The organism is Streptomyces sp. NPDC012474 (genome assembly GCF_042955185.1).
Taxonomy (GTDB): Bacteria; Actinomycetota; Actinomycetes; order Streptomycetales; family Streptomycetaceae; genus Streptomyces; species Streptomyces cahuitamycinicus.
Window position 1 is genome coordinate 1 of the sequence record NZ_JBIBEP010000025.1, and the last position, 55,884, is coordinate 55,884.

Consider the following 55,884-nt stretch of genomic DNA (forward strand, 5'->3'; position numbering starts at 1 on the left):
AAGGACACCGACAGGGCCTCGACCGCACCGGCGGCCGGAGCGGCCTCGACGGCGGCGCTGTTGGGCTTGACCGTGATGACCGGGGTGCCCTTGGAGACACGGGACTTGGTGGTGAACGAGGCGGCGAACACCGACTGCGTGGCCACCGGGCCCTCGTCGCCGGCCTCCAGGTCGACGGCGTCGGTGATGATGCCCGAGCCCAGACGCAGCGCCAGACGCGCGGCGATCTCCTTGCCCTCGGCGGAGGACGGCACCAGCACGGCGGCCGGGGACACGGCCTCGTGCGCGGCCTGGAGGGCGTCGACCTTCGGTACGACCAGGTAGTCGGCGTACTCGGACGCCTCGTGCGTGAGGACCTTGACCGCGCCGTGCTCGGCGAGCGCGGCGGCGGTGTCACCGGCGCCGCCTCCCAGCGCGACGGCGACCGGCTCGCCGATGCGGCGGGCCAGGGTCAGCAGCTCCAGGGTGGGCTTGCGGACGGCACCGTCCACGTGGTCGACGTAGACGAGAACTTCAGCCATGGGACTTCTTCTCTCCTGCTTGCGGAAGATGAGGGACGGATCGCGACTGCGTCGGGCCTAGATGAACTTCTGGCCCGCGAGGAACTCAGCGAGCTGCTTGCCGCCCTCGCCCTCGTCCTTGACGATCGTGCCCGCGGTGCGGGCCGGGCGCTCGGTCGCGCCGTCGACCGTGGTGTAGGAACCCTCAAGGCCGACCTCCTCGGCCTCCAGGTCCAGGTCGGACAGGTCCCAGGACTGAACCGGCTTCTTCTTGGCGGCCATGATGCCCTTGAAGGACGGGTAACGCGCCTCGCCCGACTGGTCGGTCACGGACACGACCGCCGGAAGGGAAGCCTCGAGGCTCTCGGAGGCGGCGTCGCCGTCGCGGCGGCCCTTGACCGTGCCGTCCTCGACCGACACCTCGGACAGCAGCGTCACCTGCGGCACGCCCAGACGCTCGGCGAGCAGCGCGGGCACGACGCCCATGGTGCCGTCGGTGGAGGCCATGCCGGAGATCACCAGGTCGTAGCCGGCCTTCTCGATCGCCTTGGCCAGGACCAGGGAGGTGCCGATGGCGTCGGTGCCGTGGATGTCGTCGTCCTCGACGTGGATCGCCTTGTCTGCGCCCATGGACAGCGCCTTGCGCAGGGCGTCCTTGGCGTCCTCGGGACCCACCGTCAGAACGGTGATCTCCACGTCGTCGCCTGCGTTCTCGGAGATCTGCAGCGCCTGCTCGACCGCGTACTCGTCGAGCTCGGAGAGCAGACCGTCCACGTCGTCCCGGTCGACGGTCAGGTCATCGGCGAAGTGCCGGTCGCCAGTGGCGTCGGGCACGTACTTCACAGTGACAACGATCCTCAAGCTCACGCCGGCTCTCCTACTGCATCGTCATTTCCATGCTGCCTACTTGCAGGCAGCATAGGCGCCTCTAGCGTCCGATCCCGGTCGGGGCGACCCACGCCCCGAGCGAAATATTACTCGTCAGTACACCCAGTTCGTTCCCGCTAAGCAAGCGCTTTGAACTGTGACCTTCGCAACGCAGCGTAACCGGAACTCGACGGTCACGCAGCACGGAGGACGTCCCACTCAGTCGCCCAGACGCTGGAAACGTCCCTGGTGATAGAGGAGTGGACGACCGGTGCCCGTGGGGTCGCCGTGCACGACCTGGGCGAGCACGATCCGGTGGTCCCCGGCGGGCACGCGCGCGACGACCCGGCCCACCAGCCAGGCGAGCACGCCGTCGAGGACCGGAACGCCCTCGGGCCCTTCCCGCCAGGCGGTGGGCGGGCCGAAGCGGTCGGCGCCGCTGCGGGCGAAGGTGGCGGCCATCTCCTGCTGGTGCTCACCGAGGATGTGCACGCCGACGTGGTCCGCCGTCGCGATCGCGGGCCAACTGGAGGCGCCGGTGCCGATCCCGAAGGACAGCAGCGGAGGCTCGGCGGAGACGGACGCCAGGGAGGTCGCGGTGAAGCCCACCGGGCCCGCCTCGCCACGAGCGGTGACGACGGCGACACCAGCCGCGTGCCGCCGGAAGACCGAGCGCAGGAGGTCGGGCGTGGCGAGGAGGTCCGCAGGCATGGGGTCAGGCTGACGATAACTGGTACGCACCGTCAAGTTCGTTCCGTGATGTGGGAGATGACTCACGGACGGCGTCACACCGGTCACACCGCCTCCCCCAGCGCGGCGATCACGTCGGCCTTGCGCGGCTGCCCGGTGGCCCTGCGCACCACCCGGCCGTCGGCGTCCAGGACCAGCACGGTCGGGGTCTTGAGGATCTCCAGCCGCCGTACGAGGTCCAGGTGGGCCTCGGCGTCGATCTCGACGTGTGCCACGCCCGGGACCACACCGGCGACCTCGCCGAGGACCCGCCGGGTCGCCCGGCAGGGCGCGCAGAACGCGCTGGAGAACTGCACGAGCGTGGCCCGCTCGCCGAGCTCCGCGCCCAGGTCCGCCGCATCGAGCCGCTTGCCGTCGTCGCGCCCGCGCACCCGCACTCTCCCGCTCCGCCGCCGTTGCAGCACTCCGTAGGCGCTCGCCGCCGCGAGCACCACCACGCACACCACCAGTCCGGTCATCACCTGCTGCAAGCGTTCACGAGACCGCAAAGATTCCCGGCCCCGCCACCCGGCCGTCCTGCGGAATGATTGGTTCCTATGGACATCGATGTGAGAGGGCCGCGTTTCGGCGCGGCCGTCACGGCCGCCGTGCTGGCGGTCGTTCTGGTCACGGGGAGCGCCTGGCTGCTGGCCTGGCAGACGCTGGCGTTCCTGCTCGGCGCGGCGGGCGGGGCCGGACGCTCCCCGTACGGCCTGCTGTTCGCCAAGGCCGTACGGCCGCGGCTCGGGCCGCCGAAGGAGTTCGAAGCACCCGAACCGCCGCGTTTCGCCCAGGTGGTGGGGTTGCTTTTCGCCGGCCTCGGCCTCGTCGGCTACACCCTGGGCCCCGGCTGGCTGGGACTCGCGGCGACCGGCGCCGCGCTCGCCGCGGCCTTCCTCAATGCTGCGTTCGGGTACTGCCTGGGGTGCGAGTTGTACCTGCTCGTGCGCCGGACGGCGGTCCGCGCGGAGTAATGGACGCGCAAAAGCACGAGGTGGGAACCGGCGGACGACGTGACGAGAATCTCGCCGCCGCCGGGCACGAGGACTGGCTACCCGGCCGTTCTTGGGGCACGATCTGCGACAAGCCGTAAAACCTACGGCTGCGTAACTTTCCACTGGGAATCCCTTCCCAGGCAGAGCAGGAAGGGGCCGGCCCGCCCATGGCAGAGCTCGTCTACCGTCCCGTCGTCGGTTTCGCCCGCACGCTGTTCAAGGTGTGGGACCTCAAGATCGACCTCCAGGGTTCGGAGAACATCCCGCGCTCGGGCGGCGCCGTGCTGGTGAGCAATCACATCAGCTACCTGGACTTCGTCTTCGACGGCCTGGCGGCGCTGCCGCAGAAACGTCTCGTGCGTTTCATGGCGAAGGAGTCCGTCTTCCGGCACCGCATCTCCGGTCCGCTGATGCGCGGGATGAAGCACATCCCCGTGGACCGCAAGCAGGGCGAGGCGGCCTACGCGCACGCCCTGGACTCGCTGCGGTCGGGCGAGATCATCGGGGTCTTCCCGGAGGCGACCATCTCGCAGTCGTTCACGCTGAAGAGCTTCAAGTCGGGCGCCGCGCGCCTGGCCCAAGAGGCCGGCGTCCCGCTGATCCCGATGGCGGTGTGGGGCACCCAGCGGCTGTGGACCAAGGGACACCCGCGCAACTTCAAGCGCAGCCACATCCCCGTCACGATCCGGGTGGGCGAGGCGATCGAGGCCTCCCGAGACAAGTACGCGGGCGCCATCACCCGCCAGCTGCGCGAGCGCGTCCAGGAACTCCTCGAGGCCGCCCAGCGCGCCTACCCGGTCCGCCCGAAGGGCCCGGACGACACCTGGTGGATGCCGGCCCACCTCGGTGGCACGGCCCCGACGCCTGAGCAGGTGCGGGCAGCCGAGGCGCACTGACACCCGCCCCGCCGGAACTCAGGCGGAGGGCTGCGGAGCACGGACGGCGATGTCCGCACCCGGGCTGAACTTCGCCAGCAGCTCGGCGAGTTCCGCGGCGGCCGCCGTCACCTCGGCGACCGGCATCGGTGCCAGGCTCTCCAGCAGGAAGATGCCGGACGTCGTCCGCTCGGTGAGCCGGGTGCGCGGGCCCTGGCGCCAGTTCCAGCGGCGGCAGGTCACGCCCGCGTCGTCCCGCCACACGACTTCGCCCGCGCCGGGGTGCTCGACGGTCTCCTCGCCCCCGGCGACGGTCACGAAGTCCTCCTCCCCCGTGGCACGGATCAGGCGCATGCCGCCCTCGATGCGGTCGGCGTCCTCGCCGCCGACGGGAATCAGATGGGCGACGGAGACGGCGTTGTAGAGGTCGACCAGCAGGTTGATGCGGGGCAGCCCGGCCTCCGACAGAGCCCGCCTGGCCAGTGCCTCCGCGGAGTTTCGGGTGCGGGACGGCTTCGAGCCGAACGCCGTGTAGGCCTCGCGCCATGCGGCCATGTGCGGGTCCTCGTGCGGGGCGCGGCCGTCCAGTCGTACGGCGAGCCGGCCCGCCGCGTCGTCCAGCAGGGCCGCACTGGCCTCACTGCTCGGCCCGTTGAGCAGGCCGTGTGCCTCGATCGCGACGTGGGTGAAACCGGGGGCGAGTGCGCGTACGTCGTCGGACACGGTCAGTGTGAGCGTCATGGTCGCCTTGCCTCAGAGTGCGGTGGGGAGCGTCTGCCAGAGGTGCGGCCGGTCGCGCGCTGCCGTGAGGGCGTCCAGCACGACCGGATGCGGTGCAGCATACAAGACCGGATAGTCCATTTCATTGGACGCCGGATCGGGCGCGAAGGCCAGCCGCTCACCATCGAGGGAGAACCGGGCGTCGACGCCGGGCTTGTTGCCCCGGGGGTCCTGCCGGTGCCACGCGCCGTTGAACCGCACGGCGACCAGCCCGTGCACGACGTCGAGCTTCTGGTAACAGAGGGCGGTGGGGATGTCCTCGGCCCGGAGCAGGGCGGCCAGCGCGTGGGCCTTGGCATAGCAGATGCCGGTGCGCTGCTCCAGGACGTCCGAGGCGCGCCAGGTGACGCGGAGATCACCGGAGTCCTGCGAGTGCGGGACGGTGTCGCGTACGAACTCGAAAGCCGCCCGCGCATACTCATACGAGTCGACCACCCCGCCGGCGAGCCTCGCCGCCGTTTCGCGCACGAGCGGGTGGTGATGGTCGACCACCTCGTCAGGGGCCAAGTAGGCGGACAGGTCGGGCGTTTGCTGGATCAGCTGCATGCAGGCAGAGCGTAGGGAGAGATCACTCCACCGTCAATTGATTTACGCTCTGCCGCATACCTATGCATCTAGCGGGCCATCTCCTCCTTCAGCGCCGCCAGGAACGCGTCGACGTCGTCCTCGGAGGTGTCGAAGGCGCACATCCAGCGGACGTCACCCGCGGCCTCGTCCCAGAAGTAGAAGCGGAACCGCTTCTGGAGGCGCTCGCTCACGTCGTGGGGCAGGCGGGCGAAGACGGCGTTGGCCTGCACCGGGTAGAGGATCTCCACACCGTGCACCGCCCGCACGCCCTCGGCGAGCCGCTGGGCCATCTCGTTGGCGTGACCGGCGTTGCGCAGCCACAGGTCCCGGGCGAGCAGGGCCTCCAGCTGGACCGACACGAAGCGCATCTTGGAGGCGAGCTGCATGGACAGCTTGCGCAGGTGCTTCATGTGGCTCACGGCGTCCTGGTCGAGGACCACGACGGCCTCGCCGAACAGGGCACCGTTCTTCGTACCGCCCAGGGAGAGGATGTCGACGCCCGCGGCGTTGGTGAGCGTGCGCATCGGGACGTTCAGGGTGGCGGCGGCGTTGGCCAGCCGGGAGCCGTCCAGGTGCACCTTCATACCGTGCGCGTGAGCGTGCTCGCAGAGGGCGCGTATCTCCTCCGGTGTGTAGACCGTGCCCAGTTCGGTGGCCTGGGCGATGGAGACGACCTGCGGCATCGCCCGGTGCTCGTCGTCCCAGCCGTACGCCTGCCGGTCGATCAGCTCGGGCGTGAGCTTGCCGTCGGGCGCCGGGACGGTGAGCAGCTTCAGGCCGCCGACCCGCTCCGGGGCGCCGCACTCGTCGACGTTGATGTGCGCGCTCTCCGCGCAGATCACCGCGCCCCAGCGGTCGGTGACCGCCTGGAGCGCGACGACGTTCGCGCCGGTGCCGTTGAAGACCGGGAACGCCTCGGCCGTGGGCCCGAAGTGACTGCGGATGATCTGCTGGAGGTTGTCGGTGTAGGCGTCCTCGCCGTACGCGACCTGGTGCCCGCCGTTGGCCAGGGCCAGGGCGGCGAGGACCTCCGGGTGGGCCCCGGCGTAGTTGTCGCTGGCGAAACCGCGGACCTCGGGGTCGTGATGACGGCGGGCGTCGGTCTTCGGCGGGTTCACGGCTTCTCGGTGAGCCACAGACGGTTTCCGTTCACTTCGGCGGCGGGCTTCTCCCAGACCTCGGTGACGGCCTCGGCCAGGTCCTTGACGTCCGTGAAGCCCGCGAACTTCGCGTTGGGCCGGTCGGCGCGCATCGCATCGTGGACCAGCGCCTTCACCACCAGGATCGTGGCAGCCGACGTCGGCCCCTCGGCGCCCCCGGCCTTGCGGAAGTAGTCCGCCATGGCCAGCGTCCACGCCTCGGCCGCAGCCTTGCCGGCCGCGTAGGCGGCGTTGCCCGCGGTGGGCTTGCTGGCACCGGCGGCGCTGATCAGCACGTACCGGCCGCGGTCGCTGCGCTGCAGCGCCTCGTGGAAGGCGAGGGAGGTGTGCTGCACCGTGCGGACCAGCAGCATCTCCAGGAAGTCCCAGTCGTCGAGGCTGGTCCGGGTGAAGGTCTCGCTGCCGCGCCAGCCGCCGACGAGGTGGACCAGGCCGTCGACACGGCCGAAGTCCTTCTCGATGCGGGTGGCCCAGTCACGGGTGGCCCCCAGGTCCAGCAGATCCACCGTGTCACCGGTGACGGTGGCGCCGCCGGTGGCGTAGCTCGCCGCGTCCACCGCCTCCGCCAGCCGCTCCGGATCGTTGTCCGACCCGATGACGGTCGCACCCGCCTCGGCCAGCCTGAGCAGTGCGGCCCGGCCGGCGGGCCCGCCCGCTCCGGCCACCGCGATCACCGCACCGCTGAGCGCCCCGTTCCCCATGATCTTCGCCTCCTGAGCAGTGTTCCCGGTCTGCCGATCGCTCACGCGGCGATCCGCTCGGCGCTGTCGGCCGTGATGCCCTTGGTGGAGGCGATCACGTTCTTCAGCTTCTTGGAGAGTGCCTCATAGAACATGCTCAGCGGAAACTCGTCCGGAAGCACGTCATCGACGAGTTTGCGCGGGGGCTGCGTGGTGTCCAGGGCCTCGGGGCCCTTGGCCCACTTGGAGCCCGGGTGCGGGGAGAGGTAGGTGGAGACCAGCTCGTAACCGGCGAACCAGTGGACGAGCTTCGGGCGGTCGATGCCGTCGCGGTACAGGTCCTCGATCTCGGCGCACAGCTGGTTGGTGACCTGCGGGGCGCGCTCCCAGTCGATGGTGAGCCTGTTGTCGGTCCAGCGGACGACGTCGTGCTTGTGCAGGTACGCGAAGAGGAGCTGGCCGCCGAGGCCGTCGTAGTTGCGCACGCGCTCGCCGGTGACGGGGAAGCGGAACATGCGGTCGAAGAGGACCGCGACCTGCACGTCACGGGCCTGCGGCACACCGTCGGCCGACAGCTTCACGGCCTCCTTGAAGGCGGTGAGGTCGCAGCGCAGTTCCTCCAGGCCGTACATCCAGAACGGCTGGCGCTGCTTGATCATGAAGGGGTCGAAGGGCAGGTCGCCGTGGCTGTGGGTGCGGTCGTGGACCATGTCCCACAGGACGAACGCCTCCTCGCAGCGCTTCTGGTCGTGGACCATCGCGGCGACGTCCTCGGGCAGCTCCAGGCCCAGGATGTCGACGGCGGCGTCGGTCACGCGGCGGAAGCGGGCGGCCTCGCGGTCGCAGAAGATGCCGCCCCACGTGAAGCGCTCCGGGGCCTCGCGCACGGCGATGGTCTCGGGGAACAGGACGGCCGAGTTGGTGTCGTAGCCGGCCGTGAAGTCCTCGAACTTGATGCCGCAGAACAGCGGGTTGTCGTAGCGGGTGCGCTCCAGCTCGGCCAGCCAGTCCGGCCAGACCATGCGCAGCACGACCGCTTCGAGGTTGCGGTCGGGGTTGCCGTTCTGGGTGTACATGGGGAAGACGACGAGGTGCTGGAGGCCGTCCGCGCGGTTCGCGGCGGGCTGGAAGGCCAGCAGCGAGTCGAGGAAGTCGGGCACCTGGAAGCCGCTGTCGGCCCACCGGGTCAGGTCCTTGACCAGGGCCTCGTGATAGGCGCCGTCGTGCGGGAGCAGCGGGGAGAGCTCCAGGACGGCGTCGGCGACCTGGCGGACCACGAGCTCGGCGTCAGCCGGGTCGGGCGCGCCCTCGGCGTCGAAGTCGATCGACCCGTCCTTGGACTGCCATGGCCGGATCCGCTCCACGGCATCCTTGAGCACGGGCCATGCCGGGTGCTCCACCACCCTGGCCACGGGAGGAAGAGCTTCCTCCGAACCCACCTGCACAAGAATTTCCGTCATGTCCCACCTTCCACGGGAGAATCTCACGTATGCAGACCGTATACACACGAGGTTCCTCCCAGCAAGGGTGAACCCGGGAAATTATCCTGCCTCACCCTCCCCTTCACCGCACTTTTTCCTGTCGGTCACGCTTCTGCCCGGATGTGCGGCGACCATGCCCTCACTCTCTGCACAGGGCGGGTCCAGGCGATACGGTCAGGGGGGCCGCCGGGCCCCCACTGCCGCCTGTCGACGGAAGAGAGTCGCGTCTTGAACTTCCTCACCATCGGTCACCGCGGAGTCATGGGTGTGGAGCCCGAGAACACCCTCCGGTCCTTCGTCGCCGCCCAGGAGGCGGGGCTGGACGCCATCGAACTCGATCTGCATCTGAGCAAGGACGGCGCGCTCGTCGTCATGCACGACACGGATGTGGACCGCACGACCGACGGCACCGGGCCGATCGCCGAGAAGACCCTCGCCGAGCTGCGGGCCCTGGACGCCGGCCGGGGCGAGCGGGTGCCGGTCTTCGAGGAGGTGCTGGAGGCCGTCCAGGCGCCGCTCCAGGCGGAGATCAAGGACGTGCAGGCGGCGCGGGCCCTGGCCCAGGTCATGAACGAGCACGGGCTGGCCGGCCGGGTGGAGGTGTCCTCGTTCCACGACGAGGCGATCGCCGAGATCAAGCCACTCGTACCGGGTGTGCGCACCGCACTGATCGCCAGCCGCTACGGCACCGACATCGTGGACCGGGCCGTCGAGGCGGGCGCCGCGACCGTCTGCCTCAACATCCGCCGGCTCACCCTGGAGATCGTCGAGCAGGCCCGCAAGGCCGACCTGCGGATCATCGGCTGGGTGGTGAACACGCAGGACCAGCTGCGACTCGTCCGGGCCTTCGGCCTGGACGGCGCGACCACCGACCACCCGGACATCAAGCGCACGGGCCGTTTCACGGCCTAGTGACTACGCGAGCTCCTTCACCAGCAGTTCGAAGCTCAGGTCGTCGCGCTGCGGAACGCCGAAGCGTTCGTCGCCGTACGGGAACGGTGTCATCCGTCCCGTACGGCGGTAGCCGCGCCGCTCGTACCAGGCGATGAGGTCGTCGCGCACGGAGATCACGGTCATCTGCATCTCCCGCACACCCCAGGTTTCGCGGGCTTGCCGCTCCGCCTCCGCGATGATCACCTTGCCGAGGCCCGCGCCCTGGAGCCGGGGGCTGACGGCGAACATCCCGAAGTAGGCGTTCTCGCCCTGGTGCTCCAGCTGGCAGCAGGCGACGATCCCGCCGTCCCGCTCCACCGTGAGGAGCCGGCTGTCGGGCGACTCGATGACCTCCAGCACACCCTCGGGGTCGGTGCGCTGCCCTTCGAGGATGTCCGCCTCGGTGGTCCACCCGGCCCTGCTGTCGTCGCCCCGGTACGCCGACTCGATCAGCGCGACCAACTCGTCCACGTCGGCGTCGGTGGCGTCGCGAAAGGTCAGTTCGGTGGCGGCGGTCTCCATGGGCGTACGTCTCCGTTGCGGCGGCGAGGCTGGGCAGGGTTGAGCGTAACGCCACCACTAGGCTCCGCTGCATGGTGCATGTACTCGGCAGCCGGATCCTGCTCCGCCCCACCGACCCCGAGCGGTCACGCGCCTTCTACGGCGAACAGCTGGGCCTCGCCGTGTACCGCGAGTTCGGGACCGGGCCGGAGCGCGGCACGGTCTTCTTCCTGGGCGGCGGCTTCCTGGAGGTCTCGGGCCGCTCCGACACGCCCCCGGTGCCCGCCGTGCGGCTGTGGCTGCAGGTCGACGACGTGGCGGCGGCGCGGGAGGAGCTGCGGGCGAAGGGCGTGGAGATCGTGCGGCCGCCGGTGAAGGAACCCTGGGGGCTGATCGAGATGTGGATCGCGGATCCCGACGGGACGCCGATCGTGCTGGTGGAGGTGCCGGCGGACCATCCGATCCGCTACCGGCCCGGCATCTGACCCCGGCCCGGGCGGTGCTCCCAGCCCCGCCCTAGGCGGATGAGTGGGCGAACGCCCGCACCGGTCAGGAGGGCGGTCATGGCACTGCCGTCGGCCGGTTCGCAGGCGACGAGCCGGTCCACGCCGCACCGCCGGAGCCGGTCCGCGGCCCGGGCGAGCAGCCGGCGCTCCAGGCCGGTGCCGTGCACCACAGGGTCGATGCGCAGGTTGCCGACGTCGGCAAGGCCGGCGGCGCACGTGTGGCGTTCCGGGCGTGCCGGAGCGGGACCTCGTCGTCAGCGCGGTGCCGCGGCGGGTGGGCCGCGGCGACGACGCACTCGTGCAGGTGGCGGCCGTCGTCCCCGGTGTCTCCGTCTCCGGGGACGTACGCCGGGGCCGCATCGGCACACCACCGGGTTTCCCCGGATGGCAGGGAGCCCCGCGGGCGGCTTAGCGTGCTGGAGTGGCCCTCGGGGGCCCGTCCCCGCCGCTCGTGGAAGGAACGCCATGAAGCTCGACGCACCGGTGACCGGCGGCCCCTGCTGGACAGAGCTGGGGACCAGTGACCTGGAAGCGGCCAGGCGGTTCTACACGCGGCTGTTCGGCTGGCGGCCCGAGACGGACGCGCGTCAGGAGGCCGGCGGCTACACCGTCGCGCATCTCGGAGACGCGGCCGTGGCCGCGCTCGCCCCGCTGTACCAGCCGTCGCAGCCGGTCGCGTGGAACGTGTCGTTCGCGGTGACCGACGCGGACGCCACCGTCCGCGCGGTGACGGAGGCGGGCGGAACACTGCTGTTCGGCCCGACGGACGTGTTCGACGTGGGGCGGTTCGCGGTGGCCGCCGATCCGGGCGGCGCCGTCTTCCAGCTGTGGCAGGCGGGGACCTTCCCGGGCGCCGGGCTGTTCAACGCGCCCGGTTCGCTGGGCTGGGTGGAGCTGATGACGCGGGACCCGGAGGGGGCCGTGTCCTTCTACCCGCGGGTGTTCGGCTGGACGGTCGCCCCGTCGGACCGCTACACCCAGTGGGGCGTCGGCGGCGCGGACTTCGGCGGCATGGTGACGATGGACGACAAGTTCCCGCCCGAGGTGCCGGCGCACTGGCTGCCGTACTTCGCGGTGGCCGACGTGGACGACACGACCGCCGTGGTCCAGCAGCACGGCACGGTGCTGATGGTGCCCACCTCGGTGCCCGACGGGCCGCGCATCGCGGTGCTGCGGGACCCGCAGGGGGCGGTCTTCGGCGTGTACCGGGCGGGCGACGAGGCCTGAGCCGGCGTCGTCACACCCTGTCCGACGGGACCAGCACTGCCGGCGGTCAGGCCCGCAGGACGCCGAGCCGCCCCTCCAGCTGGCTGAGCAACTCCCCCAACAGAGCGGCGAGTTCACCTTGCTCGGGGCCGTCCACGCCGGACAGCACGGCCGTCTCGTAGGCGAGCTGGACGGGCAGGATCGCGTCGACGAGGTCGCGTCCGGCGTCCGTGAGGCGGAGGTGGACGACCCGGCGGTCACGGGTGTCCCCTCGCCGTTCGACCAGACCGCGCTCGGTCAGCTGCTTCAGGCGCTTGGTGACGGCGGCCCCCGAGGAGAAGGTCTCCCTGGCCAGGTCCCCGGGCGTCAGTTCGTGCCCGGTACGACGCAGCGCACCCAGCAGATCGAACTCGGGCCGGCTGAGCCCCGCCCGTCGCAACGGAGCGTCCTCGGCCTGCTGCAGCAGAGCGGCACACCGGTTGATCCGCCCGATGATCTCCATCGGCCCGGTGTCGAGCCCGGGGTGCACGGCCTGCCACTGCCGGACGACCGCGGCGACGGTGTCGACCCGGCGCCCGCCGCCCGGGAGGTCCTCACCGGACGCGTGAACCTCCTCGCCCGCACCCCCTCCGGCCGTTGCCTGCTCGTCGGCCGTCCGCCCCTCCGCCCCCGGTTCCGCCCCGGTCCCCTGCTGCTGGACCCGTCCCCCGTCGCTCCCCGTGGGCGATGGTCCTTCGGTCGGCGTCATGGCCGTGCGTCCTCCGTTTCGGTGGCCGGGTCCCGGTCCGGGAGCAGGCCCTGGCGTCGGGCCGTCGCGGCGAGCGTACGGTGTCCGGACTGTTCGGCGAGCACGACCCGCTCCTGGGTCGGGGCCCGCTGTCACCCTTCACCGGCGGCCGCGCGGGCCGTGGCGCGCAGCCCGGCCAGGGCGACGGTGAGTCCGCGGCGGGCGGATTCCAGGGCCGCGGTGCCGGGGTCCGGCTCGGCCCGGAGGCGGGCGGCGCGTTCGCGGGCCCGGCCGACGGCGGTCAGCGCCCGTCGACGCGGGCGCCCGCCCGCCGGTCGGTGACGGCCAGGGCGGCGACGAACCCGACCGGCGCGCCGACGACGGTGCCCACGACCCACTCCGTCATCAGCGCCCCGGGTTCCCGGTGCCCGGCGAACTCCGTGATCAACAGAGAAGGTCAACAGGTGTTTCAACTTTAAAGGGTAGCTCCTCACCTGGTGTGCTCCGCCGAATGCTCCCCGTTTACACCCTTGCGCTCGCGTGCGCGCCGCATGGCCCGGGCATCGAATGACCGACTGCCGAAGGGGGAGGTGCGCGTGCACGGACCGGCTTCGTCCGGCTGGCTGCTGGTGGCGCTCTGCGCGATGACCGGCTCCTACTGCCTGGCGCGGATGCGCAGCGGCGCCGAAGGGGAGCGCAGCGCCGCGGGCGGCGAGGCGCTGATGGGTTTCGGGATGGCCGCGATGGCCGTGCCCGCGGCGGTGTTCACACCGCCTTCGTGGGCCTGGCCCGCCTACGCTGCGGTGTTCGGGGCTGCGGGCGTTCACGCACTGTGGGCGGCGCGGGCCGCCGCTCACCATCTCCACCACCTGGTGGGTGCCGCGGCGATGGTCTACATGTCCGTCGTCATGGCCGGCTCGCCCGCACACGGGCACGGTGGGGGCGGGGCGGGAATCCCGCTCCTGACGGGGGCGTTGCTGCTCTACTTCGCCGGCTACGTGCTGCTGAGCGGCGTCCGTCTGGTGCCGGTCGCCGCCGTGGCCGGGGGCGGCGGTTCCGCCGGGCGGGGCGACCGGCCGGAACTGGCGCGAGCCTGCCGGCTGTCCATGGGGATAGCGATGGTGGCGATGCTGCTGACGCTGTGAGCAGGAGTGGGAGCGGCCGGGCGCGCCCAACGGATCCGTTGCCTGCGTCACTTTGACGACACAAGTCGTACCCCGGAGCGTGGCCGCGCTCATAGGCTGCCCCCATGATGCTCACCGCCGTGCTGTTGCTGCTCGGCGCCCTGACCGCCGTGACCGGCCCCCGTCTGCTCGCCCGGGCGGACTGGCCGGACCGTGAGCCGGTGGTGGCGCTGTGGGTGTGGCAGTGCGTCGTGGCGACCGTCCTCGTGTGCTGCGCGTTGTCGATGACGCTGAGCGCGGCCGCGGCCTGGCACGCGGTCGGCGGGCACCTCTTCGCGACGGCCCCGCGCGCGGTCGTCGAGGCCTACGTCCTCGGCACGGCGGGCCCCTGGGCGGCGACCACCGCCCTCGCGCTGGCCTGCGGCGGGCTGTGGAGCGCGGCGATGCTGCTCCGCGAGATCGGCAGGGCCCGCGCCGGGCACCGCCGACGACGGGCCGATCTCCTGGTCCGGGCTCCGCTGCTGCCCGGCGAGGTGGCCGTCCCGGGCCGGCTCGTCGTCCTGGAGAGCGAGCGGCCCGACGCCTGGTGGCAGCCCGGCGTTCCCCCGCAACTGGTCGTCACCACGGCCGCGTTGCTCCGGCTGAAGGGCCGCCGCCTGGACGCCGTACTCGCCCACGAACAGGGCCACGCCCGGGCCCGGCACGACTGGCTGCTGAACTGCTCCTCGGCGCTGGCCGGCGGGTTCCCGCAGGTTCCGGTGTTCGCCGCGTTCCGTGACGAGATGCACCGCCTGGTCGAACTCGCCGCCGACGACACGGCATCGCGCCGTTTCGGCCGTCTGACCACCGCCCTGGCCCTGGTCGAACTGAACGAGCACCGCGGCGTGTTCGGGCCCTGCCCGACGCCACAGGCCCATGTCCCGGCCCGGGTGCGCCGGTTGCTCACGCCGCCGGACCGGCTGACCGCGTCCCGGCGCCTGCGGCTGACGGCGGCGGCCGCGCTGGTGCCGGCGATGCCCGTGCTGGTGGCGTTCGTACCGGGGTTGCGGGCGCTGGGGTGACCGCCGGGGACGCGGGGCCCCTGCCGCGATCGGCATCGGATGAGGCGCGCACCCGGGCCGGGTTCGGCGGGGGCGTGCACCCGGGCCGGGTTCGGCGGCTCTCGCGAGGCCGAAGCAGGTTGCCCGGAAGCCCGAGATCGTCGCCGTACTGGATCCGGACCCCCCGGTTCGGCGAGTATCGCTGTATGCACACCTCGTCCGTCGACTCCCCGCCCCGTCCGGAGCACCACACCGCCGCCCGCTTCGCCGGCGTCCTGGCCCTGTGCTCGGTACTGCTGCTGACCCTCGTCGCGGTCAGATTCAGCCCCTTGATCGGTGCGGACGGGGACATCGCCGGCACCACCCACCGCTGGGCGGTCGACGAACCGGTCCTCACCCAGACCTGCCGCATCCTCACGGACTGGGTGTGGGATCCGTGGACGATGCGACTGCTGTGCGCGGCTGTCGTCGTCTGGCTGGTGGTGCGGCGGGCGGCGCGCTGGACGGCGTTGTGGCTGGCTCTGGCCGTCGCCCTGGGTACCGTGCTCCAGCAGGGCATCAAGGCCGCGGTGGACCGCCCCCGCCCCGTGTGGCCCGACCCCGTCGACTCGGCCCACTACTCGGCGTTCCCGTCGGGCCACGCCATGACCGCCACGGTGGTGTGCGGCCTGCTGTTGTGGCTCCTGCACCGGCACGGCGTCGGCCGGGCCGTGTGGCGTACGGCCGTGGCCGTGGCGGTCGTCTCCGTGGTGGGGGTCGGGCTGACGCGGATCTGGCTCGGCGTCCACTGGCCGTCGGACGTGGTGGGCGGCTGGCTGATGGGGACGACGGTGGTGGCCCTGGCGGTGTGGGTGCACCGTCTGCGGCAGCCCTGAACGACGGGACGCCTCACCGGATTTCCGGCGCTGCCCGAAGCACCCTCGTAGGATCGTCGCATGACGGCCGTGCTCTTCGACTTCTCCGGCACCCTCTTCCGTGTCGAGTCCACCGGTTCCTGGCTGCGTGGCGCTCTGGCGGGTGCCGATGTCCGGCTCACCGAGGCCGAGTTGACCGCCGCGGCCCTGGCGTTGGAGGCGGTCGGCGCGCTGCCCGGTGGTGGTGATCCCGCGCGGGTGCCCGAGGGACTGGCCGACGCCTGGCTCGTCCGGGACCAGAGCGCCGCCCTGCACCGGGCCGCCTACACCGGTCTCGCCCGGCAGGTCCCGCTGCCCGACCCGGCACTGCACGACGCGCTGTACGACCGCCACATGACCCCGGACGCCTGGGCCCCGTACCCGGACGCCGTCGAGGTGCTGCGCGCGTTGCGGGAGCGGGGCATTCCCGTCGGGGTGGTCAGCAACATCGGCTGGGACCTGCGGCCGGTCTTCCGCGCGCACGGTCTGGACCCCTACGTCGACACGTACGTCCTGTCGTTCGAGCACGGCATCCAGAAGCCGGACCCCCGGCTGTTCGCCACCGCCTGCGAGGCGCTCGGCGCCGAACCGGGCAAGACCCTCATGGTCGGCGACGACCGCCGGGCGGACGGCGGCGCCACCGCTCTGGGATGCAAGGTGCACTTCGTCGACCATCTGCCGACGGCCGACCGGCCGGACGGGCTGCGGCCGGTCCTCGATCTGGTGAGCTGAGCCAGGCACGCCCCCTCGGGGAACGCGGCGCGCAGGGCAGGCAGCCCGAGGCCGGCGTATACGGCCTGCTCGCCCGCCTCGGACGATCCCCCGTGTCGCCCGAGGCAGACGGCATCACCGGCCCAGACCTGACAGGCCGTGGCCGGACGCGACGCTCCGAGTATAGTTGGCTGGCAGCCAGTCAACACAGGAGTTACAGCATGTCTCCGCGTAGCGCCTCGGTCAATGAAGAGCTGCGGCGGCGCTCCCGGGAGCGGCTCCTGCAGGCCGCGGTCGAGCTGGTGGGCGAACGCGGTTACGACGCGACCACACTCGGCGACATCGCGGACCGGGCGGGTTCGGCCCGCGGCCTGGTGTCGTACTACTTCCCCGGCAAGCGACAGCTGGTGCAGTCCGCCGTACACCGGCTGATGCACCGCACGCTGGAGGAGGCGCTGGAGCGCGAGCCGCGCACCGAGGACGGCCGGGAGCGGATGGCCCGGGCCATCGACGCGATCCTGGGCCTGGCCAGGGACCGGCCCGTGCTGATGCGCCAGCACATGGCGGGGATCCTGCAGGCCGAGGGCTTCATGCAGTGCCCGGAGCAGCGGCGGCTGGCCGAGCTGCTGCGGGACACCATGGCCCGGCACGGGTCACCGGATGTCGGCAGCGACTACCCGATGATGCGCGCCCTGCTGATGGGCGCCGTGTACGCGGCCCTGGTGCCGGGGGCGCCGATGCCGGTGCCGGTGCTGCGGGCGGAGCTGTTCAAGCGCTACCGGCTCGACTGGGAGCTGGGCCTCCCGCCGCGGACCGAAGCCTGCGGCGGGAGGGGCGACAAGGATCTGTCGCGGTTCTTCGCGACCGGGGCCGCACCGGAGTGCGGTCCGCCGGGTCAGTCGAAGTAGTCCGGCTGCGTCTGCACGTTGAGCTCACGCTGGTGGACCCAGCGGGCCGGGTCCGTGCGCCGGTCCTTGATCTTCAGGACGTCGAAGCCGCGCGCGTACTCGTTCGAGTAGATGTAGCCGTTGTAGTAGTAAGCCGACCACGAGCCGCCCGACTTGATCGTGTCGGTGGTCAGCGGGCCGCGGTCGAAGTAGGCGATCTCCTTCGGTCTGGCCGAGTCGGTGAAGTCCCAGACGGAGACGCCGCCCTGGTACCAGGCCTGGACCATGATGTCCTTGCCCTTGACCGGGATCAGCGAGCCGTTGTGGGCGACGCAGTTCTCGGTGTCCGCCTGGTGGCGGGGGATCTTGAAGTAGCTGCGGAAGACGAGCTTGCGCTTGTCGCCCTTGCCGACCACGTCGTAGATGCCGTCGGCGCCGCGGTCCGGGCCGATCTCCGCGTTGCACGTGGCCGCGCCGCCGCCGCCCAGCTCGTCGGTGAAGACGACCTTGTTCGCCTTCTGGTTGAAGGTCGCCGAGTGCCAGAACGCGAAGTTCACGTTGTCCTGCACCCGGTCGATGACCTTCGGGCGTTCCGGGTCCTTGATGGAGAACAGGATGCCGTCGCCCATGCAGGCGCCCGCCGCCAGGTCCTTCGACGGCAGCACGGTGATGTCGTGGCAGCCGGTGGTCTTGGAGACGCCCGGGTTGGTGGGTCCGCCCGGGTTGCCGCCGCCGTCGGGCCCCTCCCCGGGGAACAGCACGGGGAAGCCCACGACCTTCGCCTTCTCGGGGGCGCTGCGCGGCACCTTGATGACGGAGATGCCGTCGTGCGGCGGCCGGCAGTCGGGGTAGGCGGCGTTCGGCGAGTACGAGGAGACGTACACGTAGACGCTGCGGCGCTCGGGCACGAGTGTGTGGGTGTGCGAGCCGCAGGCGGTCTCGACGGCGGCGACGTACCTGGGGTTGCGCTTGTCGCTGATGTCGAAGACCTTCATGCCCTCCCACGAGGACTTCTCGGTCGCCGGCTGGGTGGTGCTGGAGCAACTGCTGTCGCTGCGCGAGGAGTCCGTGGACAGGAACAGCAGGTTGCCCGAGACGGAGATGTCGTTCTGCGAGCCGGGGCACAGCACCTGGGCGACGGTCTTCGGCACCTTGGGGTTGCTGATGTCGAAGATGCGGAAACCGTCGTAGTTGCCGGCGAACGCGTACCTGCCCTGGAAGGCGAGGTCCGAGTTCGTGCCCTGCAGCACGTCCTTGGGGACGTGGGCCAGGTGCTGGATGTTGTCGGAGTGGACGATCTCGTCCTGGCCGGGTATCTCGCCGCTCCGGATGGCCTCACGGACCTCGGCCTGGGCGCTCTTGGAGACCTTCTTCGGCGCGGGCGGCGCGTCCCCCGGGTCGGGGGTGGCCCCTGCCGGTGCCGCTGTGAGGAGCGCGGCCAGCAGCCCACCGGCGGCAGCCACAACTCCCACGCGTCTGCGGCGTGTTCTGCGGTCGTTCAACAGGATCACTGTTTTCCTCCCTGGTTCCGTCCACTGCGGAACGGTTCACGCACCACGCAGTATCGTCTTCGCCATGCACATACCAACAGGGGGCAACAGAATCGCAATGAAGTTTCCCGATCAATGACCCGCGGAAGCGTGCCAGTACGTCGTCCGCAACACGAGGTGCGTCCCAACCCACCCGCCACAGGAGGTTGTTGTGCTCTTCCGCCGTGCGTCTCGGGCGTCCGCCGTCACGACGGGGCTGGTCATCCTGGCCGTGCTCACGGTCGGAGGCTGTGACTCCGGTCCGGACCGCGAGCCGGCCACGGCGGACGGGCCCGCCGTGATCGCGCCGGGCGAGCCCGGCGAGGCCAACCGCACCCTGTCCGCCGAGGAGGCCGCCGACCAGCGCTCGGAGAACGACTCCCCCAACTCGGCCGACGTCTCCTACGTCCGCATGATGATCGAGCACCACGCCCAGGCCCTGGTGATGACCGAACTCACCCCGAAGCGCGCCGGGTCGAAGGACGTGAAGCGGATCGCCGAGCGCATCGCGGCCGGCCAGAAGCCCGAGATCGAGGCCATGAAGGGCTGGCTGAAGTCGTACGGCAAGCCGCTGAAGGCCGAGCGGCACGAGCACGCCGCGATGCCCGGCATGGCGACGCAGGCCCAGCTGAAGAAGCTCCGGGCGGCCGACGGAAAGGCCTTCGACCGGCTGTTCCTCGCTCTGATGGCGACCCATCACCAGGGCGCGATCACCATGGCCACGGACGTGAAGGGGCAGGGCAACAACATCCGCGTCGAGGAGATGGCGGACGAGGTGATCGCGCAGCAGACGAGCGAGATCACACGGATGCGGAACATGCTCTGACCTTGTCGTTTAAGGTCCTGGGTCGAACGAGCCTCGAACTTGGCCAGTGTTTTCGCAGTTCAGCGGACGTGGAGGCGGCCTTCGTCTGATCCTGTGCTCCGTCACAGAGGCAGAGGAACCAGCGCGAAGGCCGTGGTCGTGAGTCTGGGGTACCGGGGCGTCCTGCGGGATGCGTTCGCGGAAGTGTCATGCTTCCGGACGGAGTTGTACGCGTGTCTGACCGCGCGGGGCGACGCGCTGTTCGAGTTATGCGACGCGTTGTTGTGCACGGACGGGCCGGTGCGGACGCTGGTTGATCTCGCGCTCGCGCCTGAACACCGTCGTGGTCACGGGGCTCTGTACGGCGGGCTGAACCAGGGGCGGATCGACGTCGCAAGGTTGCGTCGTGCCCTGATCGGGGTGCCGTTGCCGAGGGCGGCGGATGGTCGGCTGGTGCTGGCTGTGGCGGCGAAGACCGGGTCGCCAGCCGGTACACCGAACCGTCCCGGCCCGGACCAGGTCGGCCCCTGGGTTCGAAGAACCGCCGCCAAGCCACCCGTCATGACGTGGGCAGAGTCCTCGCCACCGGCGAGGCATACAGCCGCCCCGCCCACCACAAGGCCGGCACCAAACCCCGCAGGACAGGCTGACAAGCGACTTCGAGGATCAGCACACTGAGCGCATGCGATACGAGGAGAAAACGAAGCTCACCACCGCAAGGGCCCTGGTCCCGGTGGCCATCCTTGTCGCCTCGCCAGTGCTGCTGATAGCCGGAGCGCCGGTCCGTCGCCGATACCTCCGCTACGTCTACCGGGACGAAGCCCCACTGATCCTGGACAAGAAGCAAGGCCGAATCAGCGTCCACTGGTTCGTGGTCACCAGCCCTCTTCTCGAATGGCTCTGCTGGCCCACGGAGTCACTCGCTCGACTCACCTCACGCCGAGGTCAAACGGCAAGCTGACCATGCCCCGGGGGGCGGTGCCGCGGTCAGCGCCGGGCGCGGCGCGGCGGCAGCAGGCCCGCGTCCCGGGCCTGGCCGATCAGCCTGAGGGAGGTACGGCGGCTGCTCCCGGTCGCACCCATCACGGCGAGGACCGGGTCGGCGCCGTCCCGCTGGGCCGCGCGGTACTCATGCGCCACCAGCCGCCGCCCCTCCGCCCCGTGCGGCCAGGCCGGCCGGGCTCGGCGCCGCTGCGCCCCGCAGCCTTCCGGCCCGGGTCCGGCACCGCACGCCTCCGCCACCGATTCCTCGATCCAGTCGGCGAGCAGGGCCATGTCGTCGAGGGACAGCGCGGGCTGAGCACGCACCTCCTCGACGCAGACGCATCCGCCGCCCACGACGGCCAGCGCGTCGACCCGGGCACCGTCCGCGAAGGCCAGCCGGAACTCGAACCACCGCGTGGCGTCCTCGTTCTCGCGCACTTCCCATGCGGGGCGCACGGAGACCGCACCGTCCGCCGGAGAGCGATCAGAAAGATTCAGAAAGGATGCTTCCAGCACGCACTGAACGTAACCGCATGATCACATTCCCTACAGATCGGACACGCGCCTCGCGCGGAGTACAGCACCCTGTCAGCGGAGCCCGGCCGGTGCGATGCTGGAGGCGTCAGCGCTCTCCCGAGATCCGCCGGATTCACCGGGTAAGGAGTTCCGCCGTGCTGCGAGTCGCCGTCGTAGGCTCCGGGCCGAGCGGGTGCTACACCGCCCAGAGCCTCGTCCAGCTGGACTCCGAGGTGCGCGTCGACGTCCTGGACCGGCTGCCGTGCCCGTACGGCCTCGTCCGCTACGGCGTGGCACCCGATCACGAGAAGATCAAGTCGCTGCAGAACACCCTGCGCGCGGTGCTGGAGCACGACCGGGTCCGGTTCCTCGGCGGCGTGCAGATCGGCCCGGGCGGCGTGAGCGTCGAGCGCCTGCGGGAGCTCTACCACGCGGTGGTGTACTGCGTGGGCGCCGCCACCGACCGGCGTCTGGGCATCCCCGGGGAGGACCTGCCGGGAAGCTGGTCCGCGACGCAGTTCGTGTCCTGGTACAGCGCCCACCCGGACGCCGTGGACGCCGGATTCCTGCGGGACGCCCGGTCGGCCGTGGTCATCGGCGTGGGGAACGTCGCCGTGGACGTCACGCGGATGCTGGCCCGGGGACTGGCCGAGCTCACCCCCACCGACATGCCGCAGGCCGCCCTGACGAATCTGGCCGAGAGCCGGGTGACCGAGATCCACATGGTGGGCCGGCGTGGCCCGTCCCAGGCCCGGTTCACCACCAAGGAGCTGCGCGAACTGGGCGCCCTGCCGGAGACCGACGTGGTCGTGGACCCGGCGGAGCTGGCCCTGGACCCCCATTACACGGACCCCTCCGCGCTGCCCGCTCCCCAGCGCCGCAACGTGGAGGTTTTGCGCGGCTGGGCCGGAACGCCCCCGAAAGGCGCCCCGCGCCGCATCCACCTGCGGTTCTTCCTCCGCCCGGTCGAGCTGCTCGCCGGGCAGGGCCGCGTGGGCGCGGTGCGGTTCGAGCGAACGGCCCCGGACGGCCACGGCGGCGTGACGGGCACGGGCCGCCACGAGGTCGTCGAGGGACAGCTGGTCCTGCGCTCGGTGGGCTACCGCGGGGTCCCCCTGGAGGGGCTTCCGTTCGATCCGGTCACCGGCACCGTCCCGAACCGGTCCGGGCGCGTCCTGCGCGGGGGCGTCGTGGCTCCGGGCGAGTACGTGGCGGGCTGGATCAAGCGCGGCCCCACGGGCGTCATCGGCACGAACCGCCCCTGCGCGAAGGAGACGGCCACGGCGCTCCTTGACGACGCGCCGGTCCTCTCCCGGCGGGCCGCGCCCGACGACCCTCTCCCGGCCCTGCACGCGGCGGGGGCCGACCCGGTCGCATGGCAGGGCTGGCAGTCGATCGAGCGGGCGGAGGCGGAACTGGGAGCCTCACTGGGCCGCGGCGTGGTCAAACTCCCGGACTGGCAGTCCCTGTTGAAGGCCGCGGCGGGCAAGGCCCCTTAGGGGTCCTTTCGCTATGCCCGTCCGGGTCGCGCGGCGATCCCCCGCGATTCGAACCTGCCCTGAAGACGGCCCGCATCGCCCGCCCGGATTCCGGCGGGCCGCGGACCCGGCCCAGCCGGATGCGCGCCGATGAGGCATACGCATCCGACGCGTCAGTCGTCCAGCCGCGCGGCCTGCCGGGCCGCCGCGGCGAGCAGTGCGCCCATGAGCCCCGGGAACAGCTCGTCGAGCTCGTCCCGCCGCAGTCCGTTCATCTTGGCCGTCCCCCGGTACACCTGCCGGATCACCCCGCTCTCCCGCAGCACCCGGAAATGGTGGGTGGTGGTCGATTTGGTGACGGGCAGATCGAAGTGCGAGCAGGACAAGTCCCCGGGCGCACCGGCGAGCTCCCGCACGATCCGCAAGCGCATCGGATCGGAGAGCGCGTGCAGCACCCCCTCCAGCCGGATCTCGTCACGCGCGGGATGCGGCAGGTCACGACTGCTGACGGCGGGGGACGACACGGCGACTCCACTTCCTCGGGACCTCCATAGTACGAGAACCCTCGTAGTTTGACACCTGCCGTACTACGATGCCTATCGTATGAGTCGACATCGGCCCCGTGACGAATGGAGTCCGCCGTGACCGCGCTCTTCGAGCCCTGCACCCTGCGCGAGCTGACGATCCCGAACCGCGTGTGGATGCCCCCGATGTGCCAGTACTCGGCGGCGCCCGAAGGCCCGGAGACCGGGGCCCCCACCGACTGGCACTTCGCGCACTACGCCGCCCGCGCCACCGGCGGCACGGGTTTGATCATCGTCGAGGCCACCGCGGTGTCCCCGCAGGGGCGCATCTCCCCCTACGACCTCGGCATCTGGAACGACACGCAGGTCGAGGCGTTCCGCCGTATCACGCGCTTCCTCACCGCGCAGGGCACGGTGCCGGCGGTCCAGCTCGCCCACGCGGGCCGCAAGGCGTCCACGGACCGCCCCTGGAAGGGCGGCGCCCCGGTCGGCCCGGACGAGCACGGCTGGGACCCGGTCGCCCCGAGCCCGCTCGCCTTCGACGACAGGCACCCGGTCCCGGCCGAGCTGACCACCGGCCAGATCAGGGACGTGGTCGAGCAGTTCGCCGCCGCGGCCCGCCGCGCGCTCGCCGCCGGTTTCGAGATCGCGGAGATCCACGGCGCCCACGGTTACCTGATCAACGAGTTCCTCTCCCCGCACTCCAACCACCGCACGGACGCCTACGGCGGCTCGTACGAGAACCGGACCCGCCTCGCCCTCGAAGTCGTCGACGCCGTGCGGGAGGTCTGGCCGGACGACAAGCCGCTGTTCTTCCGCATCTCGGCGACCGAGTGGCTCGAGGACGGCGGCTGGACCGCGGACGACACGGTCCGTTTCGCCACCGACCTGCGTGCCCACGGCATCGACTTGCTGGATGTGTCCACCGGCGGCAACGCCTCCGGCGTCCACATCCCCGCCGGCCCCGGCTACCAGGTGCCCTTCGCCTCCCGGGTGAGGAACGAGACGTCCCTGCCGGTCGCCGCCGTCGGGCTCATCACCGATGTCGAGCAGGCCGAGAAGATCCTGGCCAACGGCGAGGCGGACGCAGTCCTGCTGGGCCGTGAACTGCTGCGCAACCCCTCGTGGGCCCGGCACGCGGCGCGGGAACTCGGCGGTGAGGTGCGGGTGCCGGACCAGTACCACCGGTCGGTCTGATCCGGCTTCCGGCTTCCGCCTCCCGGCTTCCGGCTCCCGGCTCCCGGCTCCCGGTCGGTCTGATCCGCCTCCCGCCTCCCGCCTCCCGGCTTCCGGCTTCCGGCTTCCGGCTTCCGGCGAGGTACGTGTACGTCAACCGGCCGCGCACGCCGTTCCGTTGAGCGTGAACGCGGCCGGGGCGGCGCTGTTGCCGCCGTGGTTCGCCTGGTAGCCGATGCTCACGCTCGCGCCCGGCGCGATTTTGCCGTTGTACGGGACGTTGGTGGCGGTGACCGACCCGGACGACGGCGTGTACGTGGCGCCCCAGCCGCCCGTGACCGTCTGGCCCGCGGGCAGCGTGAAGCCGAGTTTCCAGCCGTCGACGGTGGTCGTGCCGGTGTTGGTGAGGGTCACGGAGGCGGTCAGACCGGTGTTCCAGGCGTTCACCGACACCTTCACCCTGCACGCGCCGGGCTCGGGCTGGGGATCCGGGCCTGAGCGGTCCAGGCCGAAGAAGGTGAGCACGCGGGACGCCATGCCCTGTGCGTACAGGTTGTGGCCGACGCCCTGAAGGCTCACGGCCTCTACGGGGGCCCGGTCACCCGTACCGCCGTAGCGGGTGCGGGTCCAGCCGGACTGGGGCGTGTCGGTGGCGGTGGGCGTCTGGCTCACGCCCTGCACGTTCGTCCACTGCTTGACCTGTTCCCCGAAGTTGGGGTAGCGCAGGACGTCGTCCTGGGTACCGTGCCAGATCTGCATCCGGGGCCGGGGGCCGGTGTAGCCGGGGTACGCGCCCCGGACCAGGTCCCCCCACTCCTTGGGGGTGCGGGTGATCGTGCCGCCCGAACAGGCACTGTTCCACTCGGAGCCGTCGGTGGTGGCGAAACAGCCGAACGGCACGCCCGAGAAGGCGGCGCCCGCCGCGAACACGTCGGGGTAGTCCCCGAGCAGGACGTTCGTCATCATCGCGCCGGAGGAGACGCCGGTGGCGAACACCCGGCCGGTGTCGGCGTCGTAGGTGCGGGTGACCCAGTCGATCATCGACTTGATGCCGACGGGGTCGCTGCCGCCGCCGCGGCGCAGGGCCTGGGGCGAGGAGACGTCGAAGCACTTGCTGCTGCGGGTGACGGACGGGTAGAGCACGATGAATCCGTACCGGTCGGCGAGCGTGTCGTACTCGGTGCCGTTGTACATGTCCGGGCCCGAGCCGGTGCACCAGTGCACGGCCACCACGACGGCCGGCTTCGGTGTGACGCTCTCCGGTACGTACAGGTACATCCGCAGATTGCTGGGGTTGGTTCCGAAGTTCGTGACTTCGGTCAGGGCCGCGGCGGGCACGGCCCCCGCGCGGGGGGCATCACGGCCGGGCTCGCCCGCGACGGCCGCGGGCGCGGCGAGCGCGGTGGCCGTGAGCAGCGAGAGCAGCGCGGCGACGAGCGCGAGGAGCGCCGGCCGCGGGGGTCTTCTCGGCGTGGGGCGGGGGGTGGCAGGTACGTCCACGTTCCTTCGGTTCATCGACTTGCCCTCTCGTGAAGGGAAGCGTGCGTCGGCATGGTGGCATGGACATGGCTCGCATGGAAGCGCTCCCACGCGGTCGTCCGCCTGACCAGGAGCGACCGAAAGTGTTCTGCGGGAGGCGTTGACTAGAAAGCGCTTGCCCCCTACGTTCCGTTCAGCAGTGTGACCCGTTGTCGCGAGCGGGGCACACGTAGCGCGCACTGTCAGCAAGTTCGTGAACGTCGTTCATGTACATGATCCGTCAGCTCCATGGAGACACCCCCCACGGGACGCCCGGGCGCCGGAGGCCCCGAACCCCATCCGCCCCCCATGACAGAAGGAATCGGGACATGACTTCTGCGACACGTCCGCACGCCCGCAGGCGCGCACTGACCGGTGCACTGGCCACACTCGGCCTGTCGGTTGGCATGATCATGACTACAAACGCCCCCACGGCGAGCGCCGCCACCTGGCCGACCCCCAACGGCAGCCAGGGCACCTCCTCCACCATCTCCGTGTCCGGCACCAAGGACTACGGGATGAAGCGGTACTACGGCACCGGGGGCCTGGCCGGTGACGGCCAGGAGGAGGGCCAGGACCCGATCTTCAAGCTCGCGAACGGCGCGGTGCTGAAGAACGTCATCCTCGGCGCCCCCGCGGCCGACGGCATCCACTGCGAGGGCAGCTGCACGCTGCAGAACGTCTGGTGGGAGGACGTCGGCGAGGACGCCGCGACCTTCCGCGGCGGCAACGGCGCCACCTATCAGGTGATCGGCGGCGGCGCGAAGAAGGCGGCGGACAAGGTCTTCCAGCACAACGGCGGCGGCACTCTGACCATCTCCAACTTCGCCGTGCAGGAGTTCAAGACGCTCTACCGCTCCTGCGGTGACTGCTCCACGCAGTACACGCGCAAGGTCAACCTCAACACCATCGACGTGACCGGCACCGGCTCCACCGCACGGCTCGTCGGCATCAACGTCAACCGCAACGACGTGGCGACCCTGCGGAAGATCACGATCCGCAACGACTCCGGCCGCAAGGTCGTCCCGTGCCAGAAGTACAACAACAACACCGCCGTCGGCTCCGGGCCCGACAGCAGGAACTGTCTGTACTCCACTTCGGACATCACCTACAGGTGAGTCCCCAGCGGTTCCCCCCACGGTGAAGGCGGCCGTGCGGAGCGTCCCGGCGGGCGCTGCGCACGGCCGTCCGCGTCAGCTGCCGCGCACGCGCGCGCCTCCCCGATCGCGGGCCACGGCCGCGTGCGCGGTGTGGCGGGCCACCGGGGAACCGGAGGGGTCTGGAGCTGCTGCCGTTGGAGTGCGTTCAAGAGTGTTCTGGTGAGTGGGAGTGAGCGTGCGTGTTCCGTGTCGTGTCGCGCGCCTCGGCCGTGGGGTTGGTTCTCGGTGGGGAACTGACGTTCTTTCATCGAATGCGTGACGTTCGTGGGCGATGCTCGTTTTGCCATGGCGACGAGATCTTCAGGTGAGGCCGGGCGGGGGTGACGGGGTGGGCGAGCTGAGGAACATCGCGCCGCCGTTCGTCGCGTCCGGCCCGAGCGGTGTGGCCGTCCGGACCCGTCTCAAGCATCTGACACCGGACGATGAGAAGGTGTTGCGCCTGGTGGGTGCGTATCTGGGTTCGCTGGCCTCGAAGGATCTCAAGGCCCGCTGCCGGGACGGCCTGGAGCACTCCGGTGAGACGTGGGCGGTGCGCAAGCAGGGACTGACGGCCCTGTCGTCGTCGCGGTGGGCGGGCAGTATCACCAAGGCCACGCACGACCAGTGGGCGCTGGCCCGCCGCTGCCAGTTGGCGCACATCCAGAACCTGGAAGCCGGCATCCGCACCATCGAAGACCGGCTGCCCCTGCCGGTCGGGCAGAAGGGGACGAAGAAAGCACCCGGAGGTTACCGGTCCCGGCGGGAATGGCATGCCAAGTCTCGGCGGCTGCGGGTGCTTCAGGACCGGCTGACCGCCGCGCGGGCCGACCGTGAGGCCGGAGTCGTCCACGTCGTACGGGGCGGCAAACGTCTGGCCCGCACCCGCCATCACCTGGAGGCGGCCCAGCTCACGGAGTCCGCCTGGCGCGGGCGTTGGGAGGCGGAACGCTGGTTCTGCCAGGCGGACGGGGAGTCCGGCAAGCGGTACGGCAACGAGACGATCCGTATCAGCCCGGACGGCGAGGCGAGTATCAAACTCCCCGTACCGCTGGCGCATCTGGCGAACGCCCCGCACGGGCGGTACGTCCTGGCATGCAGGGTCACGTTCACGCACCGGGGCGAGGAGTGGGCGGATCGCGTCGCGGCCAGCCGGGCGATCGCCTACCGCATCCACTACGACACCGGTCGGGACCGCTGGTACCTGACGGCCTCCTGGCAGCTCGCGCCCGCCCCGGCCCTCCCCGTCGAGGCCGCGCTCGCTCACGGTGTGATCGGCGTCGACATGAACGCCGACCATCTCGCCGCCTGGCGCCTCGACATCCACGGCAACCCGACCGGCGCCCCGCGCCGCTTCTTCTACGACCTGACCGGCACCGCCGAACACCGCGACGCCCAGGTCCGCCACGCCCTCACCCGCCTCCTGCACTGGGCCCGCGCCTGCGGTGTGAAGGCGATCGCCGTGGAGGACCTGGACTTCGTCGCGGAGAAGACCCGCGAGAAGCACGGCCACCGCAAACGCTTCCGGCAGCTCATCTCCGGCATGCCCACCGGGAAGCTCCGCGCCCGGCTGTCTTCGATGGCGGACCAGACGAGTGTCGCGGTCATCGCCGTCGATCCGGCCTACACCAGCCGGTGGGGAGCCCAGCACTGGCAGAAACCCCTCACCAGCACAACCTGCACCACCACTCGCCACGATGCTGCCGCCGTGGCGATCGGAAGACGCGCCCAGGGACACCCGATCCGGCTGGGGGCACCTCCCAGGCCCTTTAGGCACTGGGGGAGGACGGCACCGCCCCCACACGACCAGAGCGATCGTGCGGGGCATCGGACCGTCCAGGCCGGACCAGGCGCCCCTGAGCGTGAGGGAGCCCGCCCCCGCATCCCCGGACCACGGACACGATCCGTCGGGCCCGGGCGCGGAGCGAACGCGGGCACCCAGAACGCCCAACACCGCCCGGGGCGTTCGGCCGAGCGTGAGACCTGGCAACAGGACTCACTCCCGCTCAGTCTCTAGGAACGGTTCCTCCCCGTCCTCCGCTCCACGTGGGCGGAACACCCGCGCACACGCACAACGATCGCCGCGAGCGTCGCCGCGCTGGGACCGGCGGGTACTCCCCTGCACGACGTGCTCCGGGCTGAACTCGCCTCTCCTCGGCGGCATCGCCCCGACGCCGGCGGCCACGGCATACGCGAGGACCTGGGGTTGCTGCGGAGGTGCCGGGAGGCGCTGGCCGGGCAGGCGCACCGGTAGGCCTCACCCCGTCGTACGCCCCCACATCGGGCCGAAGCGGGCCCACTCCGCGTCCCACCGGTCGATACGGCGGCACTCCAGGCGGCTGCGCAGGGCACGGCCGGCGACCAGGGGTACGGCCGCGCCGCCCAGACCCGCCACGCCGCCGATCAGAAGAGCCCGCACACGGGCCTGGGTCTCGGTGACGGGCCGGGTGACCTGGCGGCCCTCGGGGTCCGTCCACACGGTGACCGGGGTCCCGGCGGCGCTGCCCGCCGGGACCCGCAGCTGGCCGGAGTGCCGGGAGCCGTCCGCGGCGGTCCACCGTGCCGTCGCCCACACGTGCTCGGCACGGGACACCCGGGCGTTCTCGGTGGCCGTCCCCGGTGCGCGCTCGGCGAGCCGTGCCACGAGGGGACGCCACTCGACGCGTTCCCGGGCCAGTCCGTCCTCCACGGAACGGCTCACCGTCGTCCCGGCCAGTACCCCGGCGAGTACGGTGAGCGTCCACACGCCCAGGACGACCCAGGCCTCCACCCTGTCCGCGCGGCGCTTGAGCGGATTGCGCCGCCAGCGCCACAGCCACACCTTCGGACCACGTAACGCCATCGAAGGCCTCCTCCTCACGAGCCCACGACCATCCCGCCGCCCTCCCCATACGGACGGCGGCGCCTGGATGCTCACTGCACCTACCCGTCGTCACCGTCCCCACGGGCCCGTCCCTGCGTGCCCCCCTGTGGGACAGGCCCGCGCCGCTTCTGTCTCCTCGCCGCCGACACCCCGCTGACCTGCGGCGGAGCTCGGTCCGGGGGTGACTGTCAGTGGCCGGGTGCAGACTGGCCGGTGTCCGGGACGAAGGCGTCGACGAGGACGCCGCGGAGGTGATCGGCATGACCGAGGTACTGCTCGCCGTGGGCACGCGCAAAGGCCTGTTCATCGGGCGCCGGCGAGGTGGTGGCGTCTGGGAGTTCGACGAGAGCCCCTACTTCAACGCGCAGGCCGTGTACTCGGTCGCCATCGACACCCGGGCCGGGACCCCGCGGCTGCTGGCCGGCGGCGACAGCGCGCACTGGGGCCCGTCCGTGTTCCACTCCGACGATCTGGGCCGCACCTGGACCGAACCGGCCCGTCCGGCGGTCAAGTTCCCCCAGGACACCGGGGCGTCCCTGGAGCGTGTGTGGCAGCTGCACCCGGCCGCCGCCGAGCCGGACGTGGTGTACGCGGGGACGGAACCGGCCGCGCTGTACCGCTCGGAGGACCGCGGGGAGACGTTCGAGCTGGTCCGGCCCCTGTGGGAGCACCCCACGCGGTCGAAGTGGGTGCCGGGTGGCGGCGGTGAGGGCCTGCACACCGTGCTCACCGACGCGCGCGACCCGCGGGCTGTGACGGTCGCCGTCTCGACGGCCGGTGTGTTCCGCACCCTGGACGGCGGCGCGAGCTGGACACCCTCCAACTCGGGTGTGTCCGCGGTGTTCCTGCCCGACCCGAACCCGGAGTTCGGCCAGTGCGTGCACAAGGTCACGCGGGACGCCGCCACTCCGGACCGGCTGTACCTGCAGAACCACTGGGGGGTGTACCGCAGCGACGACGCGGGCGCCCACTGGACGGACATCGGCGAGGGCCTGCCGTCCACCTTCGGCTTCGCGGCGGTGGCGCATCCGCACAGGGGCGACACGGCGTACGTCTTCCCGATCAACGCCGACGCCGACCGGGTCCCGGCCGATCACCGGTGCCGGGTCTACCGGACGGCGGACGCGGGCAAGAGCTGGGAGCCCCTCTCGGCGGGTCTGCCCCAGGAGGACCACTACGGCACGGTGCTGCGCGACGCGATGTGCACGGACGACGCCGACCCCGCGGGCGTCTACTTCGGCAACCGCAACGGCGAGGTGTTCGCGTCCGCGGACGACGGCGACAGCTGGCAGCAGCTCGCCCAGCACCTGCCGGACGTGCTGTGCGTGCGGGCCGCGCTCGTCGGCTGAGGCGCGGACGCGGCGGGGGACGAGGTTGCGCACAGGCGTTGGCCACCGGTTGATCGCCGCTGCCCGTACGGCAGTAGGGTGACGCCCGTGGCACCACGACCCTTGCATGAAATCGTCGAAGCGGGCTGGGCGAAGGCCCTGGAACCGGTGGCCGAACGCGTCGCCGCGATGGGGGACTTCCTCCGCGCGGAGATCGCCGCGGGACGCACCTACCTCCCGGCCGGGCCGAACGTCCTGCGGGCCTTCAAGCAGCCCTTCGACGACGTACGGGTCCTGATCGTCGGTCAGGACCCGTACCCCACTCCGGGGCACGCGGTGGGGCTGTCGTTCTCGGTCGCCCCCGAGGTGCGGCCACTGCCCGGCAGCCTCATCAACATCTACCGCGAGCTGAACAGCGACCTGGGGCTCCCCCAGCCGTCCAGCGGTGACCTCACGCCGTGGACACGGCAGGGCGTGCTGCTGCTCAACAGGGCTCTGACCACCGCCCCGCGCAAGCCCGCCGCCCACCGCGGCAAGGGCTGGGAGGAGGTCACGGAGCAGGCCATCCGGGCTCTGGCGGGGCGCGGCAAGCCACTGGTGTCCATCCTGTGGGGCCGTGACGCCCGCAATCTGCGTCCGCTCCTCGGCGATCTGCCCTCCGTCGAGTCCGCCCACCCCTCCCCCATGTCGGCGGACCGGGGCTTCTTCGGCTCCCGCCCGTTCAGCCGGGCCAACGACCTGCTGATCCGCCAGGGCGGCCAACCGGTGGACTGGCGCCTGCCGTGAGCGGGGTGTCGGAGGAGTCCGGGTTCCTCGCCGTGGACTCCGGCGGTTCCGGGCTCCGGGCCGTGGTGGGGACCGCCGAGCGCGGACCGCTGGCCCGGCGGACATCCGGCGAGCCGGTCCGCACGGGCGACCGGGGCATCGATCCCGGGCACTTCATGACGCAACTCGTGCCGCTGGTGCGCGCGCTGGCCGCCGAGGCGGGAGCGGTGCCGCTGACCGCCGTCGCCGTCGGCGCGGCCGGGCTGGCCTCCCTGGGCGACGGGCTGCGCGCCGAACTGCCGGGCGCCCTGGCCCGGGAGTGGGGCGTGCGCAGGGTCGCACTGGCCGCCGACGCCGTGACCGCGTACGTGGGTGCGCTCGGGCCGCGGCCCGGTGCCGTGATCGCCGGCGGCACGGGACTGATCGCGGTGGGTACGGACCTGACCGGCTGGCGGCGTGCGGACGGCTGGGGGCATCTGCTCGGCGACTGCGGGAGCGGCGCCTGGATCGGGCGGGCCGGTCTCGAGGCCGCGCTGCGCGCCCACGACGGGCGCGAGGGCGGCTCGGCCCGGTTGCTGGCCGGCGCCGAGGAGGAGTTCGGGCCCGTCGCCGGGCTGCCCGGCGCCCTGTATCCCCGTGCCGACCGTCCCGCCCTGCTCGCCTCCTTCGCGCCCCGCGTGGCCGCCTGCGCCGACGAGGACCCCGTCGCCGCGGGCATCCTGCGGGAAGCCGCCCGGCACATGGCCGGCTCCGCGGCGGCCGTGTGCCCCTCCGGCGGTGAGCCGCGCGTCGCCGTCACCGGCGGCCTGTTCAAGCTGGGCGATCCGCTGCTCGGGCCGCTGGACGAGGAACTGACGCGGCGGCTCCCGCAGGTTCGGCGGGTGCCTGCCGAAGGCGATCCGCTGCACGGCTCGGTGCGCATCGCGGCGGAACTGAGCAGGGGTCCGCTCACGCTGCCGGGCGACGAGACGATGCTGTCCGTGACCACCCGGTCGGGTGATTGATCCGATCACATCCCATCCGTACGTAACACATCAGACAAAACCGGACGGATACCGCTCACCTGCACCCTCCCCGAACAGGGGAACCCAAGAAGCCAGTAACATGCGGCGCCATGAGTTCCCCCACTGGGCCCGCGGATGGCCTGCCCGTACGAATGCCGCGCCCCCGCCAGCCCGGACGGCACCGCCGTCCCGAGCCGCTGGTTGCTCCCGAGGGCGCGCCGGCGCTCGTCCTCGTCGTGCCGGGGACGCCCAGTAGCGCCACGCGCAGCCTCGCCGACGAGGTCGTGAGCATCGCCCGCTCCGAGCTGCCCGGCCTCGACGCCCGCATCGGGTACCTCGACGGGGACAACGCGGAGTTCCCCACGCTGCAGGCCGTGCTCGTGCACGCCGCCGAGGAGCGCACGGCCCGTTTCGAGCAGGCCCGCGCCGCCGGCATGGACGTCAAGATGCCCGACGGCCCCGTCGCCGTCGTCGTTCCGCTGCTCGCCGGCCCGGACAGCGCGCTGCTGCGCCGGGTCCGCCAAGCCCTCATGGAGAGCCGGGTCGCGGCCGAGCTGACCGACGTCCTCGGCCCGCACCCGCTGCTCGCCGAGGCGCTGCACGTGCGGCTGTCCGAGGCCGGTCTGGCCCGTGCGGACCGTGCTCGGCTGTTCACCGTGGCGACCGCCGCGGACGGCATCGTGCTGGCGTCGGTGGGCGGTGACGAGGCCGTGCAGGCGGCCGGGATCACGGGCATGCTGCTGGCCGCGCGCCTCGCCGTGCCGGTGATGGCCGCGGCCCTGGACCAGGAGGGCTCCATCGCGTCCGTCGCCGAGCAGCTGCGCTCCTCCGGCTCGCAGCAGTTGGCGCTCGCGCCGTATCTGATCGGCCCGGAGATCGAGCCGGGCCTGATCGAGGAGGCCGCGAAGGAGGCGGGCTGCTCCGCCGCGGAGTCGCTCGGCCCGTACCCGGCGATCGGCAAGCTGGCCCTGGCCAAGTACACGACGGCGCTGGGCATCGCTCCGCAGCAGGCGCAGAGCACGCCGGTGCGCTGACGCGAGGCGCTGCGCGCTACGCCGAGAAGGCCCGCTCCGGGATTCCGAGCGGGCCTTCGCCGTCGGGATGGGTGTCCGGTGGGGCGTGTAGCGGCCCCTGCTCAGGCGAGGGCCACGCAGGACGCGGCCGGCACCCTGATCGAGCCGCCGCGTCGCGGGACGCCGGTGAGCGGGTCGACCGCGAACCACGTCACGTCGCCGGAGCGCTCGTTGGCGACGTACAGGAAGCCGTCGGAGGCGGCGAGGGCGCGCGGCCAGTGGCCGCCGCACCGCACCGTGGTGACGAGACGCAGCTCTTCGCCCCGCACGGCGAGCACGGACAGGACGTCCTCGCCTCGGGTGGCGGTCCACACGAAGCGGCCGTCGGGCGAGGTGACGATGCCCGACGGGTAGGCGTCGCCCGCCGGTGCGCCGGGCAGGACCGGGGTTTCGGACAGCGGCGTGAGGACGCCTTCCGCCGCGTCCCAGCGGCACACGGTGACGGAGGGGCTCAGTTCGTTGACGACGTAGGCGTACGAGCCGTCCGGGTGGAAGGCCAGGTGACGCGGACCCGAGCCGGGGCGCAGGGCGGTCTCCCGGTACAGGGCGAGGGCGCCGTCCACCAGCGTGCACACCCGCACCGAGTCCGTGCCGAGGTCCACGCTGACGGCCCAGCGGCCGCTCGGGTCGGGCTGCACCTGGTGGGCGTGCGGCCCCTGTTGGCGAGGCGTGTGCGGCCCGGCGCCGGTGTGCCGGAGCACGCCGGAAGCGGACCGCGCGAGGGTGCCGTCGGGGCGGACGGGGACCGCGGTGACACTGCCGGAGCCGTAGTTGGCGGTCAGGACGTGCCCCGCGAACAGGCTGAGGTGGGTCGGTCCGCTGCCGCCGACCGGCACGGGCCGCCCGGCCGGCTCGGGCTTGTCACCGGCCACCCGGTACGCGGCCACCGCGCCCTCGGCCGTCTCACTGACCGCGTACAGCGTCTCCTTGTCGTCGGCGAGGACCAGGCAGGAGGGGTCCGGGACGGCCTCCACACTGCTCAGGACGGTCAGTGCGCCGCTGCCGGCGTCGACCTCCGCCGTCACGATCCCGGGGCCGCCGGCCGCCGTGAACGACCCGATGAAGGCCCGTCGTCTGCCGTCCGCCACCGCTGTCCCCTCTCGTCCGCCTCGTCCGCACGCCGTCCGGAGAGACCGCGCAGCCGATCATGCAAGGTCTAGACCATGCGGTCAAGGGGTGGTTCGCCCAGTCGGACCCGTCGCAGAAGTGCGCGGAGCCCCGGGCCGTCGGCGCCGGGGCCTGCCCGGCAGCAGAAGCACCTCGGCTCGGGTCGGCTCGGCCGAGGCGCGCTCCAAGCCCTCACGAGCGCCCGGCAGGGCCAGCCCTCGACGTCCGCGACGGGCGGGCCAGCTCGACGACGCCCCCGAGCCACGCCGCGCCCCGGCCAGCCCCCCGAACCGGCGGCTCGCGCAACAAGCGGGTCGCCTCGGCCGAGACGCGTTCAGGGGCGTGGAGCCTCCGTCAGGCCCCCACCAGCGGCGAGCCCGACGGCGTACGCAGGGGGCGGGCCAGTTCGGTCAGGGCTCGTTCCAGGCCGTGCAGATGAGCCAGGGCGGGTTCCGCGTGGGGCGACCCGTCCGCGTGGAGCGCGATGTCCCTGCCCTCCGTCAGGGCTTCGACGGCCGCCTCCACCCGTCGGCAGGCCGTGGCCAGGCGGGTGTCGTGGGAGGCCTCCGGGTCGGCGGCGACGGCTGCCAGGCCGCGGATCTCCCGGGCACAGTCGTCGAGCAGGTCCAGGACGTGCCGGGCCCGGCGCTTGCGGCCGAGCATCGGGTTCAGCGGATGCACGAGCGGGGCGACCGAGAGCCGTACCCGGGCGAGGAGCTGCTCCAGCTCCGCCACCCGCGGGGCGGGGTCGGCGTCGGCCGCACCCGCGAGTCGCCGGGCGGTCTCGACGGCGCAGGCGTGCACGCAGCGCAGGGCCCGCCGGATCCAGGCGTCGGTGATGCTGTGGGTGGTGACGGGCAGGACGAGGATCACGGCGAGGGCGGCGCCGAGCGCCCCGACGCCGGTCTCGGCGAGCCGCAGGGCGAGCAGGTCCGGGCCGAGCACGCCCAGGAGGCCGTAGAGCAGTCCGGCGAGGAGGGTGACCCAGAGCATCATCCATGTGTAGGACACGGCGGCCGTGTAGAAGATGCCGAAGACACAGACGGCGGCGAGAGCGGCCGTGACGGCGGGGTCACCGTGCACGGGCAGGGCCACGAGCAGGCCGATGCCGATGCCGATGACCGTGCCGAGCAGCCGCCGGAAGCCGCGGACCAGGGTCTCGCCGCGCGAGGTGGTGTTGACGAAGATCCACCAGGTGGCGCCGACGGCCCAGTACCAGCGCTGCCCGGACACCAGCTGGCCCACGACGAGGGCGAAGCCGGCTCCGGCGGTCGCCTGGATCGCCTGGCGGGTGGTGACCCGGGCCAGGCCGGTGCCGCCCGGCGGGGCGGGCGCGACGGGCGGGGGCAGGCGGCGCTCGTAGCACCACAGGCCGAAGCGCACCGCGGCGGCGGCGAGGACGGACAACAGGACCGCGGCGTACAGCTGGGGCAGCTGGCCGGTGGTGGCGTGCAGGAACTGCGCCACGAAGAAGGTCATGAACGCGAACACGCCGAGGCTGTGCCCGCGCGGGCCCCAGCGCCGCGCGTACACGCCCGCACCGACGACGGCGAGGAAGGTGAGGTCCCGCGCCACCGGGTGGTCGTGCAGCCCGGCCGCGGCGGTGAGGACGGGCAGGCCGACGACGGGCAGCAGCGCGGTCGTGACGGCCTGGCCGCGGACCGTCGCGTCGGTGACGGTGAACAGGGCGAGCAGGGCGGCGAGACAGCCGGTGACGGTACCCGCGAGGGAGTGCCCGGCGAGGCCGCACAGGGTGCCCGCGAGCGCGATGCCGAGTACGGCTCGTCCGGCGAACCGCAACCGCGTCCGCCCGGGATCCGGAGCCATGAACACCCTCTTCAGCACCGCTTACCGCCCCTTTCGAAACACCGGTCATGAGTACGCATGAAAAAGGCGCCGCGGGGTCCGCAGCGCCATCGACGCACCCATATCAGCATCCCGGAGGCAACTGGCTCAACCGGCTCTTTCTAGACTGGTCCATTGGTACAGCCTGAGCGACCGAAGGGCGGCCGCGGCAGAGCCAACGGACGAGGAGGACGCGCCATGCCCGTGGACGAGCTCGACACCCGCATCCTGCGGCTGCTGCTGGAGCAGCCGCGCACGAGTGTGCGCGAGTACGCCCGGATCCTCGGCGTCGCCCGGGGCACACTGCAGGCCCGCCTCGACCGGCTGGAGCGGGACGGCGTGATCACCGGCACTGCACCGGCTCTCTCCCCCGCCGCACTCGGGCATCCGGTGCTGGCTTTCGTGCACATCGAGGTCACTCAGGGCCATCTCGACGAGGTGGGCGACGCGCTGGCGGCCGTGCCGGAGATCGTCGAGGCGTTCTCGATCACGACGGCGGGGACCTGCTGGCCCGGGTGGTGGCGCGGGACAACGCGCACCTGGAGGACGTCGTCCAGAAGCTGATCAGCATGCCCGGGGTGGTGCGCACCCGTACCGAGGTCGCCCTGCGCGAACGCGTGTCCCACCGGATGCTGCCGCTGGTGGAGTCGATCGGGCGGTCGGCCCGCGGATGATCTTTGAGAGCATGACCCCATGAGCAAGCTCCGCGGAATATCGGTCATCTTCGATCTCGACGGAACACTGGTGGACAGCGAGCCGAACTACTACGAGGCAGGCCGCCAGACGCTCGCCGCGTACGGCGTCGGCGACTTCACCTGGGCGGACCACGAGCGGTACGTCGGCATCGGCACGCAGGAGACGGTCGCGGACTGGAAGGACCGCTACGACCTGCCCGCCTCGGTGGACGAACTGCTCGTCGCCAAGAACCGCCGCTATCTGGAGCTGGCCCGCAGCGGCACACGCGCCTACCCCGAGATGCGCACGTTCGTCGAACTGCTGGCGGCCGAGGGCGTTCCCATGGCCGTGGCCTCGGGCTCGTCCCCGGAGGCCATCGCCGCGGTGCTGACCGGAACCGGGCTGGACGCGCATCTGCACACCATGGTCTCCGCCGAGGAGGTCGCGCACGGAAAGCCGGCTCCGGACGTCTTCCTGGAGGCGGCCCGCAGGCTCGGCGCGGCCCCGTCCGACTGTGTCGTACTGGAAGACGCCGCTCCCGGTGCCGCCGCCGCGCACGCGGCCGGCATGCGGTGCATCGCGATCCCGTACGTCCCGGCCCAGGTGGACGCACCGGAGTTCGCGACCGCGGGCCTGCTGCTGCGGGGCGGGCAGGGCGAGTTCACGGGGCAGGCGGCGTTCGACTGGCTGTGCCGGACCGAGTAGCTCCGCGGACGGACGACCTCCGGGTCCTCCGGAACGGGGGGACGGCACCTTCCTCGCCCCGGGGGGCCGATGTCCCGGTCGGATCTGAACACCAATCCTGTCCGCAGCGTTGACGCCCCCTCACCCCACGCATAACGTCTGGCCGACCCCCCGCACATCGTTCGAAATGACGAACGATGCCTCTCATGGAGGAGACCATGGCGCCGCCCCTGTCCAGACGATCCCTTCTCCAGGCCGCGACCCTCGCCGCGGCCGTACCCGCCTTCTCCGGGACGACGGCGGGGCGGGCCGAGGCCGCAGCGCCCGCGGCCGCCGTCGGCGTCGGCGCCCCCTCGGCCTGGACCGTCCGGCCCTTCGGGCTCGAGGAGGTGAGCCTCGGTCAGGGTGTCTTCGCCGACAAGCGGAAGCTGATGCTGGACCACGCCCGCGGCTACGACGTCAACCGGATGCTCCAGGTGTTCCGCGCCAACGCCGGTCTCCCCACCGGTGGCGCGGTGGCCCCCGGCGGTTGGGAGGGCCTGGACGGCGAGGCCAACGGCAACCTGCGGGGCCACTACACCGGCCACTTCCTGACCATGCTGGCGCAGGCGTACCTCGGGACGAAGGAGCAGGTGTTCGCCGACCGGATCGGCACCATGGTCGGAGCGCTGACCGAGGTGCGCGCGGCGCTGCGGCGGGAACCGGCGGTGCTGAGCGTCGACGGGAGGTTCGGGACCGCCGCTGACCAGGTCCGGGGCTCCTACCAGTACGTGGACCTTCCGGCGGCCGTGCTCGGCGGGGCGTCGGCGATCACGCTGTCCGTATGGGTGCGTCCCACGCACGACGCCGGCTGGACCCGGATCTTCGATTTCGGCGACGGCACCAGCCGCTACCTGTACCTGGCCGCCCGCAACCAGGCCGGGGTGCCGCGTTTCGCCGTCACCACCTCGGGCGCCGGAGGCGAGCAGGGCCTGAACGGCACGGCCGCGCTGCCGCTGAACCGGTGGAGCCACCTGGCGATCACGATCGCGGACGGCACCGGCACGCTCTACGTCAACGGCACCCCCGTGGCGCGCAACACGGCGATGAGCCTCACACCGGCGGCCCTCGGCACGCTGAGGAACAACTGGCTCGGCCGCTCGAACTACTCCGCCGACCCGGTCTTCGCGGGCGCCTTCGAAGAGTTCAACGTGTTCTCGCGGGCGCTGACCGCCGCCGAGATCACCGAGTTGCAGAGCCGCCGGGCCGCCGACGCCTCGACGGGCCGGGGCGACCTCGCGTCGTACGCCTTCGACGAGACGGCGGGCGGAACCTTCGCGGACGCCTCCGGCCGGGGCCTGACCGCCACCCTTCGCCGCACCTGGGGCGGGCCCAGCCACCCCGGATTCCTCGCGGCGTACCCGGAGACGCAGTTCATCGAACTGGAGTCGCGGACCACCCCCGACTACACCAAGGTGTGGGCGCCGTACTACACCGCGCACAAGATCCTCAGGGGTCTGCTCGACGCGTACACCGCCACGGGCGACGACCGCGCCCTCGACCTCGCGTCCGGCATGTGCGAGTGGATGTACGCACGGCTGTCCAAGCTGCCGGAGTCCACGCTCCAGCGCATGTGGGGGATCTTCTCCAGCGGCGAGTTCGGCGGCATCGTCGAAGCGATCTGCGACCTGCACACGATCACCGGCAAGGCCGAACACCTCGCGCTGGCCAAGCTGTTCGACCTCGATCGGCTGATCGACGCCTGCGCGGCGAACACCGACATCCTCGACGGGCTGCACGCCAACCAGCACATCCCGATCTTCACCGGTTATGTGCGGCTGTACGACGAGACGGGCGAGGAGCGCTATCTGACGGCGGCGAAGAACTTCTGGGACATGGTCGTACCGCACCGCATGTACGGCATCGGCGGCACCAGCACCCAGGAGTTCTGGAAGGGCCGGGACGTGATCGCGGGCACGATCGGCCCGACCACGGCCGAGACCTGCTGCGCGTACAACATGCTCAAGCTGAGCCGGACCCTGTTCTTCCACGATCAGGACCCGAAGTACATGGACTACTACGAGCGGGCCCTGTTCAACCAGGTGCTCGGCTCGAAGCAGGACAAGCCGGATGCGGAGAAGCCGCTCGTCACGTACTTCATCGGGCTGACGCCCGGTCACGTCCGGGACTACACGCCCAAGCAGGGCACGACCTGCTGCGAGGGCACCGGCATGGAGAGCGCCACGAAGTACCAGGACTCGGTGTACTTCGCGGCGTCCGACGGCAGTGCCCTCTACGTCAACCTGTACAGCCCGTCCACGCTGACCTGGGCGGAGAAGGGTGTCACGGTCAGGCAGACCACCCGCTTTCCGGAGGAGCAGGGCAGCACGCTGTCCTTCGGGGGCCGTCGTGCCGCCTTCACGCTGCGGCTGCGGGTGCCGTCGTGGGCGAGTGCCGGGTTCCGGGTGACCGTCAACGGACGTGCGGTGTCCGGGACTCCGAAGCCCGGGAACTACTTCGACGTGTCGCGGACCTGGCGGGCCGGTGACACCGTCCGCATCGCCATGCCGTTCCGGACGCGGGTGGAGAAGGCCCTCGACGACCCGTCGCTGCACACGCTGTTCCACGGCCCGGTCAACCTGGTCGCCCGGGACGCCGCGACGGAGTACCTGAAGGTCGGGCTGTACGGCCGCGCCGGACTGTCCGGCGACCTGTCGCACTCCCTCACACCGGTGCCGGGCAAGCCGCTGCACTTCGCGCTGGACGGGAGGGAGTGGGCGCCGTTCGCCGAGGGGACCGAGGACCCGACGCACGCCTACTTCCGGCGCTCGGAGGCGAAGATCGTCTTCGGCGGCCGGGACTCGGGCGTCGCCAACCCGGCGAAGCCTGACGGCACCACGCTGCTGGACGAGCTCTGGGCGGGAGCGCCGTTCCGCAACAAGGGGGCACTGGTGGCGCGGGTGCGGACCACGGTGGACGCCTGGGTGTCGGCCGGGCTGCTGAGCAGGCCGGACGCGGACAAGGTGGTGGCGACGGCGGCAGCGGCCTCGTACCGGCCCTGAGCTCCTGACCGGCCGGGGCGTGCGGCGTCCGAGCGGGCGCCGCACACGGCCGAACTTTTTTGCGGCAGGGGTGATTGTTTTGGCCCTGGCATCCGTACCTCCTGGCGTTGGGCCGTTTCATATCCAGGAGGCACGATGCGCATCTCGCGCAGCACGGCAGGAACCGCGTTCGTGGGCGGTGCGATGATCCTGACGCTCACCGCGCTCGCCTACCCGAGCATGCTGGGCGTGCAGAACACGGCTTCCAGCCAGGACCGCATCATCGCCAACACCCAGTACGGTCCGCTGACCGAGGCGGACCGCGACTTCGTGGTGAAGGTGCGCGCGGCCGGCCTGTGGGAGCACCCCCTGGGTCTGCTGGTGATGCAGCGCGGTGGTTCGCCCGCGATGAAGGAGGCCGGTGAGCACCTGGTCGTCGGGCACGGGCGCCTGGACGCCGCCTGCCGCAGGGTCGCCCCCGAGCTGGGCATCACGCTGCCCAACCAGGCGTCGCCCCAGCAGCAGCAGTTCGTGGCGACGGTGGAGGGCGCCCAGGGGCAGGAGTTCGACTCGACCGCGACCACCATCATGCGCGTGACCCACGGTCAGATCTTCTCGACGATCGCCAAGATCCGCGCCAACACGCGGAACTCCCTGGTGCGTCAGCTCGCCGACCAGGCCAATTCAACGGTGCTGGACCACATCACGATCCTGGAGAAGACCGGCCTGGTCAATCACGAGCAGGTCACCCTCCAGCAGACCAGCCCGCCGAAGATGCCTGAGGAGATGACCACGCCTCCGCCGCCGCAGCCGGGTGCGCCGGTCCTGAACCTGAACATCCCCAAGGAGCTGGAGGACCTGCGCACGGAGGCTCCGAACGCGATCCAGCCGTCGCCTTCCGCAGGGTGAGCGAGGACTCCTGAGTCAGGAGCGGCGGCGAGGTTTGCCCCGCTTGCCGCTCTTGGGGGCGCCGCCGGAGGACCCGCGTCGCTTCGCTCCCGCCGCCCTGACCGGCTGCTTGCGGCGGTCGTCGCGCTGGGCCTTCTCCTGCGCCGGGGACTGCTGACGGCCCCGGGTACTGTTGACCGTGCGGCCGCGGACGATGCCGATGAAGTCCTCGACGTGGTCCGTCTTCGCGTCCTCGGGCCAGGCCAGGGCCACGCTCGACTCGGGGGCGTCCTTGAGGGGCCGGTGGGTGAGGTCCTTGCGGTGGTGCAGCCGGGCGAGCGACAGCGGGACGACGAGGACGCCGACGCCCGCCGCTACCAGTTCGACGGCGTCGGCCGTGGTGGCGGGCCGTTCCAGGGCCGGCCTCCCGGGCAGGCGCTCCCAGTCGAGGACGTCGTCGAGGGGGTGCAGCACGATGTCGTCGGCCAGATCCTCCGGAGCCACCTCGTCGACGGCGGTGACCAGGTGGTCCCTGGGCACGAGGACGACGGTCTGCTCGGTGTAGAGGGGGATCGCGCTGAAGACCGACCGGTCCACGGGTGTGCGGACGAGGCCCGCGTCGGCGTCCCCGCCCAGCAGCCGCTCGGCCGCCGCTTCGGCGGGCACCTGCGTGAGGGTCAGCGGGACGCCGGGCTGCCGCTCGTTCCAGATGCGCACCCATTTGTCGGGCATCACCCCGGGGACGTATGCGAGCCGGAACGAGGGGGTTACATCCGAGCCTGTCACCTCGCCAGGTTACCGGCCGTGGTCAGGGGGCGTGCACATGCTCGATACCCTGGGGTCCATGACGTCGCACCAGAGCACCCAGACGATGAAGCCCGCGACCGCGGCGAAGAAGCTGGGTGTGTACCTCGAGGCCACCCCCGCCGACTTCCAGGAGGGTGTCGTCTCGCGCGCCGAGCTGAACGAGCTCCAGGCGAACCCGCCGCAGTGGCTGCAGGACCTGCGGCGCGACGGCCCGCACCCCCGGCCCGTGGTCGCCGCGAAGCTCGGGGTCTCCATCGCGGGTCTCGCGCGCGCCGGCGTCACCGAGCCCCTCACCACCGAGCAGATCGAGGCGCTGAAGCAGGAAGGACCCGAGTGGCTGGAGCGGGAGCGCACCACCCAGGCGGAGGTCCGCAAGGAAGCGGAACGGATCAAGAAGAAGAACGCCGAACGTCAGGCCTGACCTGAGCACCCTTCCTTTTCGGACGGCCCCCACCGGATGACCCGGTGGGGGCCGTCGCGGTTTTCTCGGCGTTTCCGGGCGTCGTGTGGTGTCGGTGAAATCTTTCGGCCATGTCTTGACATGGCGCAGAAACGATCCGTAGCTTGGCCGATCATTTAGATTCGTGAAGCGGGTTCACGGATATGAACGGAGAGCCATCCATGCGGGATCGTAGACGCTGTACCGCCGTGCGGCTCCACCGCGTGCACCGCCTGGCCGCCACGCTCGCCGTCTCGGGACTTTTGTTCGGAACGGCCGCCTGCGGCTCCGGTTCCGGCAGCGCCCGGGCCGGCGACCCGAACACCCTGGAGGTGTGGACCCGGAGTGATCCGGAGTCCGCCCAGACCTACGACCGTGTGTTCGCCGCCTTCACGAAGAAGACCGGCATCAAGATCGACTACCAGCCGGTCATGAACTTCGACCAGCAACTGCAGAGCCGCGCGTCCACCAAGGACCTGCCGGACGTCATGATCAACGACACGGCCCTGATGGGCAGCTACCAGGCCCAGGGCCTGCTCAAGCCGATCACCCCGGCCTCGATCGCGGGTCATGACGAGATCACCGCCAAGTCCTGGTCGTCGACGGTAGGCCGCGACGGCAGGCACTACGGCATCCCGTACTCCCGCCAGGCCCTGACCCTGTTCGTCCGCAAGGACTGGCGCGAGAAGCTCCGCCTGCCGCAGCCGAAGACCTGGCAGGACACGCTCGACCTCGCCAAGGCCTTCGCCACCCGTGACCCGGACGGGGACGGCAGGAAGGACACGTACGGCATGGTCGTGCCGGGCAGCGCCCAGAACGGCTATGTCGCCTGGTGGGGAGCGAGCTACCTGTGGCAGGGCGGTGTGCGGATCCTCGACAAGGAGGGTTCCGGCTACCGGCCCGCCATGGACTCGCCGGCCGCCCTGCGCACCGTCACCTGGATGAAGAAGAACCTCTTCTGCGGCGACAACGGTGTCATCCAGCCCAGCGCCCTGACGTCCGTCACCGCGAACACCACCAACTTCCAGGACGGCAACGCCGGGATGTACCTCACCGGCCCGTACAACATCTCCACCTTCGACAAGGCACTCGGCAAGGACACGTACGAGGTCCTGCCCGCCCCCGCGGGCCCCGCCGGCAACGACGTGCTGGCCGACGGCGAGAACATCTACTTCGGCGCCAGGACCGGCAAGGCCGAGCAGGAACAGACGCTCGCCGCGTTCCTCGTCTCCCCCGAGGGACAGGAGCTCGCCATGACCGGCGACCACCAGCCCGTCGTGCGCATCCCCGTCAACGCCACGCTCGACGCGGCGAAGGTGCGCGACGACCCCCGCTGGAGCGTGGTGCAGAAGGCGTACGAGACCGCCTCCGTGCCGTTCCCCAACGCGCCGGACTTCGCCCCGGTCAAGCAGGACACCGCCGACGCGCTCAACGCGATCTTCACCTACTGCGGCAGCGACGTCCGCTCCGGCCTGAAGGAACTCAACGACACCCTCGCCGGTGACCTCAAGGACCAGGAGCTGCTGAAATGACCGCGACCGTGACCACACCCGGGCGGCGCAGAGCCCGGATCATCGGCAAGAGAGCCGTACTGCCCTGGCTGTTCCTCGCCCCCGGCCTGCTGCTGGCCCTCGTCTTCAAGTTCCTGCCCATGGGCAAGGGCGTCTGGCTCAGCTTCTTCGAGGTGCGGCCCTTCCTCGGTGACCAGTGGGTCGGTCTCGACAACTACACGCGGGTCCTGACCGACCACCGCTTCCAGGACGCCATCGGCCACACGCTGGTCCTCGGCGTCGGCATGTCCCTCGGCGGGATCCTCGTCGGCTCCGCGCTGGCGCTGCTGCTGGAGGGCCAGGCCCGCTCGCTGAAGATCATCCGGACCGCGGTGTTCCTGCCCGTCGTCACCGCCACCGCGGTGGTGGGTGAGATGTGGCGGCTGATGTACTACCCGACCTCCGACGGCCTCATCAACAGCGGCCTCGGGCTGCTCGGGCTGGGGCCCGTGCCCTACCTGGACAACCCCGACACCGCGCTGTGGGCGACCATGGCCATGGGCATCTGGATGCTCGCCCCGTACAACATGGTGATCATGCTCGCCGGACTCGCGGGCGTGGACCGCTCGCTGTACGAGGCCGCCGCGATGGACGGCGTCTCCCTGTGGCAGCGGCTGCGGCACATCACGCTGCCGGCGATCCGCCCCGCACTCGGCATCGTCCTCACCCTGGCCGCCATCCGCGGCCTGCGCGTCTTCACCGAGGTGTACGTCCTCACCGGCGGCGGGCCGGCCGGCTCCACCGACGTGTGGATGACCCGCGCCTACACCCTCGGCTTCACCCGTAACGACATCGGCGGCGCCTCGGCCGCCTCCGTGGTTCTGCTCTGCGTGACGCTGCTGCTCACCGTCACGGTCAACTACCTCCGCAAGAGGGGAGACGTGAGATGAGCGCCCCCGCCATCGACCCCGTCCGGACTCCGGTGACCGCCACTCCCGCGCGCAAGTCCGCCGGGAAGCAGCGCACCACCCCCGCCCGCTTCGACACCGCCCTCGGCTGGAGCGACCGGCCGGGCCCCGCCTGGGCCCTGCGCGTGCTGCTCTGCCTGCTCGCCCTGGGCGTGTTCGCGGCGCCGTTCCTGACGATCTTCTCCGGCTCCTTCAGCGAGAAGGCCAGCGGTTCGGCCCTGTCGTTCCTCCCGCACCACCCCACCCTGCTGAACTTCGACGTGGCGGGCCAGCGCGGCATCTGGGACTACTTCGGCAACTCCCTGGTCATCGCGGGCGGCGGACTGCTGCTCCAGCTCGCCGTGTGCACGCTGGCGGCGTACGCCCTGGCCCGGCACAAGTTCCGCGGCCAGGCGCTGGTCCTGACCCTGTTCATGCTGACGATGATGCTCCCCGAGGAGGTCATCGCCATCCCGCTCTCCCTCGTCCTCGGTCATGTTCCCGTGATCGGCGTCGACCTGAAGGGCACCGTCTGGGGTGTGATCCTGCCGCTCGGCGCCTGGGGCTTCTCCGTGATGCTCCTGACGGAGTTCATGAAGGACATCCCCACCGAGATCGAGGAGGCCGCCCGCATCGACGGCGTCGGCGAGCTGCGGATGCTGTGGCAGGTCATCCTGCCACTGTGCAAGCCCGCGCTCGGTGTGGCCGGGGTGCTCGGCTTCATCATGATCTGGGACCAGTACCTGCTGCCCCTGATCGCCGCGAAGGACCCCACCGACTACACGGTCACCGTCGCCCTGTCCATCCTGCGCACCGACCCCGAGGTCGGCTCCGGGGTGGTGCTGGCCGGTGCGGTCATCGCCCTGGTCCCCAGCCTGATCGTCTATCTGCTCCTGCAGCGCTCGCTGGTCACCGGCATCGCCGCCGGTGCCACCAAGGGCTGACACCCAACCCCCCACGTTTGAGGGAGACATGAAGTTCCACGGAGTGCTGTTCTTCCCGGTCACGCCGTTCGCGGCGGACGGTTCACTGGACGAGGAACGGCTGGCCCAGCACATCGAGTCGGGGGTCGCCGCGGGCACGGGAGGTGTGTTCGTCGCCTGCGGCACCGGTGAGTTCCACGCGTTGTCGGCCCAGGAGATCGAACGGGCCACCCGGGTCGCCGTGCGGACCACGGCAGGACGTGTGCCGGTCCTGGCGGCGGCCGGTGGCCCCACGCCGGTCGCCCGGGACCAGGCCGCCCGCGTCGAACGCGCCGGTGCCGACGGCATCCTGCTGCTGCCGCCCTACCTCGTCAGCGCCCCGCAGCGGGGCCTCGTGCGGTACGTCGAGGAGGTCGTCGCGGCCACGGACCTGCCCGTCGTCTTCTACCAGCGGGGCACCGCCCGGCTCACCGCGGAGACGGCCGCCGCGATCGCCGCCCTGCCCGGGGTCGTCGGGCTGAAGGACGGCATCGGGGACATCGAGCGGATGCACCGGATCGTGCGCGCGGTACGTGCCGTTCCGGGCACGGAGGACTTCCAGTTCTTCAACGGTCTGCCCACCGCCGAGATGACCGCGCCCGCCTACCAGGGCATCGGCGTGGAGCTGTACTCCTCGGCGGTGTTCGCCTTCGCCCCGGAGATCGCCCTGGCCTTCCACCGGGCGCTCGCCGAGGACGACGACGCCCTGGTCTCCCGGCTCCTCGACGAGTTCTACGGCCCGCTGGTCGCCCTGCGCGACGAGGTCCCCGGGTACGCCGTGTCGCTCGTCAAGGCCGGGGTGACGCTGCGGGGCCTGGACGTCGGCGGTGTGCGGGCTCCGCTGCTCGACCCGACGCCGGAGCACGTCGCCCGGCTCGCGAAACTCCTCGACCACGGCCTGGAGGTGGCCGGCGCATGAGCTCCACGCGTATCCGCGAGCTGATCGTCACCCCGATCGCCTTCGGTGACCCGCCGCTGCTCAACTCCAACGGCGTGCACGAGCCGCTCGCCCTGCGAATCATCCTCCAACTGGTCCTGGAGGACGGCACCGTGGGACTCGGGGAGTCGCCGGGCGGGTCGGACCGCCTGGAGCGGCTGCACGCCGCCGCGGAGGTCGTCGTCGGCATGGACGTCTTCGACACCACCGCCGTCGCCGCCGCGATCGACGCGGCGCTGCTGCCGACCGTGCCGAGCTCCCACGAGCGCGGCTGGACCACCTCGGCGATCGAGGTGGCCTGTCTGGACGCGCAGGGCAGGCTGCTCGGCCGTCCGGTCAGCGACCTGCTGGGCGGCAGGGTCCGTGACGCGGTGCCGTTCGCCGCGTACCTCTTCTACAAGTGGGCCGAACACCCCGCGCTCGACGGCCGTGCGGCGATCGGCGACGACTGGGGCGAGGCCCTCGATCCGGCCGGGATCGTGGAACAGGCCCGGCTGATGCGGGAACGCTACGGCTTCCGGTCGTTCAAGCTGAAGGGCGGTGTCCTCCCGCCCGACGAGGAGATCGCCGCGATGCGGGCCCTGGCCGAGGCATTCCCCGGGCAGCCACTGCGGCTGGACCCGAACGTGGCGTGGACGGTCGAGACGTCGAAGTACGTCGCCCGTGAACTCGACGGCGTCCTGGAGTACCTGGAGGATCCGACCAAGGGCATTCCCGGTATGGCGGAGGTGGCGAAGGACTCCCCCATGCCGCTCGCGACCAACATGTGCGTGATCGCCTGGGAGCATCTGAAGCCGGCCGTCGAACAGGACGCGATCCAGGTCCTGCTCACCGACCACCACTACTGGGGCGGGCTGCGCCGCACCCGTGAACTTGCGGCCGTCTGCGAGGCGTTCGGGCTCGCCCTGTCGATGCACTCCAACTCGCACCTGGGCATCAGCCTCGCCGCGATGACCCATGTCGCCGCGGCCATCCCCAACCTCGACCACTCCTGCGACACCCACTACCCGTGGAACTCGGCCGACGACGTGATCGTGCCGGGCGTGCTGGAGTTGCGCGACGGTGCGGTGCAGGTGCCCACCGGGCCGGGGCTGGGTGTCGAGCTCGACCACGACAAGCTCGGTGAGCTGCACCGGCGTTACGTCGACTCCGGTGTGCGAAGCCGTGACGACACCGGCTACATGCAGCGGTTCCAGCCGGAGTACGAGCGGCTGCTCCCCCGCTGGTGACACCCGTGCGCCCCTCCGCGGGGAGGGGCGCACGCCCTCACTTACCGGACCCGGGCACCTTCAGCCGGTCCCAGGTGAGCTTGCCGGGGATGCCGTCGGCGTCCTTGCCGGAGAAGCCCTGCTTCTGCTGCCACAGCGCGTAGGACCGGCGGTCGGCCTCGGTCCAGTCGGGGCTCGGCCCCTCCTCGTAGCGGCTGCAGCCCTCGGCGACCAGGCGGCGGCCCATCGCCGTGATGACCGGGGAACGCTGCCCGACGTGGAAGAACGCGGCACCCGGGAACGGCTCGTGGGACGGCTTGGGCGCCGGCTTCGGGTCGGGGGCCGGCTTGCCGCCGCCCCCGCCGCCCTCGAGCCGCTGGGCTATGCGCTTGCGCATGCCGTCCATCGTGAAACCGCGCGGGTCGACCTTGCCCGGCTGCCACTCCTTGTGGCCGATGACGGAGCGCTCGGACCAGCCGTGGTGCCGGCAGATCGCCGCTGACACCTTCTCGATGGCCTCCTTCTGCGCCTCGGGCCAAACGTCCTTGCCGTTACCGAGGTTGATGCACTCGAAGCCGTAAAAGTGCCGGTTGCCGTCGGTGTCGGCCTCGTTGTCGGACGGCAGCTTCGACTCGTTGATCACGGCACGCAGGACGTCGCTGTCGCCGAGACCGGCGTGGTTGGCCCGGCCGTTGCCGACCAGGTGCACGTGGCCCTTCTTGTCGATGACGCCGTGGCACAGCGGGCCGGGCAGGCTCGAGTAGCCGTCGTAGCAGATGTCGACGGAGGAGGCGGTGCCGGAGGTGACGGTGTGGTGGATCATCACGCCGTTCACCGGACCCCAGGGGCCCTTGCTGTTGCGGTTGTGGGTGCGCCATCTGCGGACCTCGTGGACGGTCACGCCCTCGGCCCGCAGGATCTCCACCAGCTTCGACGCGCTCAGCGGCTTGGCCATCAGTTGTCTCCCTCCACGGCTGCTTCCGCCTCCGCTGTGGTCTGGGACCTCCCCCGGGAGGGGTCCTCCGCGGCCTGCTCCTCGCGGCGGGCCTGCTCCTCGACGGCGAGCGTCGCCTCGTCCGCGGCCGGCATGCTGCTCGCCAGCGGGCCGAAGGCCAGGCGCAGGTCGACCGCGCTGCCCTCGCCCTTGATCAGGGCCAGCGGGGCGAAGTGCCGGGCGATGCCGGCCGGTCCCCGGAGCAGGGGGCGGCGGGCCGGGTCGACCGGCCACTCGACACCGCCGGTGGCGGTGCGGGCGGGCACGATCCAGTGGTCGCCGGTGCGGTAGCCGCCGCCCTTGGCGAAGTACACCTCGACACCGTCCTCCAGGGGCAGCCACTCCCCCTCCGTGACGGGGATCGCGCCGCCGCGCAGGTCGGTACTGCGGCCCTTGCGCTTCGGGCCGCCGTGGTGGTCCCAGCGGCGCAGGTACGGGTTCAGGTGCGCCAGCCGTCCGACGCCCGGGTCCGGTTCGGCGGACAGGCGGACGCGGCGGCCGGACAGGTCCAGTTCCTCGACGCGCAGCAGCGGCAGGGGCTCCAGGCGGGAGGCGTAGGCGGTGTCGACGAACTCCACGTGGTCGCCGACGTCGAGGTCCAGCTTGTCGTCGTGGCCGAGTGAGGCCAACTGCACCCAGGTGCCGTCGAGTTCGTCGACGGGGAAGACGACCGAGCCGTTCTCGCGGGACCACTTGAAGGTGGCGTCCTTCGCCTCGCCGCCCTCGTGCACCTCCACCCGGTACAGCTGGTTCTCCGGTCCGCGGTAGCGGGCGCCCGGCTTGACCAGGCAGGGGTCCTCGTCGGCGTGGTCGGGCCGCTCGCTGCGGGCGGCGAGCCGGGCCGAAGGGGCCGACTGCCGCTGCGCCCAGCGGGTGAAGCCGGCGCGGACGACCTCCTTGGACGGGTCGCCCTCCTCGATCTCCAACTGGGTGAGGGACAGGGCCAGCACCTGCCAGACGACCTTGACGCGGGCGGCGGTGTCGGGCATGGCCGCGCCGAGGGCGACCTCGCGCAGCGCCGGGTCCTCGGCGGCGCCGACCGTGCGCTCCCACACGTTCAGGTAGACGAGGAACGGCGTCTGGGCGGGCGAGGGCAGCCGGTCTCCGGGCTTCTCCGGGTCGCGAAAGCCGTCGGGCTGGTCCCAGTAGGTCCAGTGCGCCGGCGGCTGCGGTGCGGACTCCTCGCTCTCCTCGTCGGTGACGGGCACCCCGGCCGCCGGGCGGTCGGCGTCGCACAGGATGCCGTCGACGTAGTAGCGGCCGCCGTGGATGAGGAGCGTGTCGATCTCGTGCTTGCCGCCCACGTACTCGATGCGGAAACCTGCGGCCTCGCGCGGCCCGCCGTGCGGGCCGATCAGGTCGGCGGCGAGGCTGCGGGCCTGGTGGAGCTGGATCGCGGTCTGCTCGTTGAGGTCCGCGTCGAGCTGGACGCGGCCCTGCTGGGCGACGACCGCGGAGTAGTGCCGCTCCGGCCGGAACGTGGAGCGGGAGAGGTCTGCGTGCATGAAGGGTGTCCCCCCTGGTTCAGAAGTGCGGGTTCACGAAGTCGGTGGCGGTGCGGCTCACGTCACGAAGAAGATCCCGGCGTCGGTACCGGCCGGGGTGTACTCGGCGAGCCGGGCCCTGAGGCCGTCCTCGCGCTGCGGCCGGTACAGGTCGTGGAAGGCGCCCATCTCGGCGCCGTCGTCCGCGCCACGCCGGATCTCCTCCGGACCTCGGTCGGCGAGCAGGCCGTACCAGGGCGTGCCGTAGCGCTGGGAGGTGAACAACGGCTTGGTGTCCGCGCAGCGGTGGCGGCGCGGGGTGCGGGAGCCGGTGGGGACGGAGGAGTAGCGCAGGCAGCCGATGCCGCGCCGGGCCACGTGGAGCCGGCCCGTGAAGACGCTGTTCTCGGCGATCCGCACCGCGTGCGTGCGGATCTCGCCGTAGACGGTGGTGCGGTGCAGGTGCAGCACGGCGTGGGCGTGGCGGCAGTCCGGGGCGGACAGGGCCTCGCGGCCGTCGGCGGTGGCGTCGAGGACGCTGTCCCGGATGTGGATGTCGAGGGGGTCCTCGCCCACCTCGTCGCCCATGACCTCGATGGTGCCGAGGATGCTGTGCTCGATCTGGAGACACCCGGTGGTGTGGTCCAGGACGATGCTCGGCTCCTCGGGCGAGTGCGGATCGCATTCGGGCTCCAGCGACCAGCCGGGCACGAGCGTGCTGTGCCGTACGACGACGGCGCCCATCGCGCCGGTCACGTTGATGCCGCGTCCGGCGACCAGCAGCCCGTCGAGGACGACGCGTGGCCGCTCGTGCGGGGCGCAGTCGTCTGACACCGCGCGGATGTTGAGGGCGTCGGGGCGGTTGCTGTACCAGTCGAGCAGGCGGATGACCGGGCGCGTGCCCTGCGCCGCCCGCAGTTCGAGGCGGTCGCCCGGGTCGAGGTCGAAGTCGAGCTGCTCCTGGTAGGCGCCGCTGTGGGTGATCTCGATGATGCCGTCGGGTCCGGTGCGGCCGGCCCGGCGGTCGTGCTGCCAGGCCCGGTAGGCGTCCATGATCTGCCGGTGGGGTTGACCGGGTCCGACCCGGTAGAACGCCGCGTCCGGGCGCGGCTCCCGGTCACGCTCGTACTCTCCGCCACCCATGTCGGCCGCGAACGCGTAGTGGTAGTCCACCCACACGCCCTGCCGGGGCGCGGACCGCGAACCGAACGCGATCCTGCCCAGCTCGGGGTCGACGGCCACCTGCCCGCGCTTGGGCCGGTAGCGCCAGTCCGACAGGTCGGCGACCACGATGTCCGAGGGCGGTACGGGGTTGTCCTCGCCGTCGCGCCGGATGACGAAGCTCTTGCCGGGGCCGTAGTAGTCGAGCAGCCGGTCGTGCAGGAGACGGCGGGTGACGAACGCCGGCACGTTGTCGACGGTGGCGGTGGGGGTCCCCCCGCTCGAGCGAAGCCGAGAGTGGGGGAGCGTCGGCGAGGGCTCCGGGAACGGCTTGGTGACCAGCGGGGTGTCGTTGCCGAGGATCGAGAAGGTGTAGAGGTTGCGGGCCCGGTCGATGCAGTAGGCCGGGGACCGGGTGAGCGCGTACGCCTTCAGCCGCCACACGAACAGGGCGACGCCGGCCGGGGTCCAGCCGCCCTGCCGGTGCCGTGACTCGGCGCGGCGGACGTCGACCGTACGGGCCGAGTTGGCGAAAGGGCCGCCGCCGAGGGCGAGTTCGGCACCGTCGCGCAGATCGGTGAGCCGGCCGCGCTCGCCCCGGTGCGTGCCGGTGCCGTACAGCTTCACCGGCTGGGTGTGGGCCACCTGCCGGGACAGTTCGACGGCCCGGGCGGGCCAGTTCGCCACCTGCTCGGACAGTTCCTCCAGCAGGTGCAGGGTGCCCTTGCGGCGGCGGCCGGCGACCGTGGCGGCCACGTCCCGGCGCGGGGCGACGGCCTCGGCGAGGGCGGCCCGGCCGCCGTCGTGCAGGCCGGTGGTGAGGACGCGTTCGTAGCCGGGCAGGGTGCGGTAGCCGACGAGGTCGCCGAGGTAGGGCAGCACCCAGGGGGCCGCCGTCTCCACGAACAGGTCCTCGTAGCCCTGCTGGACGCCGTCACGGACGCGGTCGATCTGCTCGGCGATCACGGCGAGCAGTGCGCGCAGCGGCTCGCCCTCCTCGGCGTCGCGCAGCCGGTGCCAGCGGGGCAGCAGGTCGGCGAGCCCGTCCGGCTCCCTGGGCACCACCGGGGCCGGCGTCTCCAACTGGGGATCCGGGGACATCACTTGACCTCCGTCAGAATCAGGGTGTCCGCGGCCCGGGGCGACAGCAGCGCCAGCTGGGCCGGGCGGATGCCGCGGAAGACGTACACCGACCGGCCCTTGGCGAGGCGCCGGGTGTCGGTGATGTCGGGGTTGAGGCGCAGCAGTTCGGCGAGCGGGACGCCGTACCGGGCGCAGATCTCCGACAGCGTCTCGCCGTTCTCGGCGCGGACCGTGTGGATCTTCTCGTCGTACGTCGCCGGGTGCGCCGGGACGGACGTCTTGGGCGGCCCTGGCCGGGTGAGCAGCTCGGTGAGCTCCTCGGGGGTGGCGGAGGCGGGCACGCCGGTGAAGACGTCGACGTCCACGTAGTCGACGCCGGGCACGGTGTGGGCGGTGGCCAGGACCTCGGAGAGGCGGGCGGGCCGCCCCAGCTCCCGGCCCTCGAAGCCGAGCCGGTTCAGCAGGGCCTGCCGCAGTCGCGGTTCGACGTTCTGCCAGGCGTGGTCGGGGGCCACCTTCACCTGGGCGGCGATCAGCAGCAGGACCGGTTCCCGGCCGTCCACGCGGACCGGGAGGTTCGCGTCGCCGTACTCGGTCAGGGCGCCGCGCAGGGCGCGCAGGGTCTCCGAGTCGGGGGCGATGGGAACGTCGTCCGTGCCCGCCACGGTCACGTGCAGCACGCGTCGTCGCCCGTCGAAGAGTTCGCGTGCGCAGGCCCGGCCGATGCCGGCGCGGGAGCGGGCGAAGTCCTCGTAGTCGGACTCGGACACCAGCCGGTCCAGGGCCGAGACGGCCAGTGGGACCGTACGGCGGGTCAGACCGGGGCCGTCGGCGTCGGCACCGCCGGTGACCGGGCGCGGGTTGGTGACCGCGGTGACGCCCAGCGGCCGGGTGAGGGGCTGGGTGACACGGTCCGCCGGGACGTTGGCCGCCTTGCCGGTGCCGAAGCGGTAACGGGCGCGGACGTTCTCGTGGCCGGAGGGCAGCCGGGCGCCGTGCACACCGTCGCCGAAGGTCACGGTCGTCCGGCCGTCGGCCGTGGCGCCGGTGATGTAGACCCGCTCGGCCGGGCCGCGTCCGGCGAGGCTGTCGACCTCGTGCCACAGCACGCCGTCGATCCGGATCTCCAGTACGGGGGTGGCACCGAGGGGGTTGTCGTCGGCGAGCCAGGTCAGCGGGGACTGCCAGAGCGCGAAGGTCTGGTTGACGCGGTCCGAGTCGCCGCTGCCGATGGCCTCCTCGCGGCTCTCGCCGTGCGTGGCCTCTACGACGTTGCCGAGGATGCGGACGCTCTCGCGGCGGTAGCGGTGGGCGAGGTCCGCGGTGAGGGTGAGCCGGGTGTGGACATGGTCACCGGGGAGTCGAGGGTCGACCACCGGGTCGGCGGCCACGATCGTGACCACCTCGGTGGCGCGCACCCCGGCCGTTCCCGGGATGTCACTGCGTTCGCCCGCCACGACGAGGGTGCGGCCGGGCCGCAGCCCCTCGTACAGCTCGGCGAGTTCGATCTCGTTGCCGTGCACGTCCTCGCCGAGGGGTTCGTCGGCGAGGCGCAGGGATTCGCCCGCGGCGTGCACGGTGGTGTCGCGGATGTGCGACAACAGGACGTCGAACTCGTCCAGCCAGGGATCGGCGAGGGTGAGTTCGGTGCCCCGGCCGGTGATGCCGTAGTTGGTGTACGCGGCCGTGCGCGCCGACACCACCTGCGTGGTGACGAACTTCAGCTTCGGATCACCGGGCACCGCACCCTCGGCTCCCTTGGCGGGCCGCTGGATCGCCACCCAGCTGCCGACGGTGATGCCCTCGTGCACGGTGTCCAGCTGGAGCGTGCGGCGGTTGACGGGCTCCGGCTTGCTGGCGATGACGACCGCGACACCGGGCTCGGCGCTGCCCACCGTGTAGGTGAGGCTGACCTCGTGATCGCCGTGCGTGAACTGCTCACTGGCGCCCGGTCGCAGGGCGATCTGCTCGGAGGTGCCGTTGTGGACGCCGACATGGACCAGGCCCTCGTCGTCGGGCCGGGACACGAAGAGCGTGCGCTCGGGCAGGCCCGAGTGGAGGCGGGCCGTGACGCCGGGCTCCTGGGAGTCGGCGGGCCGCCGGTTGAGCCAGCTGAGGTCACGGTCCTGGCCGGAGCGCACGGACAGCTCGACCTGGCCGGGGCCGAGCGTGAAGGTGACCGGCTGGGTGACGGGCAGGTTCTCCGCGCGCTGGTCGGAGCTGCTGCCCTCGACGTACTGGAACTCGGCCCGCACCGGGCTCCTGCCCGCGGTGTCGAACACGACCCGCATG

At 71.7% G+C, this 55,884-nt stretch carries 52 protein-coding genes and 4 pseudogenes (1 of these 56 only partly in view); 31 read left to right on the forward strand and 25 right to left on the reverse strand.

The window, feature by feature from the left end:
- From ACFY9S_RS36530 to ACFY9S_RS36545, 4 genes and pseudogenes are all read right to left on the reverse strand, one after another.
- A pseudogene (locus tag ACFY9S_RS36530) lies at nt 1-521 on the reverse strand (electron transfer flavoprotein subunit alpha/FixB family protein); the annotation flags it as partial.
- Nucleotides 522-578: 57 nt separating this feature from the next.
- Nucleotides 579-1,367: an electron transfer flavoprotein subunit beta/FixA family protein gene (locus ACFY9S_RS36535; RefSeq protein WP_391137571.1), complete on the reverse strand. Its 789-nt coding sequence runs from the start codon at nt 1,365-1,367 to the stop codon at nt 579-581.
- Nucleotides 1,368-1,586: 219 nt separating this feature from the next.
- On the reverse strand, nt 1,587-2,078 hold the full coding sequence (locus ACFY9S_RS36540) for a flavin reductase (RefSeq protein WP_391137574.1): 492 nt from the start codon (nt 2,076-2,078) through the stop codon (nt 1,587-1,589).
- An 83-nt stretch (nt 2,079-2,161) separates the two neighbouring features.
- The gene (locus tag ACFY9S_RS36545; protein WP_391137760.1) at nt 2,162-2,575 is read right to left on the reverse strand and encodes a thioredoxin domain-containing protein; all 414 of its coding nucleotides are present in this window, start codon (nt 2,573-2,575) and stop codon (nt 2,162-2,164) included.
- Between the two features lie 78 nt (nt 2,576-2,653).
- Here ACFY9S_RS36545 and ACFY9S_RS36550 point away from each other — a divergent pair, with 78 nt between their 5' ends.
- A complete protein-coding gene (locus tag ACFY9S_RS36550) occupies nt 2,654-3,070 on the forward strand; it encodes a DUF4395 family protein (protein ID WP_391137577.1) in 417 nt (138 codons plus the stop codon).
- Nucleotides 3,071-3,258: 188 nt separating this feature from the next.
- Nucleotides 3,259-3,987, forward strand: a complete 729-nt coding sequence (locus ACFY9S_RS36555; protein ID WP_102909257.1) for a 1-acyl-sn-glycerol-3-phosphate acyltransferase — start codon at nt 3,259-3,261, stop codon at nt 3,985-3,987.
- A gap of 18 nt (nt 3,988-4,005) precedes the next feature.
- On the opposite strand, the gene ACFY9S_RS36560 is transcribed toward ACFY9S_RS36555, so the two are convergent.
- The 5 genes from ACFY9S_RS36560 to ACFY9S_RS36580 form a co-directional block, all read right to left on the reverse strand.
- Nucleotides 4,006-4,707, reverse strand: coding sequence for a phenylalanine--tRNA ligase beta subunit-related protein (locus tag ACFY9S_RS36560; protein WP_391137580.1), 702 nt, complete (start codon nt 4,705-4,707; stop codon nt 4,006-4,008).
- Between the two features lie 12 nt (nt 4,708-4,719).
- Complete coding sequence (locus tag ACFY9S_RS36565) at nt 4,720-5,292, reverse strand: transglutaminase domain-containing protein (protein WP_391137582.1); 573 nt, start codon at nt 5,290-5,292, stop codon at nt 4,720-4,722.
- A 68-nt stretch (nt 5,293-5,360) separates the two neighbouring features.
- Nucleotides 5,361-6,431 carry a beta-eliminating lyase-related protein gene (locus ACFY9S_RS36570; protein WP_391137763.1) on the reverse strand — a complete coding sequence of 357 codons (1,071 nt, stop codon included), beginning with the start codon at nt 6,429-6,431 and terminating at the stop codon, nt 5,361-5,363.
- Nucleotides 6,428-7,174, reverse strand: a complete 747-nt coding sequence (locus tag ACFY9S_RS36575) for an SDR family NAD(P)-dependent oxidoreductase (RefSeq protein WP_391137766.1) — start codon at nt 7,172-7,174, stop codon at nt 6,428-6,430. The genes ACFY9S_RS36570 and ACFY9S_RS36575 overlap by 4 nt, the downstream gene beginning before the upstream one ends.
- A gap of 41 nt (nt 7,175-7,215) precedes the next feature.
- Complete coding sequence (locus ACFY9S_RS36580) at nt 7,216-8,613, reverse strand: DUF6421 family protein (RefSeq protein ID WP_391137585.1); 1,398 nt, start codon at nt 8,611-8,613, stop codon at nt 7,216-7,218.
- A 249-nt stretch (nt 8,614-8,862) separates the two neighbouring features.
- Here ACFY9S_RS36580 and ACFY9S_RS36585 point away from each other — a divergent pair, with 249 nt between their 5' ends.
- The gene (locus tag ACFY9S_RS36585; RefSeq protein WP_391137588.1) at nt 8,863-9,546 is read left to right on the forward strand and encodes a glycerophosphodiester phosphodiesterase family protein; all 684 of its coding nucleotides are present in this window, start codon (nt 8,863-8,865) and stop codon (nt 9,544-9,546) included.
- A 3-nt stretch (nt 9,547-9,549) separates the two neighbouring features.
- Here ACFY9S_RS36585 and ACFY9S_RS36590 read toward each other — a convergent pair whose 3' ends face one another.
- Complete coding sequence (locus ACFY9S_RS36590) at nt 9,550-10,089, reverse strand: GNAT family N-acetyltransferase (protein WP_391137591.1); 540 nt, start codon at nt 10,087-10,089, stop codon at nt 9,550-9,552.
- Nucleotides 10,090-10,160: 71 nt separating this feature from the next.
- Between ACFY9S_RS36590 and ACFY9S_RS36595 the strand changes: the two genes are divergently transcribed.
- Nucleotides 10,161-10,553 (forward strand): VOC family protein, encoded by a 393-nt coding sequence (locus tag ACFY9S_RS36595; RefSeq protein ID WP_391137594.1) that lies wholly within the window; start codon nt 10,161-10,163, stop codon nt 10,551-10,553.
- Here ACFY9S_RS36595 and ACFY9S_RS36600 read toward each other — a convergent pair.
- A complete protein-coding gene (locus ACFY9S_RS36600; protein ID WP_391137597.1) occupies nt 10,535-10,741 on the reverse strand; it encodes a hypothetical protein in 207 nt (68 codons plus the stop codon). The genes ACFY9S_RS36595 and ACFY9S_RS36600 overlap by 19 nt on opposite strands.
- A 65-nt stretch (nt 10,742-10,806) precedes the next feature.
- Between ACFY9S_RS36600 and ACFY9S_RS36605 the strand changes: the two genes are divergently transcribed.
- A complete protein-coding gene (locus tag ACFY9S_RS36605) occupies nt 10,807-10,986 on the forward strand; it encodes a hypothetical protein (RefSeq protein ID WP_391137600.1) in 180 nt (59 codons plus the stop codon).
- Nucleotides 10,987-11,039: 53 nt separating this feature from the next.
- On the forward strand, nt 11,040-11,801 hold the full coding sequence (locus ACFY9S_RS36610) for a VOC family protein (RefSeq protein WP_391137603.1): 762 nt from the start codon (nt 11,040-11,042) through the stop codon (nt 11,799-11,801).
- A gap of 46 nt (nt 11,802-11,847) precedes the next feature.
- On the opposite strand, the gene ACFY9S_RS36615 is transcribed toward ACFY9S_RS36610, so the two are convergent.
- Nucleotides 11,848-12,528 carry a MarR family transcriptional regulator gene (locus ACFY9S_RS36615; RefSeq protein ID WP_391137606.1) on the reverse strand — a complete coding sequence of 227 codons (681 nt, stop codon included), beginning with the start codon at nt 12,526-12,528 and terminating at the stop codon, nt 11,848-11,850.
- Nucleotides 12,525-12,961, reverse strand: a pseudogene (locus ACFY9S_RS36620) (FUSC family protein); the annotation flags it as partial. The pseudogene ACFY9S_RS36620 and the gene ACFY9S_RS36615, both read right to left, overlap by 4 nt.
- Nucleotides 12,962-13,103: 142 nt before the next feature.
- On the opposite strand from ACFY9S_RS36620, the gene ACFY9S_RS36625 reads away from it, so the two are divergent.
- The 5 genes from ACFY9S_RS36625 (at nt 13,104) to ACFY9S_RS36645 (ending at nt 17,183) form a co-directional block, all read left to right on the forward strand.
- Entirely contained in the window at nt 13,104-13,652 is a 549-nt protein-coding gene (locus ACFY9S_RS36625; protein ID WP_391137609.1) for a DUF5134 domain-containing protein, read from the forward strand.
- A gap of 104 nt (nt 13,653-13,756) precedes the next feature.
- The gene (locus ACFY9S_RS36630; protein ID WP_391137612.1) at nt 13,757-14,692 is read left to right on the forward strand and encodes a M48 family metalloprotease; all 936 of its coding nucleotides are present in this window, start codon (nt 13,757-13,759) and stop codon (nt 14,690-14,692) included.
- Between the two features lie 185 nt (nt 14,693-14,877).
- Nucleotides 14,878-15,546: a phosphatase PAP2 family protein gene (locus tag ACFY9S_RS36635; RefSeq protein ID WP_391137615.1), complete on the forward strand. Its 669-nt coding sequence runs from the start codon at nt 14,878-14,880 to the stop codon at nt 15,544-15,546.
- A 60-nt stretch (nt 15,547-15,606) separates the two neighbouring features.
- The gene (locus ACFY9S_RS36640; RefSeq protein WP_391137617.1) at nt 15,607-16,296 is read left to right on the forward strand and encodes an HAD-IA family hydrolase; all 690 of its coding nucleotides are present in this window, start codon (nt 15,607-15,609) and stop codon (nt 16,294-16,296) included.
- 200 nt (nt 16,297-16,496) lie between these two features.
- Complete coding sequence (locus ACFY9S_RS36645) at nt 16,497-17,183, forward strand: TetR family transcriptional regulator (protein WP_391137620.1); 687 nt, start codon at nt 16,497-16,499, stop codon at nt 17,181-17,183.
- Here the strand turns inward: ACFY9S_RS36645 and ACFY9S_RS36650 are convergent.
- The gene (locus tag ACFY9S_RS36650) at nt 17,171-18,673 is read right to left on the reverse strand and encodes an LVIVD repeat-containing protein (protein WP_391137622.1); all 1,503 of its coding nucleotides are present in this window, start codon (nt 18,671-18,673) and stop codon (nt 17,171-17,173) included. The genes ACFY9S_RS36645 and ACFY9S_RS36650 overlap by 13 nt on opposite strands.
- A gap of 190 nt (nt 18,674-18,863) precedes the next feature.
- Between ACFY9S_RS36650 and ACFY9S_RS36655 the strand changes: the two genes are divergently transcribed.
- Nucleotides 18,864-19,517 (forward strand): DUF305 domain-containing protein, encoded by a 654-nt coding sequence (locus tag ACFY9S_RS36655; RefSeq protein ID WP_391137624.1) that lies wholly within the window; start codon nt 18,864-18,866, stop codon nt 19,515-19,517.
- Nucleotides 19,518-19,655: 138 nt separating this feature from the next.
- Nucleotides 19,656-19,961, forward strand: a pseudogene (locus tag ACFY9S_RS36660) (transposase); the annotation flags it as partial.
- Between the two features lie 522 nt (nt 19,962-20,483).
- On the opposite strand, the gene ACFY9S_RS36665 reads toward ACFY9S_RS36660, so the two are convergent.
- Nucleotides 20,484-20,936 carry a DUF6214 family protein gene (locus ACFY9S_RS36665; protein ID WP_391137626.1) on the reverse strand — a complete coding sequence of 151 codons (453 nt, stop codon included), beginning with the start codon at nt 20,934-20,936 and terminating at the stop codon, nt 20,484-20,486.
- A 215-nt stretch (nt 20,937-21,151) separates the two neighbouring features.
- Between ACFY9S_RS36665 and ACFY9S_RS36670 the strand changes: the two genes are divergently transcribed.
- Complete coding sequence (locus ACFY9S_RS36670) at nt 21,152-22,495, forward strand: FAD-dependent oxidoreductase (RefSeq protein ID WP_391137629.1); 1,344 nt, start codon at nt 21,152-21,154, stop codon at nt 22,493-22,495.
- Between the two features lie 152 nt (nt 22,496-22,647).
- Here the strand turns inward: ACFY9S_RS36670 and ACFY9S_RS36675 are convergent, their stop codons facing one another.
- Complete coding sequence (locus ACFY9S_RS36675) at nt 22,648-22,998, reverse strand: helix-turn-helix domain-containing protein (RefSeq protein ID WP_391137631.1); 351 nt, start codon at nt 22,996-22,998, stop codon at nt 22,648-22,650.
- A 117-nt stretch (nt 22,999-23,115) separates the two neighbouring features.
- Here ACFY9S_RS36675 and ACFY9S_RS36680 point away from each other — a divergent pair, with 117 nt between their 5' ends.
- Nucleotides 23,116-24,195, forward strand: a complete 1,080-nt coding sequence (locus ACFY9S_RS36680; RefSeq protein WP_391137634.1) for a tRNA-dihydrouridine synthase — start codon at nt 23,116-23,118, stop codon at nt 24,193-24,195.
- Nucleotides 24,196-24,327: 132 nt separating this feature from the next.
- Here ACFY9S_RS36680 and ACFY9S_RS36685 read toward each other — a convergent pair whose 3' ends face one another.
- Nucleotides 24,328-25,689: a PHB depolymerase family esterase gene (locus tag ACFY9S_RS36685; RefSeq protein WP_391137637.1), complete on the reverse strand. Its 1,362-nt coding sequence runs from the start codon at nt 25,687-25,689 to the stop codon at nt 24,328-24,330.
- 332 nt (nt 25,690-26,021) lie between these two features.
- Between ACFY9S_RS36685 and ACFY9S_RS36690 the strand changes: the two genes are divergently transcribed.
- Nucleotides 26,022-26,810: a pectate lyase gene (locus ACFY9S_RS36690; RefSeq protein ID WP_391137639.1), complete on the forward strand. Its 789-nt coding sequence runs from the start codon at nt 26,022-26,024 to the stop codon at nt 26,808-26,810.
- A gap of 370 nt (nt 26,811-27,180) precedes the next feature.
- Nucleotides 27,181-28,845, forward strand: coding sequence for an IS200/IS605 family accessory protein TnpB-related protein (locus ACFY9S_RS36695; protein WP_391137642.1), 1,665 nt, complete (start codon nt 27,181-27,183; stop codon nt 28,843-28,845).
- Nucleotides 28,846-29,085: 240 nt separating this feature from the next.
- Here the strand turns inward: ACFY9S_RS36695 and ACFY9S_RS36700 are convergent, their stop codons facing one another.
- The gene (locus ACFY9S_RS36700; RefSeq protein ID WP_391137645.1) at nt 29,086-29,670 is read right to left on the reverse strand and encodes a hypothetical protein; all 585 of its coding nucleotides are present in this window, start codon (nt 29,668-29,670) and stop codon (nt 29,086-29,088) included.
- A 212-nt stretch (nt 29,671-29,882) separates the two neighbouring features.
- On the opposite strand from ACFY9S_RS36700, the gene ACFY9S_RS36705 reads away from it, so the two are divergent.
- The 4 genes from ACFY9S_RS36705 to ACFY9S_RS36720 all read left to right on the forward strand — a co-directional run bounded on the left by ACFY9S_RS36705 (nt 29,883) and on the right by ACFY9S_RS36720 (nt 33,822).
- The gene (locus tag ACFY9S_RS36705) at nt 29,883-31,040 is read left to right on the forward strand and encodes a WD40/YVTN/BNR-like repeat-containing protein (RefSeq protein WP_391137648.1); all 1,158 of its coding nucleotides are present in this window, start codon (nt 29,883-29,885) and stop codon (nt 31,038-31,040) included.
- 87 nt (nt 31,041-31,127) lie between these two features.
- The gene (locus ACFY9S_RS36710) at nt 31,128-31,805 is read left to right on the forward strand and encodes a uracil-DNA glycosylase (protein ID WP_391137651.1); all 678 of its coding nucleotides are present in this window, start codon (nt 31,128-31,130) and stop codon (nt 31,803-31,805) included.
- Nucleotides 31,802-32,788, forward strand: a complete 987-nt coding sequence (locus ACFY9S_RS36715) for a BadF/BadG/BcrA/BcrD ATPase family protein (RefSeq protein WP_391137654.1) — start codon at nt 31,802-31,804, stop codon at nt 32,786-32,788. Before ACFY9S_RS36710 ends, ACFY9S_RS36715 begins: the two co-directional genes overlap by 4 nt.
- Nucleotides 32,789-32,898: 110 nt before the next feature.
- Entirely contained in the window at nt 32,899-33,822 is a 924-nt protein-coding gene (locus tag ACFY9S_RS36720) for a sirohydrochlorin chelatase (RefSeq protein WP_391137656.1), read from the forward strand.
- Between the two features lie 101 nt (nt 33,823-33,923).
- Here the strand turns inward: ACFY9S_RS36720 and ACFY9S_RS36725 are convergent, their stop codons facing one another.
- Both ACFY9S_RS36725 and ACFY9S_RS36730 read right to left on the reverse strand, forming a co-directional pair.
- On the reverse strand, nt 33,924-34,949 hold the full coding sequence (locus ACFY9S_RS36725) for a beta-propeller fold lactonase family protein (RefSeq protein WP_391137659.1): 1,026 nt from the start codon (nt 34,947-34,949) through the stop codon (nt 33,924-33,926).
- Nucleotides 34,950-35,322: 373 nt separating this feature from the next.
- Nucleotides 35,323-36,813 carry an FUSC family protein gene (locus ACFY9S_RS36730; protein WP_391137662.1) on the reverse strand — a complete coding sequence of 497 codons (1,491 nt, stop codon included), beginning with the start codon at nt 36,811-36,813 and terminating at the stop codon, nt 35,323-35,325.
- Nucleotides 36,814-37,011: 198 nt separating this feature from the next.
- Between ACFY9S_RS36730 and ACFY9S_RS36735 the strand changes: the two are divergent.
- From ACFY9S_RS36735 to ACFY9S_RS36750, 4 genes and pseudogenes are all read left to right on the forward strand, one after another.
- A pseudogene (locus tag ACFY9S_RS36735) lies at nt 37,012-37,487 on the forward strand (Lrp/AsnC family transcriptional regulator).
- Nucleotides 37,488-37,506: 19 nt separating this feature from the next.
- Complete coding sequence (locus ACFY9S_RS36740) at nt 37,507-38,193, forward strand: HAD-IA family hydrolase (RefSeq protein ID WP_391137665.1); 687 nt, start codon at nt 37,507-37,509, stop codon at nt 38,191-38,193.
- 197 nt (nt 38,194-38,390) lie between these two features.
- Nucleotides 38,391-41,213 carry a beta-L-arabinofuranosidase domain-containing protein gene (locus tag ACFY9S_RS36745; protein ID WP_391137769.1) on the forward strand — a complete coding sequence of 941 codons (2,823 nt, stop codon included), beginning with the start codon at nt 38,391-38,393 and terminating at the stop codon, nt 41,211-41,213.
- Between the two features lie 135 nt (nt 41,214-41,348).
- Nucleotides 41,349-42,101: a DUF4142 domain-containing protein gene (locus tag ACFY9S_RS36750; protein ID WP_391137668.1), complete on the forward strand. Its 753-nt coding sequence runs from the start codon at nt 41,349-41,351 to the stop codon at nt 42,099-42,101.
- A 15-nt stretch (nt 42,102-42,116) separates the two neighbouring features.
- Here ACFY9S_RS36750 and ACFY9S_RS36755 read toward each other — a convergent pair whose 3' ends face one another.
- Nucleotides 42,117-42,866, reverse strand: a complete 750-nt coding sequence (locus ACFY9S_RS36755) for a LysR substrate-binding domain-containing protein (protein WP_391137671.1) — start codon at nt 42,864-42,866, stop codon at nt 42,117-42,119.
- Between the two features lie 37 nt (nt 42,867-42,903).
- Here ACFY9S_RS36755 and ACFY9S_RS36760 point away from each other — a divergent pair, with 37 nt between their 5' ends.
- The 6 genes from ACFY9S_RS36760 to ACFY9S_RS36785 all read left to right on the forward strand — a co-directional run bounded on the left by ACFY9S_RS36760 (nt 42,904) and on the right by ACFY9S_RS36785 (nt 48,891).
- Complete coding sequence (locus ACFY9S_RS36760) at nt 42,904-43,308, forward strand: DUF5997 family protein (RefSeq protein ID WP_391137673.1); 405 nt, start codon at nt 42,904-42,906, stop codon at nt 43,306-43,308.
- 200 nt (nt 43,309-43,508) lie between these two features.
- Nucleotides 43,509-44,858: an extracellular solute-binding protein gene (locus ACFY9S_RS36765; RefSeq protein WP_391137676.1), complete on the forward strand. Its 1,350-nt coding sequence runs from the start codon at nt 43,509-43,511 to the stop codon at nt 44,856-44,858.
- Nucleotides 44,855-45,766 (forward strand): ABC transporter permease subunit, encoded by a 912-nt coding sequence (locus ACFY9S_RS36770; protein WP_391137678.1) that lies wholly within the window; start codon nt 44,855-44,857, stop codon nt 45,764-45,766. The genes ACFY9S_RS36765 and ACFY9S_RS36770 overlap by 4 nt, the downstream gene beginning before the upstream one ends.
- A complete protein-coding gene (locus tag ACFY9S_RS36775; RefSeq protein WP_391137680.1) occupies nt 45,763-46,707 on the forward strand; it encodes an ABC transporter permease subunit in 945 nt (314 codons plus the stop codon). Before ACFY9S_RS36770 ends, ACFY9S_RS36775 begins: the two co-directional genes overlap by 4 nt.
- Nucleotides 46,708-46,735: 28 nt before the next feature.
- Entirely contained in the window at nt 46,736-47,644 is a 909-nt protein-coding gene (locus ACFY9S_RS36780) for a 5-dehydro-4-deoxyglucarate dehydratase (RefSeq protein ID WP_391137683.1), read from the forward strand.
- Nucleotides 47,641-48,891, forward strand: a complete 1,251-nt coding sequence (locus tag ACFY9S_RS36785) for an enolase C-terminal domain-like protein (protein WP_391137686.1) — start codon at nt 47,641-47,643, stop codon at nt 48,889-48,891. Before ACFY9S_RS36780 ends, ACFY9S_RS36785 begins: the two co-directional genes overlap by 4 nt.
- A gap of 37 nt (nt 48,892-48,928) precedes the next feature.
- Here ACFY9S_RS36785 and ACFY9S_RS36790 read toward each other — a convergent pair whose 3' ends face one another.
- The 4 genes in view from ACFY9S_RS36790 to ACFY9S_RS36805 are tightly spaced (at most 57 nt apart) and all read right to left on the reverse strand, a layout consistent with a single transcriptional unit that may run on beyond the window.
- On the reverse strand, nt 48,929-49,825 hold the full coding sequence (locus ACFY9S_RS36790; RefSeq protein ID WP_391137689.1) for a peptidoglycan-binding protein: 897 nt from the start codon (nt 49,823-49,825) through the stop codon (nt 48,929-48,931).
- A complete protein-coding gene (locus tag ACFY9S_RS36795; RefSeq protein ID WP_391137692.1) occupies nt 49,825-51,369 on the reverse strand; it encodes a DUF6519 domain-containing protein in 1,545 nt (514 codons plus the stop codon). Before ACFY9S_RS36795 ends, ACFY9S_RS36790 begins: the two co-directional genes overlap by 1 nt.
- Nucleotides 51,370-51,426: 57 nt before the next feature.
- Nucleotides 51,427-53,610, reverse strand: coding sequence for a polymer-forming cytoskeletal protein (locus ACFY9S_RS36800; RefSeq protein WP_391137695.1), 2,184 nt, complete (start codon nt 53,608-53,610; stop codon nt 51,427-51,429).
- Nucleotides 53,610-55,884, reverse strand: partial view of a putative baseplate assembly protein gene (locus ACFY9S_RS36805; RefSeq protein ID WP_391137698.1) — the 3' portion only. Its footprint extends 1,571 nt past the window's final position; 2,275 of the gene's 3,846 nt are visible here — the last part of the coding sequence; its start codon lies off the right edge, out of view; its stop codon occupies nt 53,610-53,612. The genes ACFY9S_RS36800 and ACFY9S_RS36805 overlap by 1 nt, the downstream gene beginning before the upstream one ends.

Bases quoted from the DNA above. Each gene is read 5' to 3' on its own strand.
- ACFY9S_RS36540 (WP_391137574.1), bottom strand. From the start codon at position 2,078: ATGCCTGCGGACCTCCTCGCCACGCCCGACCTCCTGCGCTCGGTCTTC.
- ACFY9S_RS36545 (WP_391137760.1), bottom strand. From the start codon at position 2,575: ATGACCGGACTGGTGGTGTGCGTGGTGGTGCTCGCGGCGGCGAGCGCC.
- ACFY9S_RS36550 (WP_391137577.1), top strand. From the start codon at position 2,654: ATGGACATCGATGTGAGAGGGCCGCGTTTCGGCGCGGCCGTCACGGCC.
- ACFY9S_RS36555 (WP_102909257.1), top strand. From the start codon at position 3,259: ATGGCAGAGCTCGTCTACCGTCCCGTCGTCGGTTTCGCCCGCACGCTG.
- ACFY9S_RS36560 (WP_391137580.1), bottom strand. From the start codon at position 4,707: ATGACGCTCACACTGACCGTGTCCGACGACGTACGCGCACTCGCCCCC.
- ACFY9S_RS36565 (WP_391137582.1), bottom strand. From the start codon at position 5,292: ATGCAGCTGATCCAGCAAACGCCCGACCTGTCCGCCTACTTGGCCCCT.
- ACFY9S_RS36575 (WP_391137766.1), bottom strand. From the start codon at position 7,174: ATGGGGAACGGGGCGCTCAGCGGTGCGGTGATCGCGGTGGCCGGAGCG.
- ACFY9S_RS36580 (WP_391137585.1), bottom strand. From the start codon at position 8,613: ATGACGGAAATTCTTGTGCAGGTGGGTTCGGAGGAAGCTCTTCCTCCC.
- ACFY9S_RS36590 (WP_391137591.1), bottom strand. From the start codon at position 10,089: ATGGAGACCGCCGCCACCGAACTGACCTTTCGCGACGCCACCGACGCC.
- ACFY9S_RS36595 (WP_391137594.1), top strand. From the start codon at position 10,161: ATGGTGCATGTACTCGGCAGCCGGATCCTGCTCCGCCCCACCGACCCC.
- ACFY9S_RS36610 (WP_391137603.1), top strand. From the start codon at position 11,040: ATGAAGCTCGACGCACCGGTGACCGGCGGCCCCTGCTGGACAGAGCTG.
- ACFY9S_RS36615 (WP_391137606.1), bottom strand. From the start codon at position 12,528: ATGACGCCGACCGAAGGACCATCGCCCACGGGGAGCGACGGGGGACGG.
- ACFY9S_RS36630 (WP_391137612.1), top strand. From the start codon at position 13,757: ATGATGCTCACCGCCGTGCTGTTGCTGCTCGGCGCCCTGACCGCCGTG.
- ACFY9S_RS36635 (WP_391137615.1), top strand. From the start codon at position 14,878: ATGCACACCTCGTCCGTCGACTCCCCGCCCCGTCCGGAGCACCACACC.
- ACFY9S_RS36640 (WP_391137617.1), top strand. From the start codon at position 15,607: ATGACGGCCGTGCTCTTCGACTTCTCCGGCACCCTCTTCCGTGTCGAG.
- ACFY9S_RS36645 (WP_391137620.1), top strand. From the start codon at position 16,497: ATGTCTCCGCGTAGCGCCTCGGTCAATGAAGAGCTGCGGCGGCGCTCC.
- ACFY9S_RS36685 (WP_391137637.1), bottom strand. From the start codon at position 25,689: ATGAACCGAAGGAACGTGGACGTACCTGCCACCCCCCGCCCCACGCCG.
- ACFY9S_RS36690 (WP_391137639.1), top strand. From the start codon at position 26,022: ATGACTTCTGCGACACGTCCGCACGCCCGCAGGCGCGCACTGACCGGT.
- ACFY9S_RS36700 (WP_391137645.1), bottom strand. From the start codon at position 29,670: ATGGCGTTACGTGGTCCGAAGGTGTGGCTGTGGCGCTGGCGGCGCAAT.
- ACFY9S_RS36720 (WP_391137656.1), top strand. From the start codon at position 32,899: ATGAGTTCCCCCACTGGGCCCGCGGATGGCCTGCCCGTACGAATGCCG.
- ACFY9S_RS36740 (WP_391137665.1), top strand. From the start codon at position 37,507: ATGAGCAAGCTCCGCGGAATATCGGTCATCTTCGATCTCGACGGAACA.
- ACFY9S_RS36745 (WP_391137769.1), top strand. From the start codon at position 38,391: ATGGCGCCGCCCCTGTCCAGACGATCCCTTCTCCAGGCCGCGACCCTC.
- ACFY9S_RS36750 (WP_391137668.1), top strand. From the start codon at position 41,349: ATGCGCATCTCGCGCAGCACGGCAGGAACCGCGTTCGTGGGCGGTGCG.
- ACFY9S_RS36760 (WP_391137673.1), top strand. From the start codon at position 42,904: ATGCTCGATACCCTGGGGTCCATGACGTCGCACCAGAGCACCCAGACG.
- ACFY9S_RS36765 (WP_391137676.1), top strand. From the start codon at position 43,509: ATGCGGGATCGTAGACGCTGTACCGCCGTGCGGCTCCACCGCGTGCAC.
- ACFY9S_RS36770 (WP_391137678.1), top strand. From the start codon at position 44,855: ATGACCGCGACCGTGACCACACCCGGGCGGCGCAGAGCCCGGATCATC.
- ACFY9S_RS36775 (WP_391137680.1), top strand. From the start codon at position 45,763: ATGAGCGCCCCCGCCATCGACCCCGTCCGGACTCCGGTGACCGCCACT.
- ACFY9S_RS36780 (WP_391137683.1), top strand. From the start codon at position 46,736: ATGAAGTTCCACGGAGTGCTGTTCTTCCCGGTCACGCCGTTCGCGGCG.
- ACFY9S_RS36785 (WP_391137686.1), top strand. From the start codon at position 47,641: ATGAGCTCCACGCGTATCCGCGAGCTGATCGTCACCCCGATCGCCTTC.
- ACFY9S_RS36790 (WP_391137689.1), bottom strand. From the start codon at position 49,825: ATGGCCAAGCCGCTGAGCGCGTCGAAGCTGGTGGAGATCCTGCGGGCC.
- ACFY9S_RS36795 (WP_391137692.1), bottom strand. From the start codon at position 51,369: ATGCACGCAGACCTCTCCCGCTCCACGTTCCGGCCGGAGCGGCACTAC.
- ACFY9S_RS36800 (WP_391137695.1), bottom strand. From the start codon at position 53,610: ATGTCCCCGGATCCCCAGTTGGAGACGCCGGCCCCGGTGGTGCCCAGG.